Source organism: Streptomyces olindensis, from assembly GCF_040645895.1.
Lineage (GTDB): Bacteria > Actinomycetota > Actinomycetes > Streptomycetales > Streptomycetaceae > Streptomyces > Streptomyces olindensis.
The window spans coordinates 1-56,546 of record NZ_JBEYZD010000054.1; the positions used below are offsets into that span (position 1 = coordinate 1).

Here is a 56,546-nt window from a genome sequence, read left to right on the forward strand (position 1 = left end):
GCGCGCCCCGGCGGTCAGCCCGTCCGGCGCTTGAGGACGAGCCCGTTCAGGGCGAACGGGTGCCCGGGGGCCGAGCCCCCGGGAAGGTCACACCAGGTTCACCGAACGAGCCGACGTCGCACCGATCTCGGCGGCCACCTCGGCCAGCACCGTGGAGGTCACCGTGTCGTCGACGGTCAGCACGGCCAGCGCCTCGCCGCCGGCGACCGCACGGGACACCTGCATGCCGGCGATGTTGATGCCCGCCTCGCCGAGGATGCGGCCGACCGTGCCCACGACACCCGGCCGGTCCTCGTACCGCAGCACCACCATGTGGTCGGCGAGCGCGAGGTCCACGTCGTAGTCCCCGACCGCCACGATCTTCTGGAGGTGCTTGGGGCCGGCCAGCGTGCCGGAGACCGACACCTCCTCGCCGTCGGCGAGGGTGCCGCGCACGGTGACGACGTTGCGGTGCTCGCTCGCCTCGGAGCTGGTGGTCAGGCGCACCTCGACACCGCGCTCCTGGGCGAACAGCGGGGCGTTCACGTACGACACCGTCTCGTCGACGACGTCCTCGAAGACACCCTTGAGGGCGGAGAGCTCCAGCACCTTCACGTCGTGCTGGGTGATCTCGCCGTAGACCTCGACGTCGAGGCGGACCGCGACCTCACCGGCGAGCGCGGTGAAGATCCGGCCCAGGCGCTCGGCCAGCGGCAGACCCGGCTTGACGTCCTCGGCGATGACACCGCCCTGCACGTTCACCGCGTCCGGCACCAGCTCGCCGGCCAGGGCGAGGCGCACCGAGCGGGCGACGGCGATACCGGCCTTCTCCTGCGCCTCGTCCGTGGAGGCACCGAGGTGCGGGGTGGCGACGACCTGGTCGAACTCGAACAGCGGGGAGTCCGTGCAGGGCTCCTTCGCGTAGACGTCGAGGCCGGCACCGGCGACCCGGCCCTCCTTCAGCGCCGAGTACAGCGCCTCCTCGTCGACGATCCCGCCGCGCGCGGCGTTGACGATGCGCACGCTGGGCTTGACCTTGCGCAGCGCCTCGTCGCCGATCAGACCGAGGGTCTCGGGGGTCTTCGGGAGGTGGACGGTGATGAAGTCGGAGACCTCCAGCAGCTCGTCCAGCGACAGCACCTTGACGCCCATCTGCGCGGCCCGGGCGGGCTGCACGTACGGGTCGTAGGCGACGACCTTCATGCCGAAGGCGGACATGCGCTGCGCGACGAGCGCGCCGATGCGGCCGAGGCCGACGACGCCGAGGGTCTTCTCGGCCAGCTCGACACCCGTGTACTTGCTGCGCTTCCACTCGCCGTTCTTCAGCGCGGCGTTGGCCTGCGGGATGTTGCGGGCCGTGGCGAGGAGCAGACCGCAGGCCAGCTCGGCGGCGGTCACGATGTTCGAGGTGGGGGCGTTGACGACCATCACGCCGGCCTTGGTGGCGGCGGAGACGTCCACGTTGTCCAGGCCGACGCCGGCTCGTGCGACGACCTTGAGCTTGTTCGCGGCGGCGATCGCCTCGGCGTCGACCTTGGTGGCCGAGCGGATCAGGATCGCGTCCACCTCGGCGATGGCGGGGAGCAGCTCGGCGCGGTCCGCGCCGTTGCAGTGCCGGATCTCGAAGTCCGGGCCCAGCGCGTCGACGGTGGCGGGCGACAGCTCTTCAGCGATGAGTACGACGGGTTTCGAGCTCACGTGAGTCCTCACAAGTCCAGTGCTGCGGACGGCCGTCCCGACGGCCGCAGGCGGTGGAGGGGTGCTTGCCGCGTGGAAGACGCACGACGCTGTGGGCCTGACGCGTATATATGCAGCAGTGTAGTGGTGCGACGAGGGGCGTCTTACGCCTCTGCGGAAGGATCACCCGGACGAGAAAGGGCCCGGCCGCGGCGTCGCTGCCGCGGCCGGGCCCGGGGGCTCACGCCTCCTCGTTGACCCAGCTCATGAGCTTGCGCAGCTCCTTGCCGGTGGTCTCCAGGAGGTGCTCGGAGTCCTGCTTCTTGTACTCGTTGTACTTCTTCAGACCGCCGTGGTACTCGTCCATCCACTGCTGCGCGAAGGAACCGTCCTGGATCTCGGCGAGGACCTTCTTCATCTCGGCCTTGGTGGCGTCCGTGATGATGCGCGGGCCGGTGACGTAGTCGCCCCACTCGGCGGTCTCGGAGATCGACCAGCGCATCTTCTCCAGGCCGCCCTCGTACATGAGGTCGACGATCAGCTTCAGCTCGTGCAGGCACTCGAAGTACGCGATCTCCGGCTGGTAGCCGGCCTCGGTCAGCGTCTCGAAGCCCGCCTTGACCAGCGCGGCCGTACCACCGCAGAGGACGGCCTGCTCACCGAACAGGTCGGTCTCGGTCTCCTCGGTGAAGGTCGTCTTGATGACGCCGGCGCGGGTGCCGCCGATGCCCTTCGCGTACGACAGGGCCAGCGCGAAGCCGTTGCCCGTGGCGTCCTGCTCGACGGCGGCGATGCAGGGAACGCCGCGGCCCTCCTCGTACTGGCGGCGGACCAGGTGGCCCGGGCCCTTCGGGGCGACCATGCAGACGTCCACGCCGGCCGGGGGCTTGATGAAGCCGTACCGGATGTTCAGGCCGTGGCCGAAGAACAGCGCGTCGCCGTCCTTCAGGTTGGGGGCGATGTGCTCCTCGTAGACCTGGGCCTGGATGGGGTCCGGGACGAGGATCATGATGACGTCGGCCTCGGCGGCGGCCTCCGACGGGCTCACCACGCGCAGGCCCTGCTCCTCGGCCTTGGCCTTGGACTTGGAGCCCTCGTGCAGACCGACGCGGACGTCGACACCCGAGTCACGGAGCGACAGCGCGTGGGCGTGGCCCTGGCTGCCGTACCCGATGACCGCGACCTTGCGGCCCTGGATGATGGACAGGTCGGCGTCGGCGTCGTAGAACAGCTCGGCCACTTTGGGTTCTCTCCTCGGGAGTGCAGGTGTTGCGTCCCACCGTATGACGGGGGGCGGAAGGGAAGTCTGGGGGTCTCGGAATACGGGCGGCCGACGACGCGCCGACCGCCCTTCTTCCGTCTTACGCCGACCGGTCCAGGGCGCGCAGCGACCGGTCCGTGATGGAACGGGCGCCGCGGCCGATCGCGATCGTGCCGGACTGGACGAGCTCCTTGATGCCGTAGGGCTCCAGCATCTTCAGCATCGCGGACAGCTTCTCGCCGGATCCGGTGGCCTCGATGGTGACGGCCTCCGGGGAGACGTCGACGGTCTTGGCGCGGAACAGCTGGACGATCTCGACGATCTGGGAGCGCGTCTCGTTGTCGGCGCGCACCTTCACCAGAACGAGTTCGCGCTGCACCGCCTGCGACGGCTCCAGCTCGACGATCTTCAGCACGTTGACGAGCTTGTTGAGCTGCTTGGTGACCTGCTCCAGCGGCAGGTCCTCCACGCCCACGACGATGGTGATGCGGGAGATGTCGGGGTGCTCGGTGACGCCCACCGCGAGCGAGTCGATGTTGAAGCCGCGGCGGGAGAACAGGGCGGCGATCCGGGCGAGGATGCCGGGCGTGTTCTCCACCAGGACGGAGAGCGTGTGCTTGGACATGGTCTGCTTCCTCTGCTTGAAAGTCCTGGGGGCTCTCAGTCGTCTTCGTTGTCGCCGAAGTCGGGGCGGACGTCCCGGGCGGCCATGATCTCGTCGTTGGAGGTGCCGGCGGCGACCATCGGCCAGACCATCGCGTCCTCGTGGACGATGAAGTCGACCACGACGGGGCGGTCGTTGATGGAGTTCGCCTCTTCGATCACCTTGTCGAGGTCGTCCGGGGACTCGCAGCGGATGGCGTAGCAGCCCATGGCCTCCGACAGCTTCACGAAGTCGGGGACGCGGGTGCCGCGGGCCTCGGGGTTCACGTCGTCCGGGCCGGAGTGCAGGACGGTGTTGGAGTACCGCTGGTTGTAGAAGAGGGTCTGCCACTGGCGGACCATCCCGAGGGCGCCGTTGTTGATGACGGCGACCTTGATCGGGATGTTGTTCAGGGCGCAGGTGGTGAGCTCCTGGTTGGTCATCTGGAAGCAGCCGTCGCCGTCGATGGCCCAGACGGCCCGCTCGGGGGCGCCGGCCTTGGCGCCCATGGCGGCCGGGACGGCGTAGCCCATGGTTCCGGCGCCGCCGGAGTTCAGCCAGGTGCCGGGCTTGTCGTACTCGATGAAGTGGGCGGCCCACATCTGGTGCTGGCCGACGCCCGCCGCGAAGATCGTGCCCTCGGGCGCGAGCTGTCCGATGCGCTCGATGACCGCCTGCGGGGAGAGCGAGCCGTCGTCGGGCTGGTCGTAGCCGAGCGGGTAGGTCTCGCGCCAGCGGTTCAGGTCGTTCCACCACATGCTGTAGTCGCCCTGGTGGCCCTCGCTGTGCTCCTTCTGCACGGCCTGGATCAGGTCGGCGATGACCTCGCGGGCGTCCCCGACGATCGGCACGTCGGCGGCGCGGTTCTTGCCGATCTCGGCCGGGTCGATGTCCGCGTGGACGATCTTGGCGAAGGGCGCGAAGCTGTCCAGCTTGCCGGTGACGCGGTCGTCGAAGCGGGCGCCGAGGGCGACGATCAGGTCGGCCTTCTGCAGGCCGGTGACGGCGGCCACCGAGCCGTGCATGCCGGGCATGCCCAGGTGCTGCGGGTGGTTGTCGGGGAACGCGCCGAGCGCCATCAGGGTGGTGGTGACGGGCGCGCCGGTCAGCTCGGCGAGGACCTTCAGCTCGGCGGTGGCCCGGGCCTTGAGCACGCCGCCGCCGACGTACAGGACGGGCCGGCGGGCCTGGGTGATCAGCTTGGCGGCCTCGCGGATCTGCTTGGCGTGCGGCTTGGTCACCGGGCGGTAGCCGGGCAGGTCCATGGTGGGCGGCCAGGAGAAGGTCGTCTTCGCCTGGAGGGCGTCCTTGGCGATGTCGACCAGGACCGGGCCGGGGCGGCCGGTGGAGGCGATGTGGAACGCCTGGGCGATGATCCGCGGGATGTCCTCGGCCTTGGTGACGAGGAAGTTGTGCTTGGTGATCGGCATGGTGATGCCGACGATGTCCGCCTCCTGGAAGGCGTCCGTGCCGATCGCCTTGGACGCCACCTGGCCGGTGATCGCGACCAGCGGCACGGAGTCCATGTGCGCGTCGGCGATCGGGGTGACCAGGTTGGTGGCGCCGGGGCCCGAGGTGGCCATGCAGACGCCGACCTTGCCGGTGGCCTGCGCGTAGCCGGTGGCGGCGTGACCGGCGCCCTGCTCGTGGCGGACCAGGACGTGGCGCACCCTGGTGGAGTCCATCAGCGGGTCGTAGGCCGGGAGGATCGCACCGCCGGGAATGCCGAATACCGTGTCGGCGCCGACCTCCTCGAGGGAGCGGATGAGGGACTGTGCGCCCGTCACCTGCTCGGGGGCGGAGTGCTGTCCTCCGGATCGGGGCCGGGGCTGCGGGTGATGGGCCCCGGTGGCCTGCTCGGTCATCGGCATTCTCTTCTCAGATGCTGAGGGTTTTTGCGAGGTTTGTACGGTCTTCGGCTGCTGCACGGAGGGCGCCTGTGCAACAAAAAACCCCTCGTGCCATAAGGCAAGCGAGGGGAGCGCGCCGGGTGGGGTCGCTGAGCGGTCGAGGCTCAGCGTCAGCCGACGCGCTTTCCAAGTACGAGAATTCGGGTGCGCATGGCACAGACCCTCCCCCCGGCACGCACTCACTGTCAAGTGGGTGGGACGGGAGTCTCATTATGTGAGCGTAGAGCTGTGCCGCCTCCGATGACGGCGGAGACGCCCGAGCTGTACACCCGCGGGGCACCGCCCGCGAACGCCGGCTCGGCCGCTCCGTTCGGCACCGGATAGTGACCGGCGGCGAGCGCCCGGCGCAGCCGGTACTCGTCGAGCGGCCCGGAGAACGCCATGCCGTGCCCGTGGGTGCAGCCCATCGCGCGCAGGGCGACGACCTGCTCGGGCAGGTCCACCCCTTCGGCCACGGACTGCAGCCCGAGGTCGCCGGCGATGCGCAGCAGCCCACTGGTGATCTTGTGCAGGCGCGCGGACTCCACGACGCCCTCGACCAGACCGCGGTCCAGCTTCAGGACGTCGACGGGGAGGCGCCTGAGGGCCGTGATCGCGGCGCAGCCGCTGCCGAACCCGTCGAGCGCGATCCGTACGCCGACCCGCCGCAGGGCCCCGAGGCGCCGCTCCAGCTCGTCCAGGGAGACCCTCGGGTCGGCGTCGGACAGCTCGATGACCAGCGAACCGGAGGGCAGCCCGTGCCGGGTGAGCAGCGCCTCGACCGAGCCGAGCGGCATGGACTTGTCCAGCAGCCGGCGCGCGCTCATCCGGACGACGACCGGCGCGGTCAGCCCGGTCGCGTGCCGCTCCGCCGCCTGTTCGACGGCCTCCTCGATCATCCACCGGCCCAGCTCGGCGGTCTTGTCGTGGTCCTCGGCCACGCGCAGGAACTCCGCCGGGGTGAAGAGCACCCCCTGCGAGGAGCGCCAGCGCGCCTGCGCGGACACCGATGTGATCCGGCCGTCCTCCAGGCACACCACGGGCTGGTGCAGCAGGGCGAACTCGCCGTCGTGCAGCGCGGCGCGCAGCCGGGTGGCCAGCTCGGCCTTGCGGACGACGTCCTGCTGCATCTGCGGCTTGTACAGCTCGACGCGCCCCTTGCCGCCGGCCTTGGCCCGGTACATCGCCAGGTCGGCGTTGCGCAGCAACTCGCCCGCGCCGAGGCCGGACTCGGCGAAGGCGACGCCGATGGAGGCGTTGACCCGGACATCGTTGCCGTCGATGAGGTAGGGCTGGGACAGCGTCGTCCTGAGGCGGTCGGCGAGCTCCACGATGTGCCGCTCCCGGGCCTCGCGGTCGCGGGTGTTGTCCCCGACGATCAGGGCGGCGAACTCGTCGCCCCCCAGCCGGGCGGCGGTGTCGCCCTGGCGGACGGACTCCTGCAGTCTGCGGGCGGCCTGGACGAGCAGCTCGTCCCCGGCCTGGTGCCCGATGGTGTCGTTGACGGCCTTGAAGCCGTCGAGGTCGATGAAGAGGACCGCCGTGTTCCGCAGGGCCAGGCCCCGGTCGGAGGCGCGACGGCCCGACAACGCGTGCTGGACCCGCTTGGTGAACAGGGCGCGGTTGGGCAGGTCCGTGAGCGGGTCGTGCTCGGCGTTGTGCTGCAGCTGGGCCTGGAGCCGCACGCGTTCGGTCACGTCCCTGCTGTTGAAGATGAGGCCGCCGTGGTGGCGGTTGACGGTCGACTCGACGTTCAGCCAGCCTCCGTCGCCCGAGCGGAAGCGGCACTCGATGCGGGTGGTGGGCTCCTCGACCGGGTTGGCGGCCAGGAAACGACGCACCTCGTGCACGACGCAGCCCAGGTCCTCCGGGTGGATGAGACCGGCCAGTTCCGTGCCCACCAGGTCCTCGGCCGGGCGGCCGTAGACGCCGGCGGCGGCCGGGGAGACGTACCTCAGGATGCCGCTGGGGGCGGCGATCATGATGACGTCGCTGGAGCCCTGCACCAGGGAGCGGAAGTGGTTCTCCTTCTGGGCCAGCTCCTGGGTGAGGGTGATGTTGTCGAGCAGCATGATGCCCTGGCGCACCACGAGCGCGAGCACGACCGTGCCCCCGGTCAGCAGGACCACGCGGTCGACGCTGCGGCCGTTGAGGACGTTGTAGAGGATCCCCAGGGTGCACACGGCGGCCGCGAGATACGGCGTGAGGGCGGCGAGGGAGCCGGCGATGGGCCGGGCGGCCGGGTAGCGGCTGTGCTCGCCTCCGGGCAGGGACGGTGGGTGGTGGGGTCCGCTGCGCTGCCCCGGCACGTGCTCGTGCACCACGCGCGTGTGCCCCGGCGTACCGTGCCGGTCCGGGCCGTGCCGGTCGCCGTCCGGGGTGCGGGGCGCGGCCCACGGGGCGTACGCCAGGAGCAGCGAGCCGGCGAACCAGCCCGCGTCGAGCAGCTGGCCGGAGCGGTAGTCGTGGTGCATCAGCGGTGAGGTGAACAGGGCGTCGCACATCACGGTCAGCGCGAGCGCGCCGATGGCGGTGTTGACCGCCGAGCGGTTCACCGCAGAGCGCCGGAAGTGCAGCGCGAGCACCATGCTGACCAGCGCGATGTCCAGCAGGGGGTAGGCCAGCGACAGCGCGGTGTGCGCGACGCCGGGCCCTTCGGACTTGGCTGCCTGGGCGAGGGCGAGGCTCCACGCGAGGGTGAGCAGCGAGCCGCCGATCAGCCAGGCGTCGAGCCCCAGGCAGACCCAGCCGGCCTTGGACACCGGCCGCTTGGCGAGCACGAGCAGCCCCACGATGGCGGGCGGCGCGAAGCACAGGAAGAACAGGTCGGCGTAGCTGGGGCTGGGCACGGGCAGTCCCAGGACCACCTCGTACCACCCCCAGACCAGGTTGCCCAGGGACGCCATGGCCGAGGAGAGGCCGAACAGCAGCCAGGCGGACCGGAAGCGGGTGCGGGGGCTGCGGGCGTAGAGGAAGCACGAGACGGCGGCGGTGGCGGCCGCGGCGCTCAGCCCGAAGTCGCCCATGATCAGGGCCAGTTCGCGCGAACCCCAGCCGAGCGCGGAACCGACGGCGTATCCCGCGCAGACCAGGGCGAGGACGAGCTGGAGGGCCAGGCCGGGCCGGTGGCCGGCGACCGGCGTGCGGGGCAGCGGCGCTCCCGGGGACGAAGGCTGTGCCCGCAGCGCTCCGTCCAGCGTGGGGGTCGGGGGCGCGCTCACCGGACCCTCCCGGTCCGTGTCGCCCCGGGGTCCCGCGGGCCCCTGTGCACCGGCTGGGCGTGCCTCCTGCGGCTGCCCGGCCTGCGGTGGTGATGGCTGTGGTCGGTGTGGTGGTCCCTGTGCTGGGTGTGGTGGCCGCCGTGATCGGCGTGGTGACCGCGTCTGCCCGCGGCCGTCCGCCAGGGTCGCCGCCGGCAGCCCCGCCCCGTCGGATCGCTCGTCCAAAGGCCGTGCATCGCCTGTCGCCCCCCTCACAGTCCGAAGTGTCGATCCCCGGCGCCGAACGGTCCACGGCGCATCCCCTGTCGGGACGATACACCAGTCTCGTCACTCAGGGACATAGGTTCTCTACTCTCCGTGACGATCAACAGATATATGAGTACCCACCGCACCCGAAGGATTGCGGACGGTACCCGAGGTCGGATCAGTCGGTTGGTGCACCCGTCGTAAGGATCACGTTCCGCAGCGGCTCCCGGTTCACATAACGGTTCAACTGGTCCACCAGGAGCCGCTTGGCGCGCGGGAGGAACGCGGAGGTGGGTCCGCCGACGTGCGGGCTGATGAGTACCCCCGGCGCACGCCACAGGGGGTGTTCGCGCGGGAGGGGCTCGGGATCGGTGACGTCGAGGGCGGCGGTGATGCGGCGGCTCTCCACTTCGGCGAGCAGGGCCTTGGTGTCGACGACGGGGCCGCGGGCCACGTTGACCAGGAGCGCGCCGTCCTTCATCCGGGACAGGAAGTCGGCTCCGGCCAGGCCACGGGTCGCTTCGGTGAGCGGGGTGGAGAGGATGACGACGTCCGCTTCCGGGAGCAGGGCGGGGAGTTCGGTGAGCGGATGCACCGGCCCGCGCGCCGTGGTGCGCTCGGAGCGCGCGACGCGCGCCACCCGCGCCACCTCGAATGGAACGAGCCGGTCCTCGATGGCCGCGCCGATCGATCCGTAGCCGACGATGAGGACGTTCTTGTCGGCGAGCGCGGGGCGGAACCCGCCGAGCCACTCCCCCCGTTCCTGGGCGCGGACGAAGTCGGGGACGCCGCGCAGCGAGGCCAGGATCAGCGTGAGGGTGAGCTCTGCGGTGCTGGCCTCGTGCACACCGCGCGCGTTGCACAGCCGCACCCCCCGGCGCAGGTGCCCCAGGCCCGGCTCGACGTGGTCGATCCCGGCGGAGAGGGTCTGCACGACCTCCAGGTGGCTCATCCGGGGCAGGGGACGTACGCACAGCGGGCTGGGCTTCATGTAGGGGACGACGTAGAAGGCGCAGTCGGCCGGGTCCGCCGGGAAGGTCTCCTCGCCGTTCCAGAAGCGGTACTCCGGCCCCTCGGGGAGTCCGTCGATCTCGTCCGGCGGGATGGGCAGCCACACGTCAGCAGTCATGCTCTGGAGGCTATGTCAGGAGCGCGCCACGGCAGAGGTTAGGTTGGGGTGGCCGGAACAGGGAGGGTCACGACCAGGTGGAGCGCAGGACGATCGGCGCGGCGGCACTCGCGGTGGGGGCCGTCGGACTGGGGTGCATGCCGATGAGCTGGGCCTACAGCGCGTCGCGGCAGCGTGGCGACGAGTCGCTCAGGGCGGTGCACCGGGCGCTCGACCTGGGTTCCTCCCTGCTGGACACCGCCGACATGTACGGCCCCTTCACCAACGAACTGCTGGTGGGGCGGGCGTTGAAGGAGCGGCGGTCCGACGCGTTCGTGTCGACGAAGGTGGGGCTCCTCGTGGGCGACCAGCACATCGTCGCCAACGGCCGCCCCGGATACGTGAAACGGGCCTGCGACGCCTCGCTGCGGCGTCTGCAGACGGACGTCATCGACCTCTACCAGTTGCACCGGGCCGACCCCGAGGTGCCCGTCGAGGAGACCTGGGGCGCGATGGCGGAGCTCGTGCAGGCCGGGAAGGTGCGGGCGTTGGGGCTGTGCGCGGTGGGCGCGCGGTCCTCCCGCCGGGGCGGGGCCCGGCTGCACGACGCGACGGTGCGGCAGCTGGAGCGGGTGCAGCAGGTCTTCCCGGTGAGCGCGGTGCAGGCGGAGCTGTCGGTGTGGTCGCCGGAGGCGCTGGAGACGCTGCTGCCGTGGTGCGAGACCCGGGGCGTCGGCTTCCTGGCCGCGATGCCGCTGGGCAACGGCTTCCTGACCGGCCGGCTGCGGCCCGGCGCCGGCTTCGAGGCGGACGACCTGCGCGCCCGGCACCCCCGCTTCACGGCCGAGATGATGGCCGCGAACCAGCCGATCGTCGCGGGCCTGCGCCGGGTGGCCCGGAGGCACGGCCCGGGTGTCACGCCCGCCCAGGTCGCCCTCGCCTGGGTCCTCGGCCAGGGGCGGCACGTGGTCCCGGTCCCGGGCACGAAGCAGGAGCGCTGGGTCACGGAGAACGCGTCCGCGGCGGCGCTGCGGCTCGGCCCCGAGGACCTCCGGGAGGTCGCGGAGCTGCCCCCGGCCCAGGGGTCGTGGGACTGAGCCCCGGGTTCAGGGGTTGCGGGACTGAGCCCCTCGGCCCGAGGGCGTAAGGGGCAAACCCGTCGTTCACGGTTCGACGTTTCGTGATCGGGAACCTGGGAGGCGCGGGCGGTGTATGACAGGGAGAACCCCGCCGCGTCGAAGGGACCATGATCGTGCGACGTCGAGCCGTCCCGGCCGTGTTGGCCGCCGCAGCGCTCCTGCTGACCGCCGGCTGCTCCTCCGACGACGGGGGGACCTCCCGCGCCGACGGCAGCGCCTCCCCGAGCCGTAGCGCACCGGGATCGTCCGCGCCGCCAGGGCAGGGCGCCGAGGAGACACCGCCCGCCAAGGGCTCGGTGAAGGTGGTGCGCACCGTCGCCGAGGGACTGGACTCCCCCTGGGGCCTCGCTCCCCTGCCGGGCGGCGGCCTGCTCGTCTCCTCGCGGGACGACGGCACGATCGTCCGGGTCGACGACAAGACCGGCCGGAAGACCGAGGTGGGCGAGGTGCCCGGGGTGTCCGCGGCCGGCGAGGGCGGCCTCCTCGGCATCGCCCTGTCCCCCGAGTTCGCCTCGGACCGCATGCTCTACGCGTACTTCACCTCGGACGGCGACAACCGCATCGTCCGCATGATCTACGACGACAAGAAGCCCGCCGGCGAGCAGCTCGCCGCGCCGGACACGGTCTTCCGGGGCATCCCCAAGGGCTTCGTCCACAACGGCGGGCGGATCGAGTTCGGCCCGGACAAGATGCTGTACGTCGGCACGGGCGAGAGCGGCGACACCGGCCTGTCCCAGGACAAGGACTCCGTGGGCGGCAAGATCCTGCGGCTGACCCCGGAGGGCGAGCCGGCGCCGGGCAACCCCTTCCCGGACTCGCCGGTGTACTCGTACGGCCACCGCAATGTGCAGGGCCTCGCCTGGGACGCCAAGCAGCGGCTGTTCGCCTCGGAGTTCGGCCAGGACACCTGGGACGAGCTCAACGCGATCAAGCCCGGCGACAACTACGGCTGGCCCGAGGCCGAGGGCAGGTCCGACGACTCGGGGTTCCACAACCCGGTCGACCAGTGGACGACCGCGGAGGCCTCCCCCAGCGGCATCGCCTACGCCGAGGGCTCGATCTGGATGGCGGGTCTGCGCGGCAAGCGGCTCTGGCGGATCCCGCTGAACGGCACGGAGGCCTCGGCCCAGCCGCAGGCCTTCCTGGAGGGCGAGTACGGCCGGCTGCGCACGGTGGTCCCGGCGGGCGGCGACCGGCTGTGGCTCGTGACCAGCAACACGGACGGCCGGGGCGACCCCAAGGACGGGGACGACCGGATCCTGGAGCTGCGGGTGACGTGACGGTGACGTGACGGCGGGCTCAGGAGTCCTCGGGGGCTCCCGGCTCCTCGTGCGGCGGGCGGACGACGACCTTCCCGGACGCCAGGTCTATCGGGCCGCGCCCGGGATCGGCGTCCCCGACGTCCTCCCGGGTCAGTTCCAGCCGCTTCTGCTCGTCGCGGGTGTGCTTGCGGCCGGGTGAGAACAGTTCCTCGAAGACGTTGAACAACGGAGCCTCCCTGGGCCGCGACAGCTCGCGACGTCCCTTCCAGCGTATGCCTCAGCCCGCCGGCCCGGACGTGAGCGATTCGGCCGGAAAAAGGCCCAGCCGGTGCGCCACCGCCGCCGCCTCGCCCCTGCCGGAGACGCCGAGCTTGGCGAGGATGTTGGAGACGTGCACGCTCGCCGTCTTCGGGGAGATGAACAGTTCCTCGGCTATCCGGCGGTTGGTGTGACCGGCGGCGACCAGGCGCAGCACGTCCCGTTCCCGGCTGGTGAGGCCGAGGGCCTCGGCGGGGTCGGCGGCGGCGAGGGCCGGTTCCGCCGTGGAGGTCTGCGGCAGGCGGGCGCGCCGGGCGAGCGCGGTGGCGGCGTCGGCGAGCGGCCGGGCACCGAGGTGGCGGGCGACGGCGTGGGCGAGGCGGAGCAGCTCCGCGGCGCGGTCGCGCTCGTCCTCGCCGCCTTCCGCGAGCAGGGACTCGGCCAGCCGGTACCGGACGCGGGCGAGGTCGTAGGGCCGCTCCAGGGATTCGAAGGCGGTGACCACCTCCGACCAGGTGCCCGGGGTGTTCCGGCCCTCCGCGCGCTGCAGTTCGGCGCGGACCCACCGCTCGTGGGCGAGCCAGACGGGGGCGTTCGTGGTGAGGCGCTTGACCACGTCGAAGAGGCGGTCCAGCACCTCCTCGCGGCCGTCGCGCGCGGCGGGCAGCGCGCGGGCGTCGGCCTCGGCGGTGGCCGCTTCGAGCAGCAGGGGCCAGGCGTAGCGCTGGGTGCCGGGCGGGAAGCCGGACTCCAGGGTGCGGGCCAGTTCGGCGCGGGCGTCGGCGAGGCGGCCCTCGGCGACGGCGACGGCGATCGTGAGGCAGGAGATCGGCAGGTCGTGCTGGGGCATCGGATCGTGCGGCCCGTAGGCGGCGCGGCCCTCGGCGAGATACCGGGCCGCCTCGGGGACCCGCCCGCGGGCGAGCGCGAGGAACGCCAGGCTGTTGGCGCCGGATCCGTGCGGGCCGGCCGTCTGCCCGCGCCGCTGGGCGTTGCCCGCGGCCTCGGCCGCGTCGTCCCAGCGGCCCAGGGAGATGAGGGATTCGGCGAGGTTGCTCCAGATCCAGGCCTCGGAGTCGCGCAGGCCCATCTTCTCCGTGAGCCGCAGGCCCTCGTGCAGGATGCCGACGGCCTCCTCGGAGCGGCCGACGCCTTCCAGGACGGAGGGCAGGTTGACATGGCTGCGGCCCACGACCGACACGAGCCCCCGGGCGACCACCTCGTCCCTGACCTCGTACATGTGCGTGAGCCCGGCCTCGATCTGCCCGGCGTCGACCATGAGGCCGCCGAGGGTGAGGCGGGCGTGGGACCGGATGTCGTCGGCGCCGACCATGCACGCGTACTCGACGGCCCGCTCGGCGGCCGTGAGGGCTTCGGGGCCGGGTTCGTGGAGCATCGACCAGTGGGCGGCCGTGGCGAGCACCTCGGCGTGCACCTCCGACGGGGGCAGTCCCCTGACCAGGTCCTGCGCGGTGGCGATCTCCTGCCAGCCGTCGCCGCGGGCGAGCCCCTGCACCAGCCGGGAGCGCTGGATCCAGAACCAGGCGGTGCGCTGCGGGTCGCCCGCGCCGTCCAGCAGGCGCAGCGCCCGCTTGGTGATCTTCAGGGCGCGTTCGCGCTCCCCACAGAGCCGTCCGGCGACGGCGGCCTCGGCCAGCAGGTCCAGGTGGCGCAGGGCGGTGGTCGCGGGGTCGCAGCCGCAGGGCGGGTAGGCCTCGGCGTAGTCGACGGGGCGCAGGGTCCGGCGTACGTCGTCGGGGGCGGCGTCCCACAGTTCCATCGCCCGCTCCAGCAGCCGCAGTTGCTCGGCGTAGGCGTGGCGGCGGCGGGCCTCGACGGCGGCGTCGAGGACGGCGGGCAGGGCCTTGGCGGCGTCGTGGGCGTGGAACCAGTAGCTGGCCAGACGGGTCGCCCGCTGGTCGGCGGGGACGAGCGTCGGGTCGGCCTCCAGCGCCTCGGCGCAACGGCGGTTGAGGCGGGAGCGCTCGCCGGGGAGCAGGTCGTCGCTGACGGCCTCGCGGACCAGGGAGTGGCGGAAGCGGTAGCCGTCGCCGCCGGGCGCGGGGGTGAGGATGCCGGCGTTCACGGCGGACCGCAGCGCCTCGATGAGGTCGTCCTCGGCGAGCCCGGCGACGGCGGCCAGCAGCCGGTGCTCGACGGTGGAGCCGCCCTCGGCGACGATCCGGGCGACCTGCTGGGCGGTCTCCGGCAGCCCCTCCACGCGGACGAGGAGCAGGTCGCGCAGGGAGTCGGTCAGGCCCGTGCGGCAGCCCTCGCCGGCGGCGACGGCGAGTTCCTCGACGAAGAAGGCGTTGCCGTCGGAGCGTTCGAAGATCGCGTCGACCTGGTCCGGGTCGGGTTCGTGGGCGAGGATGCCGGCGACCTGGCGGCCCACCTCCTCGCGGGTGAAGCGGGCGAGTTCGAGGCGGCGGATCGTACGGAGCCGGTCGAGTTCGGCGAGCAGGGGCCTGAGGGGGTGGCGGCGGTGGATGTCGTCGGAGCGGTAGGTGCCGAGGACGACGAGGCGGCCGGTGCGCAGGGTGCGGACGAGGTAGGAGAGCAGGTGGCGGGTGGAGGCGTCGGCCCAGTGCAGGTCTTCCAGGGCGAGGACGACGGTGTGCTCGGCGGCGACGCGCTCCAGCAGGCGGGCGGTGAGCTCGAAGAGGCGGGCCATGCCGTGTTCGTCGTGCCACCCGGTGCCGGAGTCGCCCAGCTCGGGCAGGAGCCGGGCCAGTTCCTCCTCCTGGCCGGCGGCCGCGGCGGCCAGTTCGCCGGGGAGTTCGCGGCGCAGTGTGCGCAGGGCGGTGGAGAAGGGGGCGAAGGGCAGTCCGTCGGCGCCGATCTCCACGCAGCCGCCCAGTGCGACCACGGCTCCCCGGCGGCGGGCGGCGGCGGCGAACTCCTCGACCAGGCGGGTCTTGCCGACTCCGGCCTCGCCGCCGATGAGCAGCGCCTGCGGTTCTCCCCCGCAGGAGCGCACGAGGGCGTCGCTCAGCGTGCCCAACTCCTCGGCACGGCCGACGAACACGGGGCTGACGGACCTGGTTTCCACGGCCCCGAGCATCGCATGCGTCTCTGACAGCGCGGCACCGGTTTTCCCGAGACGGCCGGTCGGAGCACCGGCGGCCGGAACCGTACGCCCGGCCAGGGCACCGTCGGCGGGCCCGGTACGCACGGCCGCGGTGCCGGCCGCGGTCGGCTTGGGTGCGGCCACGCCGCCGGCCGCGGTCGTCCTGGGCCCGGCCGCGGTACCGGCGGCCGAAGCCGTGGGGATCGCCGCGGCGCCGGCCGCCGTCCCGGTACGGGCACCCGCGGCAGCGGGCACCGCCCCGGTACGGGCAGCCGCGGTACCGTCCGGTCCCGTCCCGGTACGGGCAGCCGCCGTATCGTCCGGCCCCGCCCCGGGTCTCATGCTGCCCGGGCGAACCTGGGCCTGCGGAAGCGGCGGCTATGGCTCTCGTGCTCGGCGGAGCCGTGGCCGGCCGCACCGCGGGCGCCGCGGCGGGCCCGGGTGGCCTCGCGGACGAGGCGCTCGTGCTCGGCCCGGCGGATCAGGTCGGCGGTGCGCATCTGCTGGAGCTCGTATTCATACATGGCGTGTCCTTGGTGAGAGGCCGGTCGCGGAGGGGCTTCTCCGCGATGTCTCCACCTTCGTCTCCCAGGGGGGTCGGCCACATCGGGAGAGTTCCGCATCTTGGGAGGTGCGCGGGGCCTTAGACACGCGTGAGGGGCCTCAGGACCTCCGTAAGGTGCTCACGGAAGGCCTAAGACCCCTCAGGACCTGCGCCGACTCAGCTCGCGGACGGCAGTCCGAGCAGGACGCCGGTGTACTTCAGGACGGCCAGGAACAGGCCGATGACGCCGAGCGCGACACCCGCCCAGGCGACGGACTTGATCCAGGGGGCCTGGATCCTGCCGGGCGTGCCGAAGGCGGGCCGGGCCAGCACCACGACGCCGACGACCAGGGCGATCAGGGCGAACAGGCCGCCCCACAGGGCCGTGGTCTGCCAGGCGTCGCCGTAGACCGCCTGGATCTGCTTGGCCACGCTCGCGTTCTGCGCGGTCTCCAGCTGGCCGATGAGGTTCTGCCGCGCGGCGGCGACCGTCCCCAGCCAGCTGCCGGTGAGCGAGACGACGCCCAGCGCGGCGGAGACCACGGCTCCGGCGCCCTGGCCGACGCCGTAGGAGTTCTCCTCCTTGGCCGTCGCCTCGGTCTCCGGGACCGCGGCCGGGGCCTCGGTCCGGGGCGCCTCGTCGGACTTGGTGGTGTCCACCGCCTTCTCGTCGGTCGTGGCCTCGGTGGCCTCGGTCTCGTCCACTGCGTTCGTTGCCATGTCTCGCACCGTAGGGTCGCTGTCTGAGAAGTCTCTTAATGATCGTTGTGAGCGGCACGCGCGCGTGCCTCACGCCACTCGGGCGCCAGCACGGACCAGACTTCGAGATCGTGCCGTAGGCCACCGTAGTGGTGGGCCTCGCGCCGCACACCGTCGCGGGTCATGCCGAGCCGCCGCGCCACGTTCAGGCTCGGCTGGTTGCCCGAGGCGGCGACCCACTCGACGCGGTGGATGCCGCGCTGCTCGACCGCCCAGTCGATCAGCACCCGCATCGCCCGTGTGACCAGGCCCCGGCCGGTCCCGGCGGGCTCCAGCCAGCAGCCGACCTCGCAGGTTCCGTTCGCCGCGTCGAAGTTCAGGAAGAGCACCCCGCCCACGAGCGTGCCGTCCAGCCACAGCCCGTGCAGGGAGCCCGTGTCGGCGGCCCGCATGTCGGCGTACAGCTGGAGCTTCGCGCGGGCCGAGAGCAGGTCGGTCTCGGTCGTCCCGAACGGGATGTACCGCCCGATGAACTCCCGGCCCCGCTCCAGGTGCGCCAGGAACTCCCCGGCGTGCCAGGGCTCCAGGGGTCGCAGTTCGGCGTCGTCACCCAGGGATATCGCGTACATCCCGCTGCCGCTCCTCCTCCGCCAGGACGTCCGCCACCTCGGCGTCCGTCGCGGCGGCCAGCCTCTCATGGGCGGCACGGCTCTCGGGCGGTTCGATGCTGATGCGCGGCATGCGCTTGTCGAGCCAGCGGGGCAGCCACCAGTTGGCGCCGCCGAGCAGGTGCATCAGGGCGGGGACGAGGAGCGTGCGCAGGACGAAGGCGTCCAGGGCGACGGCCGCCGCGAGGGCGATGCCGAACATGGCGATCACGCGGTCGCCGCTGAGCACGAAGGCGAGGAAGACGGAGATCATGATGACCGCGGCCGAGTTGATCACCCGGCTGGTCTCGGCGAGGCCGACCCGGACGGCCCGCCGGTTGTCGCCGGTCTCCAGCCACTCCTCGTACATCCGGCTGACCAGGAAGACCTGGTAGTCCATGGAGAGGCCGAAGAGTACCGACACCATGATCACGGGCAGGAAGGGCTCGATCGGTCCCGCGCTGCCGAGGCCGAGCAGTTCGCTGCCCCAGCCCCACTGGAAGATCGCGACCACCACCCCGAAGGCGGAGGCCACGGCGGCGACGTTCATCGCGGCGGCCTTCAGGGGGATGCCGATGGACCGGAAGGCGAGCAGGAGCAGCAGACAGCCCAGGCCGATCACGACCCCGACGAAGACGGGCAGCTTGGAGACGATGACGTCGGCGAAGTCGTCGTAGCCCGCCGTCACCCCGCCGACCTGCACGTCGAGGGAGGTGCCCGCCTCGGCGCGGGGCAGCACCTCGTCGCGCAGCCGGTCGACGAGGTCGCTGGTCTGCTTCGACTGCGGGGAGGACTCCGGCACGACGGTCAGGTACGCGGTGTGGCCGCCGGAGTCGAACGTCACGGGGGTCACCGAGGCGACGCCGTCCGTGGCGCGGAGCGTGCCGTCCAGGTTGTCCAGGGCGAGCTTGTCCTCGGCCCCGTCGACCTTCGTGACGAGGGTGAGCGGGCCGTTGACTCCGGGCCCGAAGCCGTCGGCGAGCAGGTCGTAGGCCTGGCGCGTGGTGGCCGTCCTGGGGTCGTTGCCCTGGTCGGAGGTGCCGAGGTGCAGGGAGAGCGTGGGCAGCGCGAGGACGGCCATGACGGCCAGGGCGACCACGCCGAGCACCTTGGGGTGGCGCTCCACGAAGGCCGACCAGCGGGCGGCGAAGCCGGTGGGCAGCTCGGGCTCGGGCCCGTGCTCCGCCAGCCGGCGGCGCTCGCGGCGGCTGAGCGCGCGCATGCCGATGAAGGACAGCAGGGCGGGCAGCAGGGTCACGGAGGCCGCGACCGTCAGGATCACGGTGAGCGAGGCGGCGATCGCCACGCCGTTGAGGAAGCCGAGCCGCAGGATCAGCATGCCGAGCAGGGCGATGCAAACGGTGGCACCCGCGAAGACGACCGCCCGTCCCGTGGTCGCGACGGCGTTGGTGGCCGCCTCGGTGACGGACAGCCCGCGTTTGAGGCCGCGCCGGTGTCTGGTCACGATGAACAGCGCGTAGTCGATGCCGACGCCGAGCCCGATCAGCATGCCGAGCATGGGCGCGAAGTCGGCGACCGTCATGGCGTGCCCGAGGAGCACGATCCCGGCGTAGGCGGTGCCGACGCCGACCAGGGCGGTGGCGATGGGCAGCAGGGAGGCGGCGAGCGAGCCGAAGGCGAGGAACAGCACGACCGCCGCGACGGCCACGCCGACGATCTCCGCGAGGTGCCCGCCGGAGGACTGGGTCAGCCCGACGGCGCTGCCGCCGAGCTCCACCTGGAGGCCGTCGGTCTCGGCGCTCTTCGCGGTGTCGACGACGGCCTGCGCCTCGCCCTTGTCGATGTCCTGGGCCTGGTCGTCGAAGGTGACCGTGGCGTAGGCGGTCCGGCCGTCCTCGCTGACGCGGCCCGTGCCCGGACCGTCGTAGGGGCTGGTCACGGAGGCGACGCCGGGCAGGTTCGCGATGCGGTCCAGGGTGCGGGTCATCGTCTGCTCGACGTCGGCGGCGCGGACGCTCCCGGACGTGGTGTGCCAGACGACGGTGTCGCTGTCGCCGCCGAGCTGCGGGAAACCCTCGTGCAGCAGTTCGGTGGCGCGGCCGGATTCCGTCCCGGGGACCTTGTAGTCGTTCGAGTACGTGGTGCCGGCGACGGCGGCGCCCGCGGTGACCCCCGCGAAGGCGAGGAGCCAGAGCAGAACGGTGACCAGACGGCGTTGGACACACCAGCGTGCGAGGGCTGCCACGAAACGTGCTCCCAGAGTTACTTTTGGTGGATCTTTGACCGGGAGCAGTCGTCCATGAACTGAACAGCCCGCAAAGAACGCATGAGCAATGCGAAAATCACTCTTGCAGGCTCTGGAGATCATTTGTCGGTTTCGTGGGCTTCTTCACAGCGGCCGCACTCAGTCGAACTGGTCCCCCAGCGCCATCACCATCACCCCGGCGATCAACAGCCACAGGGCCCGCCGGGTGCGGCCCCGGGAGCCCAGTACGGCGGCGCCGGCGCACACCGCGGCGCCGGTGGCGTACGCCGCCGGGACCAGCGCGGGTGCGGAGCGGGTGAGACGGAGCAGGGCCGCGGCCAGGCCGGCCACGGTCAGCGCGGCACCGGTGCCCACCGCCGTCCAGCGGGCCCTGCGGGCGTCCTCCAGCGGATCACCGGCATCGTCCGGCTCGTCTTCGTCCCGGTCGTCGTCCAGGTCGTCGTCGAGATCGTCGTCCCGGTCATCGTCCAGGTCGTCGTCCTGCGCGGCGGTCGCCTCCGAGTCCGCTATCTCTGGATCGGTGTCGGAATCAGTGCGTCCACTCATGGCCGAGACGGTAGCGCGTCGGTGCGGAAAAACCGGGTGCGGGGCCGAGGGGCCGGCTGTTAGCGTCCGCTGGTCCGAGGAATGTCCGCGGCGTCTCGCCGCCCGGCCGAAGCAGGTGCATTGTTTGACGGTCCGTCCGAGCTCCGACGCATCCCCTTTCTCCCTCAAGGACTCAAGGAGCCCGTTCACCGATGTCGGACATCACTTCCCGGACCTCGAACATCCCCCTCGCTGACCGTGTGAGCCACCCCGGCTACCCGCGCAGCAACGGCTACGACGCCCGCTGGACCGTCGAGAACCAGATGGGCCCGCACGCGCTGTGGCTGCTGGAGTGGCTGGCCCCCGCCCTGGGGCTCGACACCCTGAGCCCCGGTTCCCGCGTGCTCGACCTGGGCTGCGGCCGCGCCATGACGTCGATCTTCCTGGCCAAGGAGTACGACGTCCAGGTCACCGCCGCCGACCTGTGGGTCAAGCCCGACGAGAACGCCGGGCGCATCGCCGAGGCGGGCGTCGCCGACCGCGTCCTGCCCGTGTTCGCCGAGGCGCACGACCTGCCGTTCGGCGAGAACGGCTTCGACGCGATCGTCTCCGTCGACGCCTACCACTACTTCGGCACCGACGACCTGTATCTGCCCACGCTGACCCGGCTGCTGAAGCCGGGCGGGCGGATCGGCGTCGTCGTACCGGCACTGCGTGAGGAGATCGACGGCGCCGAGCCGCCGGAGCACCTCAAGCCGTACTGGGAGCCCGGGTTCTGGTCCTTCCACACCGCCGCCTGGTGGCGCCGCCACTGGACCCGCAGCGGGGTCGTGGAGGTCGAGACCGCGGACTGGCTGGAGGACGGCTGGCGCGACTGGCTGCGCTGGTGCGAGGTCGTCGCCGAGGAGCACACGGACGAGTTCCACATCCGGATGGCCGGCCACTGCGCCGAGATGCTCCGTGCCGACCAGGGCGGCACGCTGGGCTTCGTCCGGGTCGTGGGGCGTCGCCACTGAGTGAATGACGAGGGGGACGCACCGACTCCAGTGCGTCCCCCCTCTGTCGGGTCCGCGGGGATCAGCCCTCGCTGACGCCCAGCTTCTGAAGGATCAGCTCCTTGACGCGCGCCGCGTCGGCCTGGCCCCGGGTCGCCTTCATGACCGCGCCGACCAGGGCGCCGGCCGCGGCCACCTTGCCGCCGCGGATCTTGTCCGCGACGCCCGGGTTGCCGGCGATGGCCTCGTCGACGGCCGCCGTCAGCGCGCCCTCGTCGGAGACGACCTTCAGACCGCGCTTGTCGACGACCTCGTCCGGGGTGCCTTCGCCCGCGAGGACGCCCTCGATGACCTGCCGGGCCAGCTTGTCGTTCAGGTCGCCCTTCGTGACGAGCTCGGTGACCCGGGCCACCTGCGCCGGCGTGATCGCCAGCTCGTCGAGGGCCTTGCCCGACTCGTTGGCGCTGCGGGCCAGCTCGCCCATCCACCACTTGCGGGCGGAGGCGGCGTCCGCCCCGGCCTCGATCGTGGCGACGATCGGCTCCAGCGCACCGGCGTTGAGGATCGCCTGCATGTCGGTGGCCGAAACGCCCCACTCCTCGCGGAGCCGGTTGCGGCGGACCAGCGGCAGCTCGGGCAGACCGGCGCGGATCTCCTCGACCCACTCGCGGGACGGGGCCACCGGGACGAGGTCGGGCTCCGGGAAGTACCGGTAGTCCTCGGCCTCCTCCTTCACACGGCCCGAGGTCGTCGACCCCGTGTCCTCGTGGAAGTGCCGGGTCTCCTGGATGATCGTGCCGCCGGACGACAGCACGGCCGCGTGCCGCTGGATCTCGAAGCGGGCCGCGCGCTCCACCGAGCGGAGCGAGTTGACGTTCTTCGTCTCCGAGCGGGTGCCGAACTTCTCGGTGCCGTTCGGGCGCAGCGACAGGTTCACGTCGCAGCGCATCTGGCCCATCTCCATGCGGGCCTCGGAGACGCCGAGCGCCTTGATGAGCTCGCGCAGCTCACGGACGTAGGCCCGGGCGACCTCGGGGGCACGCTCACCGGCGCCCTCGATCGGCTTGGTGACGATCTCGATGAGCGGGATGCCGGCGCGGTTGTAGTCCAGCAGGGAGTGGGACGCGCCGTGGATACGGCCGGTGGCGCCGCCGACGTGCGTCGACTTGCCGGTGTCCTCCTCCATGTGGGCGCGCTCGATCTCCACGCGGAAGGTCTCGCCGTCCTCCAGCTGCACGTCGAGGTAGCCGTTGAAGGCGATCGGCTCGTCGTACTGGGAGGTCTGGAAGTTCTTCGGCATGTCCGGATAGAAGTAGTTCTTCCGGGCGAAGCGGCACCACTCGGCGATCTCGCAGTTCAGCGCGAGGCCGATCTTGATGGCGGACTCGACGCCGGTCGCGTTGACGACCGGGAGCGCGCCGGGCAGGCCGAGGCAGACCGGGCAGGTCTGCGTGTTGGCCTCCTGGCCGAGGGCGGTCGAGCAGCCGCAGAACATCTTGGTCTTGGTGCCGAGTTCGACATGGACTTCGAGGCCCATGACGGGGTCGTACGACGCGAGTGCGTCCTCGTACGACACCAGGTCGGTCGTGGTGGTCACGGTGAGTACTTCCCTCTCAGCCCAGCAGGACGTCGTCGTCGCCCAGCCGCTTCAGCTCGCGGTAGAGGATGGCCAGGTTGGTGACGACCGCGGCGCCGGTCACGACGGCGTCGAGCAGCCGCAGCGTGTCGTTGTCTCCGCGGGCCTTCTTGATCTGCTTGTAGACACCGACGGCGCCGAACGCCGACGTGGCCATCGAGACGTACAGACCGGACTTGGACTTCTTGAAGCCCTTGGCCTTGGACAGTGCGCTCACAGCGACGGAGCCTCCTCGATCAGCGGGTGGCCCCACTTTTCCACGAAGGCCGCCTCGACGGCTGCTCCCACCTTGTACAGGCGGTCGTCCTTCATGACGGGGGCGATGATCTGCAGGCCGACCGGGAGGTTGTCCTCCGGGGCGAGACCGCACGGCAGCGACATGGCCGCGTTGCCCGCCAGGTTGGTCGGGATGGTGCACAGGTCGGCGAGGTACATCGCCATCGGGTCGTCGGCGCGCTCGCCGATCGCGAAGGCCGTGGTCGGGGTCGTCGGGGAGACGATCACGTCGACCTGCTCGAACGCCTTGTCGAAGTCCTGCTTGATGAGCGTGCGGACCTTCTGGGCGCTGCCGTAGTACGCGTCGTAGTATCCGGAGCTGAGCGCGTACGTGCCGAGCATGATGCGGCGCTTGACCTCGGGGCCGAAGCCGGCCTCACGGGTGAGGGAGGTGACCTCCTCGGCGGAGTGCGTGCCGTCGTCGCCGGTCCGCAGGCCGTAGCGCAGGCCGTCGAAGCGGGCGAGGTTGGAGGAGCACTCGGACGGCGCGATCAGGTAGTACGCCGACAGCGCCAGGTCGAAGGACGGGCAGTCCAGCTCGACGATCTCGGCGCCCAGTTCCTTCAGCAGCGCGACGGACTCGTCGAAGCGCTGGATGACGCCGGCCTGGTAGCCCTCGCCGCGGAACTGCTTGACGACGCCGACGCGCATGCCCTCGACGCTGCCGTTGCGGGCGGCCTCGACGACCGGCGGGACGGGCTCGTCGATGGAGGTGGAGTCGAGCGGGTCGTGCCCGGCGATGACCTCGTGCAGCAGCGCCGCGTCCAGGACCGTGCGGGCGCAGGGCCCGCCCTGGTCGAGTGAGCTGGAGAAGGCGACCATGCCGTACCGCGAGACGGCACCGTACGTCGGCTTCACGCCGACCGTGCCGGTGACGGCGGCCGGCTGGCGGATGGAGCCGCCGGTGTCGGTGCCGATGGCGAGCGGGGCCTGGAAGGAGGCGAGCGCGGCGGAGGAGCCACCGCCGGAACCGCCGGGGATCTTCGTGAGGTCCCAGGGGTTGCCGGTCGGGCCGTAGGCGCTGTTCTCGGTGGAGGACCCCATGGCGAACTCGTCCATGTTGGTCTTGCCGAGGATGACGACGTCGGCGGCCTTCAGCTTCTGGGTGACCGTGGCGTCGTACGGCGGGATCCAGCCCTCGAGGATCTTCGAGCCGACGGTCGTGGGCACGCCCTCGGTGGTGAAGATGTCCTTCAGCGCGAGGGGGACGCCGGCGAGGGGGCCGAGCTTCTCGCCCCGCTCGCGCTTCTCGTCGACGGCGCGGGCCTGGGCGAGGGCGCCCTCGCGGTCGACGTGCAGGAAGGCGTGCACCTTCTCGTCGACGGCCTCGATGCGGGCGAGGTGGGCCTCGGTGACCTCGACGGCCGTGAGCTCGCCGGAGGCGATCTTCGCGGCGGTCTCGGCGGCGGTGAGCTTGATGATGTCCGTCACGGTCTTAGTCCTCCCCCAGGATCTGCGGCACCTTGAAACGCTGCTGCTCCTGGGCCGGGGCGCCGGAGAGCGCCTGCTCGGGGGTGAGCGAGGGACGGACCTCGTCCGGGCGCATGACGTTCGTCAGCGGGAGCGGGTGCGAGGTCGGCGGTACGTCTTGGTCGGCGACCTCGCTGACGCGGGCCACCGCGCCGATGATGTCGTCCAGCTGGCCTGCGAAGTGGTCGAGCTCTTCGGGCTTCAGCTCCAGACGCGCCAGCCGGGCGAGGTGGGCGACCTCCTCGCGCGTGATGCCAGGCATGCAGCGATCCTCTGGGGTGAGTGAATGTGGTTTGGCCCAATCCTATGGGGCGGGAGGGCGTGCCCGTGAAACGGTTTGCCGGACCTTCGCGCCCCGGCCCCGCCAGGGCGCGTCAGGTGCCGGTGACCGGCCGGCCGTGCCGGTGACTAGCCGACCCGGCCCGAGTCGTCCGCCGCGGCCGCCGGCAGGGCGGCCCGGGGGCGCTGCCAGCCGCGGGAGCCGCGGGCGCGGAGCCAGGCCGTGGTCTCGTCGGGCGGCATGGCCGCGGCGACCAGCCAGCCCTGCACGGCGTCGCAGCCGAGGTCGCGCAGGCGCTCCCAGGTCTCGTCGTCCTCGACGCCCTCGGCGACGACGAGCAGGCCGAGGGAGTGTGCCAGGTCGACCGTGCAGCGCACGATCTCCGCGTCCTCGGTGTCGACCGCCAGCCGGGCCACGAACGAACGGTCGATCTTCAGCTCGCTGACCGGGAGCCGGCGCAGGTGCACGAGCGAGGAGTAGCCCGTGCCGAAGTCGTCCAGGGACATCTTCACGCCGTGCCCGGTCAGCCCGTTGAGGGTGTCGGCGGCGCGCTGCGGGTCCTCCAGCAGGACGTGTTCCGTTATCTCCAGTTGGAGCGCTCCCGCGGGCACGCCGTGCCGGGCCAGCCGGGCGGCGACCGAACCGGCGAAGCCGGGGGTGTGCACATCGCGCGGCGAGACGTTCACCGCGACCGGCACGAACAGGCCCTGGGCGCGCCAGCGGGCCACCTGGCCGAGCGCGGTCTCCAGGACGTACTCGGTGAGGTGGGGCATCAGGCCCGAGGACTCGGCGATCGCTATGAACTCGTCCGGCGGCACCTTGCCCCGCTCGGGGTGCACCCAGCGGACCAGGGCCTCCAGGCCGGCGACCTGTCCGTCGAAGCGGACCTTGGGCTGGTAGTGCAGATGCACTTCGTGGGCGTCGAGGGCGCGGCGCAGATCGCCGAGCAGACCGAGCCGGTCCGGGGTGTTGGAGTCGCGCTTGGACTCGTACACCTCCACCCCCGTGCGGTCCCGCTTGGCCTGGTACATCGCCACGTCGGCCCGCCGCAGCAGCCCTTCGGCGTCCAGGGCGTGGTCGGGGAAGACGGCGACTCCGGCGCTGGCCTCCAGGACCAGTGTGAGGCCGTCGAGGTCGAGCGGGGAGCTGAGCGCGGAGACCAGGTTGCGGGCGACCCGGGTCGCGGACGTCGTGGAGTCGGCGACCGGCAGTAAGACGGCGAACTCGTCCCCGCCGAGCCGGGCGGCCTCCGCCCCGCGCGGGAGCGCCACCCGCAGCCGGTCGGCGATCTGCAGCAGCAGCCGGTCACCGGCCAGGTGTCCGAGGGTGTCGTTGACCGAGCGGAACCGGTCCAGGTCGATCAGCATCAGGGCGGCGCGGGCGTCGATGCGCTCCGCGTCGTCCAGCGCGGTCCAGATGCGCTCCAGCAGCCACTGCCGGTTGGGGAGCCCGGTCAGCGGGTCGCGCAGCTGCTCCTCCGCCCGGGCCCGGGCTATCCACAGGGTGGAGTCCAGGGCGATGAGGGGGATGGAGAACAGCGGCAGCAGGATCGGCTTGGCCACGGCCACCACGCACACCAGCGGCGCGATCCCGAGCAGCGCGACCGCGACCAGGCCCTGTCTGACCAGGGCGGTGCGGGCGACGGTGGGCAGGCCGGGGCGGGGGGCGTGCAGGTACCACAGCAGGACGCGCGTGACCGACAGGTAGGCGGCGGCGACCAGGGCCACCTCGGGGGCCGTGCCGAGCGTCCAGGCGCCGGGCTCCGCGGGGGACTCGACGGACGGCACGGTCCCGAAGACGCCGAGCACGAGGGCGCCGGCGCCGATGCCGAGGAGGTCGACCGATCCGTGCAGCACGCCCTGGCGCCAGCGGTTGCGGCGGGCTATGCCGACGAGCACGACGACCGTGAGGCTGACCATGCCGGCCGGGACCCAGCCGTAGAGCAGCAGCACGGCGAGGGTGAGGGCGGCGCCCGAGCCGGTGCCGCCCCACCAGCGGGAGCGGCCCAGCATGACGAGGTGGCCGACGATGATGCCGGTCAGCACGGCCAGCGCCCAGCCGGCCGTGCCCGACGGGAAGAGCGCGTGGTCGCCGGTGAAGGCGCGGTAGAAGCCGGCGCCCAGGACGAATCCGGCCGCCGCGACGACCGCCGCGGGCAGCGCGGGCCAGGACAGGTGCCGTTCCGTCTCCGCGTCCTCGCCGGCCAGGCCGGGGGTGTGCTCGGTGACGGGCTGCGCGGCGCGCCCCCCGGCGGCGCGTCCGTCCGCGGTGTACTGTCCGACGGCGCGCGCCTCCGCGCCCGGACGCCCCGCCGGCCGACCGGCCCCACGGACTGCGCGCCATGCGACCGCCATGCGGCGCAGGCGCAGCCGTGAGCCCGGCACGGCGCTCTCGGTCGGTTCCATTCCCGTCCCTCTCACAGCCGGCGGTGCCCACGCCCGCGGCCCGGTGCCCGACAACCCTTGGGCGGCCCGCGCTGGAAAACCCTTCCCCGCGCCCTGCCCGAGCGCGAAGATGCCCCGACCGCAGCTGGGCACGGCAGGCGCACATCTCAACAGTAGGCCGCAGAAGGCTTCCACGGGCAGCGGTCGCCGACGGTTGCCCGAATGCGCCCCGGCCACCCGTATGCATCTGGTATGCGCCGAACGGGTGGCCTTCAACCGCTACTCCTCGGACGAAAGGGCGACTTCGGCCGCCGCTTCCGGTCCCTGTTCCAGCAGGACGCCGAAGCCCTCCTCGTTCAGGACGGGCACCTTCAGCTGCATCGCCTTGTCGTATTTCGATCCGGGGTTGTCACCCACGACGACGAACGACGTCTTCTTGGAAACAGAGCCGGTCACCTTCGCTCCGCGGCTCTGCAGGGCCTCCTTGGCGCCGTCGCGCGTGAAGTTCTCGAGGGTGCCGGTGACGACGACCGTGAGGTTCTCGAGCGGGCGCGGCCCCTCGTCCTCGCCGGTGCTCTCCTCCTCCATGCGGACGCCCGCGGCCTTCCACTTACGGATGATTTCGCGGTGCCAGTCCTCGGCGAACCACTGCTTGAGCGAGGCGGCGATGGTCGGCCCGACCCCCTCGGTGACCGCCAGCTCCTCCTCCGTGGCCTGGTCGATGCGCTCGATCGAGCGGAACTCGCGGGCCAGCGCCTCGGCCGCGACCGGCCCGACGTGACGGATCGACAGGCTGGTGATGACGCGGGCGAGGGGGCGCTGCTTGGCCGCCGCGATGTTCTCCAGCATGGCGAGCGCGTTCTTTCGGGGGTTGCCCTCCTGGTTCGCGAAGATCGTGGCGACCTTCTCCTCGCCGGTCTTGGGGTCGCGCTTGGGCAGGCCGCTGTCCGGGTCGAGGACGTAGGCCTTGATGGGCAGCAGCTGTTCGATGGTGAGGTCGAACAGGTCGCCCTCGTCGACCAGCGGCGGGGTCTTCGGCTCGAGTGGGGCGGTGAGGGCGGCGGCGGCGACGTACCCGAAGTGCTCGATGTCGAGCGCCTTGCGGCCCGCGAGGTAGAACAGGCGCTCGCGCAACTGGGCCGGGCAGGTGCGGGCGTTGGGGCAGCGCAGGTCGACGTCGCCCTCCTTCATCGGCCGGAGCGCCGTACCGCACTCGGGGCACTCGGCGGGCATCACGAACTCCCGCTCGGTGCCGTCGCGCAGGTCGGCGACGGGCCCGAGGATCTCCGGGATGACGTCACCGGCCTTGCGCAGCACGACCGTGTCGCCGATGAGGACGCCCTTGGCCTTGACCACGTCCTGGTTGTGCAGCGTGGCGAACTCGACCTCGGAGCCGGCGACCGTGACCGGCTCGACCTGGGCGTACGGCGTGACCCGGCCCGTGCGGCCGACGCCTACGCGGATGTTGACGAGCTTGGTGTTGACCTCCTCCGGCGCGTACTTGTACGCGATCGCCCAGCGCGGGGCGCGGGAGGTGGAGCCGAGACGGCCCTGGAGGGGGATCTCGTCGAGCTTGACGACCACGCCGTCGATCTCGTGCTCCACGGAGTGGCGGTTCTCGCCGAAGTGGGCGATGAACTCCCGGACGCCTTCCAGTCCCTCGACCACCTTGTTGTGCCGTGAGGTCGGCAGGCCCCACGTCTTCAGCAGGTCGTACGCCTGGGAGAGGCGGGTCAGGCCCTTGAAGCCCTCCAGGGCGCCGATGCCGTGGACCACCATGTGCAGGGGGCGCGTGGCCGTGACGCGCGGGTCCTTCTGGCGCAGGGAACCGGCCGCCGCGTTGCGCGGGTTGGCGAAGGGCTTGTCGCCGGCCTCCACCAGGCGGGCGTTGAGCTCCTGGAACTTCTCCATCGGGAAGTAGACCTCGCCGCGGATCTCCACGAGGTCGGGGACCTTGTCGCCCTTGAGGCGGTCGGGGATCTCCGCGATGGTCCGCACGTTCGGCGTGATGTCCTCGCCGGTGCGGCCGTCGCCGCGGGTCGCCGCGCGGGTGAGGCGGCCGTGCTCGTAGGTGAGGTTCACGGCGAGGCCGTCGACCTTCAGCTCGCACAGGAAGTGGTAGTCCTGCTCGCCCAGTTCGCGGGCGATGCGCTCCGTCCAGGCGGCCATCTCCTCGTCGTTGAACGTGTTGTCCAGCGAGAGCATGCGCTCGCGGTGGGCGACCGCCGTGAACTCCGTCTCGTAGGACCCGGCGACCTTCTGGGTCGGCGAGTCCGGCGTGCGCAGCTCCGGGTGCTCCTCCTCCAGCGCCTCCAGGGAACGCAGCAGCTGGTCGAACTCCGCGTCGCTGACGACGGGAGCGTCCTTCACGTAGTAGCGGAAGCGGTGCTCCTCGATCTGCTCCGCGAGGCGCGCGTGCTTCTCCCGTGCCTCGGCGGGCACCGTCGTCGTCTCCGCTTGCTTGTCGCCGGCCACCGTGTCGTCCTCCCGTTACTCTGGGTTGTCCGCGAGGGATCTCGCCGCCCGGACGCAGTGGGCGAGGGCCTGGCGCGCGTACCCCGGGGAGACCCCCGCGAGTCCGCACGCCGGGGTGAGCGTGACCGCCTCCGCGAGAAGCCCCGGTGACAGCCCCAGCCTGCGCCACAGCGTCCTGACACCCATGACGCTACCGGCAGGGTCTGACAATGGGCCCTCCGCGGACGGGATGACACCGGCGAAGAGCCGGGTGCCGCCCTCCACCGCCTCGCCGATCGCCTCGTCGTCACGCTCGGTGAGCAGGGAGAAGTCGAACGAGACGGCCGCCGCGCCCGCCCGGCGGAGCAGGGCGAACGGGACGTCGGGGGCGCAGGAGTGGACGACGACGGGGCCGCCGGCGTGCGTCCCGACGAGATCGCGCAGCGTCTGCTCGACGATCTGCCGGTCGACGGCCCGGTGGGTGCGGTAGCCGCTGGCGGTCTTCACCCGGCCGCGCAGCACGGCGGTGAGGGAGGGCTCGTCGAGCTGGAGGACGAGCCGGGCGCCCGGGATACGCCGCCGCACCTCGGCGAGGTGCTGGCGCAGTCCCTCGGCGAGGGACGCGGCCAGGTCGCGGCAGGCCCCGGCGTCGGAGAGGGCGGCCTCGCCGTTGCGCAGCTCCAGGTTGGCCGCGAGGGTCCAGGGACCGACGGCCTGGACCTTCAGCGGCCCTTCGTACTCCTGCGTGAACTCCTCCAGCGCGTCGAGGTCCTCGCCGAGCCAGGAGCGGGCCCGCTTGGTGTCCCGCCCCGGCCGGTCGCCGAGCCGCCAGCCGCTGGGCTCCACGCGCGCGTACAGCTCGACGAGCATCCCGGCGGTCCGGCCGATCATATCCGCGCCGGGACCGCGGGCGGGCAGTTCGGGCAGGAAGGGGAAGTCCTCGAAGGTCCCGGTGACGGTCTTGGCGGCCTCCCGGGCGTCGCCTCCCGGCAGGGAGCCCACGCCGGTGGCGGCGCCGAACCTGAACTGGCTGTTTTCGCTCACCGGAGAAGCCTACGCAGCGCTTCCCGGGCTCAGTTCCCCGGTCGTACCGTCAGGTCGTTGACCTCCGCGTCCCTCGGCAGGTCGAGGGCCATGAGGATCGTCGTGGCGACCGACTCGGGGTCGATCCACCGCGCGGCGTCGTACTCCTTGCCCTCCTGCCGGTGCACCTTGGCCTGCATGGGGCTGGCCGTGCGGCCGGGGTAGACCGAGGTGACCCGGACCCCGTTGCCGTGCTCCTCGTGGCGCAGGGAGTCGGCGAGGGCCTTCAGACCGTGCTTGGACGCGGCGTAGGCGGACCAGTCGGCGTGGGCGTTGAGGCCGGCGCCGGAGTTGACGAAGACCACGTGGCCCCGGGCGGCGCGCAGCTGCGGCAGGAAGTGGCGGGTCAGCTCGGCGGGGGCGACGAGGTTGACGTTGAGCTGGTGGCGCCAGGTCTTCGGGGTGAGCTCGCCGACCGGACCGAGGTCGACGACGCCGGCGATGTGCAGCAGCGAGTCCACCCGGTCGGGCAGCGACTGGTGGGAGAAGGCCCAGGAGAGCTTGTCGGGGTCCGCCAGGTCGCCGACCAGTGTCCGCGCGCCCGGGAACTCCGCCGCCAGCTCCTTCGCCCGGCCCGCGTCGCGCGCGTGCAGCACGAGGTCGTCCCCGCGCGCGTGCAGGCGGCGGGCCACGGCCGCGCCGATGCCGGAACCGGCTCCGGTGATCACATGAGTAGCCATGCCCGCCATGCTCGCATCAGGGCCGGGTCACTCGATGCCCCGGCTCTCCTCCAGGTAGGCCAGCGCCCCGACCGGCTCCTCCGCGAAGAACACCAGGTCGGTGAGCGGGCGGGGCAGGAAGCCCTCGTCCTCCATGCGGCGGAACTGTTCCTTCAGTCCGTCGTAGAAGCCCGCGGTGTTGAGCAGGACCACCGGCTTGTCGGTGTGCCCGTGCTTCTTCAGCTCCAGGATCTCGGTCGCCTCGTCGAGCGTGCCCGTGCCGCCGACCATGATCACCACGGCGTCGGCCTTCTCCAGGAGGAGCCTCTTGCGCTCGGCGAGGTCCTTGGCGACCACCATCTCGTCGACGCCCGGGCGGGCCTTGGCCGAGAGGAACTGCACGGAGACGCCGACGAGCCGGCCGCCCGCCTCCTGCACCCCGTCGGCAACCACCTTCATGAGGCCGACGTCGGAACCGCCCCACACGAGCGTGTGGCCGCCCTTGCCCAGCAGCTTGGCGAACTCCCGTGCGGGACGGGTGTAGCGCTCGTCGAGGTCGGCGGCGGAGAGGAAGACACAGATGTTCATGGGCCCACCGTACGGGCCCGGTCCGCCGTGACCGTGACCCGCATTTTGGACTGCCGGTGCGGGAGGCGTTCCCAGTCGTCCATGAACCGGGCGTCCAGGCCGTGCTTCGCGGCGAGTTCGGTCAGGGTGCGCGTCCGGTAGTAGAAGTCCTCGCGGAGCACGTGGTGCTCCTCACCCTCGGTGCGGTCGAACGTGAAGTCGAAGAACCCGCCCGGCGCGAGGATCCGGCCGACGTGCGCGAAGCACTCCTCGATGACGTGCAGCGGCGAGTGCGAGAAGACGCTGTGCGCGTGCACGACGTCGAAGTGCGCGTCGGGCAGGAAGGCGAAGGTGAGGTCGTCGGCGAGTGCCAGGTAGGGCAGTTTGGACTGGAGCTTCTCGGCCACGAGGGTGTCCTGGGCGGCGAGCAGGATGTGCGGCGAGATGTCGATGCCGTAGTAGTGGCCGGCGTCGAGGTGGTCGATGAACAGCCGGCCGGCGCGCAGGTTGCCGCAGCCGATGTCCAGCATGCGGTGGTGCGGCTGGAGGCCGTGTCCCACCAGGTAGTCGAACTGCATGCGGCCGATGCGCGTCCAGGACTCGCGCGAGGGGTTGTGCCCCACCGCCGCCTCCGCGCTGCGGGACGCGTCCGAGGCCATGACGGCCCGGTAGTACGCGATGTGGTCGCGGTAGCGCAGCCGCAGCCAGGCGTCCCGCACCGCGCGCCGGGCGTGCGCGGGCACCCGCTCCGGGTGGCGCAGGGCGTACCGCACCTGGTGGGCCAGGCTGCTGCGGTTTCCGGCCGGCTCCGTGGCGCGCATGGTGGCCTCCTGCGGCGAGGGAAGAACTCCGCTCCAGCGTGCGCTGTACCGGTGGAGTCGGCTACCCAAGGAGGGGCGATCGTGACAGCAGGACACCGCATCACCATCGAACGGAGCAGCCGGCACGTGCGCGTGGTGCGCGGCGAACAGGTCCTGGCGGAGAGCGACCGGCCGCTGGTCCTGCGCGAGACCGGCTGCCCGCCGCGGTACTACATCCCGGCCGAGGACGTACGGCTCGACCTGCTGACGCCGTCCGCCACGCACACGTACTGCCCGTTCAAGGGCACCGCGTCCTACTGGTCGCTGCCGGACGCGGCGGACCTCGTCTGGGCGTATCCGGACACGAAGCCGGACGTCGCCGAGATCAAGGACCACCTGTGCTTCTACGAGGTGGACGTCACGTGATCGGCTGACGCACGGCCCGCCTCACCGATGAACACCGTGCCGTGCGGCAGTCTCAACAGGCATGGACAAGAAGATCCTTTCGCGCGACGGCACCCGCATCGCCTACGAGAGCACCGGCCGGGGGCCCGCGGTCGTCCTGGTGAGCGGTGCGATGTCGACGGGCGGCACCCTGGCGCCGCTGGCCGTGTCGCTGTCGGAGCGTTTCCAGGCCGTCGTGTACGACCGCCGGGGCCGCGGGGCCAGCGGGGACACGGCGCCGTACGCGGTGGAGCGCGAGGTCGAGGACCTGGCGGCGGTGATCGAGGCGGTGGGCGGCGAGGCGTTCCTGTACGGCATCTCGTCGGGCGGGGCGCTCGCCCTGGAGGCGGCGGCGAGCGGGCTGCCGGTGCGGCGCGTGGCGGTGTACGAGACGCCGTTCGCGATGTCCGAGGAGGGCGCCCGGGAGCGCGCGGAGTACACCCGGCGCCTGACGGAGGCGCTCGGTGAGGGGCGGCGCGGGGACGCGGTGGAGCTGTTCCTGCGGCTGACCGGCCTGGCCGAGGGCGTGATCCAGGGCGCCCGCCAGTCCCCCATGTGGGCGGGCATGGAGGCGATCGCCCCGAGCCTCGCCCACGACGACGCCGTGATGCGCGACGGCCGGGTCCCCCGGGAGCGGCTGGGTGCGGTCGGCGTCCCCACCCTGGCGGTCGCGGGCGACGCGAGCCCGGCCTGGCTGCGCGAGGCGGCCCGGGCGATCGCGGACTGCGTCCCCGACGGCTCGTACCGCACGCTCCAGGGGCAGACGCACATGGTGGAGCCGAATGTGCTGGCGCCGGTGCTGACGGAGTTCTTCGCGCAGGGCTGAGGCGGAGCGGTTCGCGCAAGGCCGAGGCCGAGCGATCCGCGGAGAGCTGAGGTCGGGCGTGGGGCACGCGCGCGTGGGGGCCTGCCGGTGTCCTCCGGTTCAGGCCCTACGCGCGCGTGCCCGGGTGCCCGCCGGGTCAGGCCACGCCGGCCGTCGCCCGCTGCGTCGAGGCGATCGTCGCCGAGCCCACCACGCGCGTGCCGTCGTACAGCACGATCGCCTGGCCGGGGGCGACGCCGCGGACCGGCTCGGTGAAGGTGACCTCCAGGGTGCCGTCGACGAGTTCGGCGGTCACCTCGGTCTCGCCGCCGTGGGCGCGCAGCTGGGCCGTGTACGTGCCGGGGCCGCTGGGGGCGGCGCCGCACCAGCGCGGCTTGATCGCCCGCAGCCCGGTGACGTCGAGGGCGTCGGCCGGGCCGACCGTCACCGTGTTGTTCACCGGGGAGATGTCGAGGACGTAGCGGGGCTTGCCGTCGGCGGCGGGCGTGCCGATGCGCAGTCCCTTGCGCTGGCCGATCGTGAAGCCGTACGCGCCCTCGTGGGTGCCCAGCTTGTTGCCGGACTCGTCGACGATGTCGCCCTCGGCCTTGCCCAGCCGCTGGGCCAGGAAGCCCTGGGTGTCGCCGTCGGCGATGAAGCAGATGTCGTGCGAGTCGGGCTTCTTGGCGACCGCCAGGCCCCTGCGCTCGGCCTCGGCGCGGATCTCGTCCTTGGTGGTGACCGTGTCGCCGAGCGGGAACAGGGCGTGGGCGAGCTGACGGTCGTCCAGCACGCCGAGGACGTACGACTGGTCCTTGGCCATGTCGGAGGCGCGGTGCAGCTCGCGGGTGCCGTCCTCGCGGACGATCACCTTGGCGTAGTGGCCCGTGCAGACCGCGTCGAAGCCGAGGGCGAGGGCCTTGTCGAGGAGGGCGGCGAACTTGATCTTCTCGTTGCAGCGCAGGCAGGGGTTGGGGGTGCGGCCGGCCTCGTACTCGGCGACGAAGTCCTCTACGACGTCCTCGCGGAAGCGGTCGGCGAGGTCCCACACGTAGAAGGGGATGCCGATGACGTCGGCGGCGCGGCGGGCGTCGCGCGAGTCCTCGATGGTGCAGCAGCCCCGCGCGCCCGTCCGGAAGGATTGGGGGTTGGCGGAGAGCGCGAGGTGGACGCCGGTCACGTCGTGGCCCGCCTCGGCCGCGCGGGCGGCGGCGACGGCGGAGTCGACGCCGCCGGACATGGCGGCCAGGACGCGGAGGGGGCGGGGGCGCTGCGGGGTTTCAGTCATAACCCCTCCAGGGTAAGGGGGCGCGGGAACCACGGCCCGCGAGTATCCGTTGACGATCACATGGGACAGCGGAAGGCTCCGAAGGACGGCGACCGGAAGGTCGGGCGCCGGGCGTTGCTGATCGGTGGGGCGGCGGCAGCGGCGGGCTCGGCCGTGCTGGCCCGGGACGAGCTCGCGCGCCTGTGGTGGCGGACTCCCGGCGTGGAGAAGCCGCGCAAGGAGGGCGAGGTCGACTACGTGGGCGCGCGCTGGGTGGCGGCGTCGGACGCGAACTGGCGGCGGGCGGACCGGCCCGACGACTTCGGCATAGACATGGTGATCGTCCATGTCACGCAGGGCAGCTTCGACAGCGCGGTGAAGGCCTTCCAGGACCCGGGGCACAAGGCGGCCACGCACTACATCGTCCGCCAGGACGGGCACGTCGCGCAGATGATCCGCGAGCTGGACGTGGCCTACCACGCGGGCAACCGCGACTACAACGAGCGCAGTGTCGGCATCGAGCACGAGGGCTTCGTGGACCGCCCGCAGGACCTCACGGACGAGATGTACGAGGCCTCGGCCCGTCTCACGGCCCGGATCTGCGCGCGCTACGGCATACCCGTCGACCGCGAGCACATCATCGGTCACGTGGAGGTCCCGGGCACGGACCACACCGACCCGGGGCCGCACTGGGACTGGGACAAGTACATGCGGCTGGTGCGTGAGGCGCGTACGACGCGGGCCTGATCCGGCCCGGCCGGCGTTACGTCAGCCCCGCCGCCCGCGCCCGTTCCACCGCCGGGCCGATGGCCTTCGCGAGGGCCTCGACGTCGGCTTCGGTGGAGGTGTGGCCGAGGGAGAAGCGGAGGGTGCCGCGGGCCAGGTCGGGGTCGGTGCCGGTGGCGAGGAGGACGTGGCTGGGCTGGGCGACGCCGGCGGTGCAGGCGGAGCCGGTGGAGCACTCGATGCCCTGGGCGTCGAGGAGGAGCAGCAGCGAATCGCCCTCGCAGCCGGGGAACGTGAAGTGCGCGTTGGCCGGGAGGCGGCCCTCCGGGTCGGGGTCGCCGCCGAGGATCGCGTCCGGGACGGCCGACCGGACCGCGGTGATCAGGCTGTCGCGCAGGGCGCCGATCTCGCGGGCGAACCACTCGCGCTGCTCGGCGGCCAGCCGCCCGGCGACGGCGAAGGAGGCGATGGCGGGGACGTCGAGGGTGCCGGAGCGCACGTGCCGCTCCTGGCCGCCGCCGTGCAGCACGGGGACGGGGGCGTGCTCGCGGCCGAGGATCAGGGCGCCGATGCCGTAGGGGCCGCCGATCTTGTGGCCCGACACGGTCATCGCGGCGAGGCCGGAGGCGGCGAAGTCCACGGGGACCTGACCGAAGGCCTGGACCGCGTCCGAGTGCAGCGGGACACCGAACTCCGCGGCGGCTTCGGCCAGTTCGCGGATCGGCAGGATCGTCCCGATCTCGTTGTTCGCCCACATGACGGTGGCGAGGGCCACGTCGCCGGGGTCGCGGGCGATCGCCTCGCGCAGGGCGTCCGGGTGGACGCGGCCGTGGGCGTCGACCGGCAGGTACTCGACGGTGGCGCCCTCGTGTTCGCCGAGCCAGTGCACGGCGTCGAGGACCGCGTGGTGCTCGACGGGGCTGGCGAGGACGCGGGTGCGGGCCGGGTCGGCGTCGCGGCGTGACCAGTAAAGGCCCTTGACGGCGAGGTTGTCGGCCTCCGTGCCGCCCGAGGTGAAGACGACCTCGCTGGGGCGGGCGCCGAGGGCGTCGGCGAGGGTCTCGCGGGCCTCCTCGACGGTGCGGCGGGCCTGCCTGCCGGATGCGTGGAGGGAGGAGGCGTTGCCGGTGGCACCCAGGTGGGCGGTGAGCGCCTCTGCCGCCTCCGGGAGCATCGGGGTGGTCGCGGCGTGGTCGAGGTAAGCCATGGTGAGCCCGATTCTACGGCTCCCCTTGTCCGGGCCTCAGATCAAGGTTGGCCGAAGGCGGACCGCTTTCCCGCGGCGGCGGCCCGTCGTCCCCGGGCCCGGCCGCTGCGTGGCGGTCGGAGGTGGTCCGACGGCGGCTCAGAAGCTCCACGAGACCGTGCTGTCGGCTTCCATGAAGGCCACCAGGACCAGCAGGTCGGCGACGCCCAGGCCCAGGCCGAGCCAGGCGCGGCCGCGACGCTCGGTGCCGCGCCAGAGGGCGACACTCGCCAGCACGATGGCGATCGGGCCGAGGAAGAGGTTGAGGACGAGCAGGCCGAGCAGGCCGAGGATGAAGGACGCGACGGCCATGCCGTCGGTGTCACGGATGCCGGTGCGGCGCGAGGCCGGGGCGGTGAGCTGCATGGTGATCGACTCCCGAAGTCGGTTCGAAGGGGTGGCGGACGGTGTCAGTGGGCCTGCGTGTGGCGCCGGCGGCCGCGCTCGCGGACCGCGAAGATGCCGAGCCAGACGGCGATGACGGCGCCCGCGGCGAGGGAGAAGGTGAGCGGCGCGTGGGCGACGGTGCCCAGGACGACACCCAGCAGCAGGAGCGCGGCGACGATGAACAGCATGGGAAACAGCCCCCAGAGTTTCGGTGAACGGTTGTGGTTACAGTTGTTCACTGACTTCCCAGTCTAGCGGCTCCCATGACTTTTCAATTCCAGAGAACAGTTGTTAACTGCATGGTATGAGTCACACCCTCGGCATCCGGCAGGCCCAGAAGCAGAAGACCCGGCAGGCACTCCTGGACGCGGCCCTGGGGCTGCTGGAGGAGCAGAGCCTGAGCAGCCTCGGGCTGCGCGAGGTCACCCGCGCCGTCGGTGTCGCCCCGACCGCCTTCTACCGGCACTTCCGCTCCACGGCGGATCTGGGCGTGGCCCTGGTCGAGGAGGCGCTGGGCAGCCTGCACCCGATGATCCGGACGACGGTGTCCGGGACGGGCGACCAGGGGGAACGCATCACGCGCGCCATCGAGTTGATCGCCCGTCACGTCGACGGGTACCCCGCCCATGTCCGGTTCATCGCCCGGGAACGGCATGGCGGAGTCCAGCCGGTGCGCGAGGCCATACGGGAGCAACTGTCCCGGTTCGCCCGGGAGGTGAAGGACGAGCTGGCCAAGGACCCGGAGTCCGAGGGGTGGACCGAGGACGACCTGCTGATGCTCGCCCACCTCTACGTGGACCAGATGCTCATCACGGCGTCGCTCTTCCTGGAGGCGCTGGAGGGGCCGGAGGAGGGGCGCGAGGAGCGGCAGCGGGAGGTCGCCCGGGTGGCGACCCGTCAGATGCGGCTGATCGGCCTCGGCCGCCACCACTGGCTGGACTGAGCCGCACCCGAGGACGCCACAGGGGCGGCGCGCCCGTCGACGGACGCGCCGCCCCTGTCATGACGCCGGGGGGCGCCGGGGGACGGCTCGTTTCCTTCTCGCGCTCAGTTCGCCTGGCTCTGCCCGCCACCGGCGGGAGCGCCGCAGCCGCCGGCCCCGGCCCCCTGGCCACCGCCCGGGCTGCCGCCCTGCCCGCCGCCGGGCCCCCCGCTAGGCATGCCCGAGGGCATCCCGGAGGGTGTGCCGGTCGGCTTGGCGCCCCCGGCAGCGGCCCCCGAGGGCGCACCTGAAGGCGCACCCGACGGAGCCCCGGACGGCACACCGCTCGGCCTCCCCGACGGCGCCTGGCAGGTCTGCTGCTGCCCGGACCCGCCCCCGCTGCCCGAGGACGACGAGGAGTCGCCCGAGCCGCAGGCCACGAGGGCCAGCGGCGACAGCGCCAGCAGGGTCACGGCCGGGAGGAGACGCGCACGCTTCATGAGGAACCACTCCAGGGAAGATGAGGAAGTCCTGAGGCAGGCATTCGACCAACGCCGTTCAGGACTCTCCTCGGGCCGCCCTGTGACCGACCTGTCAGCCGGGCAAAGTTCAGCCCAGCCGGACCCGCGCCAACTGCCGGGACTGCGCCACCAGCCGGTCGGCGCCGTCCCACACCTCGGCGTCCTCCTCCAGGAAACCGCCGGCGAGGTTGCGGGTGGTGATCGCCACGCGCAGCGGGCCCGGCGCCGGGCGGCAGCGGACGTGCACGGTCAGCTCGACGGTGGGCACCCAGCCCTTCAGCCCGAGTTCGAAGGCGGTGGGCGGCAGGGCGTCGACCGCCAGCAGCAGGGAGAGCGGGTCGGGGTCGCGGCCGTCCTTGAGACCGAACCAGGCCCGCATCTCGCCCTTGCCGGACGGCTGCCCGAGGGCCCAGCCGAGGGTCGACGGGTCGAGCTTCAGCATCAGCCGCTCGGTGATCGCCGAGCTGCCGTCGACGGGGGCGGGACCGTCCTCGGGGCCGAAGCAGTGCTCGATCGGCGGGATCGCGGGCGGCCGGGCCGCCGTCCGGACGTCGTCGGGCAGGGCGTCCAGGTCGCCGTAGGAGGCGAGGACGCGGATGCGTTCGACCTCGCGGCCCTCGTCGTCGTACTGGAAGAGGGAGGCCTGGCCGGTCGACAGGGTGCGGCCGGTGCGGACCACCTCCGTGCGGACGACCGCGGGGCCCGGCTGGGAGGCGGTCAGGTAGTGCGCCGAGACGGTGAAGGGGTCGCTGTGCGGCAGGGTGTCCGCGAGGGCGCGGCCCAGGACCGCCAGCAGGTAGCCGCCGTTGACGGCGCTGATGATCGTCCAGCCGGCGGAGAGGGCGATGTCGTAGACGCCGGGCGCACGGCGGGTGAGCGCGGTGTCGCGGTCGAACTCGCTGTCGCCGATCGTGGCCCGGACGGCCGGGGCGGTGGCTGCTTCAGGCATGGCTGAACAGTACAAGAACTAACTACTAAGCGGTAGCTTTTCAGGATTCGCAGGAGTCCCGCCTTGGTGAGACACCGGCAACTTCTCGGTAAGTATCCGACTCGTCCGTAAACCCTCGGGCTCGTTCCCGCCTCTGTAGGGGCATGAGCCTCACCGGGACACCGTTCCTCTGCACGCTGATCGTGCTGTCCGTCGTCGCCCTCGTCCTGCCGCTGTTCCTCTGGTCGCGGGTCCGCGGGCCCCGGGTCCTGCGGGGCGCGGCCCGGGCGCTGATGCTGCTGTTCGCGCAGGGAACCGCCGTGGCCCTGGTGTTCACGCTGGTCAACAACGCCAACAGCCTGTACGACAACTGGGCCGACCTGCTCGGCACCGGCGACCATGTGCAGCAGGCCGCCGACCTGGGCGCCGACGGCACCGGCGGGATCGCGCTCAAGCGGCTGCCCAAGGTGCGCCAGACCTTCCAGCCCGCCGCCGGGCCGGGGATGCGCGCGGCCGGCGGGGTGCGGGTCACCCAGGTCAGGGGCCGGGTGTCGGGAGTGAACGCCGAGGTCTACGTCTGGCTGCCGCCGCAGTACCACGAACCGGCCTACCGGCACCACCGGTTCCCGGTCGTGGAACTCCTGCCCGGCTACCCCGGCTCGGCGAAGGCCTGGTTCGGCTCGCTGCACGCGCACGAGCAGCTGGAGCCGCTGATGCGGGACGGCCGGGTCGCCCCCTTCATCCTGGTCGCGCCCCGCACCAACCTCCTGGCCGGGGTGGACACGGGCTGCGCCAACATCCCGGGCACGGTCAACGCCGACACCTGGCTGAGCGTCGACGTGCCGAAGATGGTGACGGACAACTTCCGCGCCCAGCCCGCCCCGCGGGGCTGGGCGGTGGCCGGCTACTCGGCCGGGGCGCACTGCGCGGCCAAGCTGGCCGTCGCCCACCCCGACCGCTACCGGGCCGCCGTCAGCCTGTCCGGCTACAACGATCCGATCGGCGAACGCGACTCGCTGGCCGCGCAGAACCCCACCCTGCGCGCCGAGAACAACCCCTACCTGCTGCTGCGCGGGGCGACCGTCCCGCCGCGGATCGCGCTCTACCTCTCCGGCCAGCCGCACGACGGCTACGAGGCGGCCGTCGCCCTGGAGCAGGCCGCGAAGGCGCCGACGACCGTGCACGTGGTGTACATCCCGAGGAGCGCGGGCGGGCACACCATGGCGCTGTGGCGGCCGCAGGTGGTCCCCGCGTTCGAGTGGCTGACGCAGGAGATGGGCGTGCGTCCCGTCACGGCAGCACGGGCTGTTCCTCCTCGCTCACCGTCGACCGCCGGTGCCAGGCCCGCGGAGCTCGCCAGTGGTACCGCATCGCGAGCAGGCGCAGTACGAAGGCGGTGATCACCGCGAGCGCGCTGGTGAGCGGGTTCAGGGCGTCGTAGCGGATGCACAGGGCGACCAGGGCGGAGCCGACGATCGCCGGGACCGCGTACAGGTCGCGGTCCCAGCGCAGCAGGGAGGGCACCTCGTTGGCGAGGACGTCCCGCAGCACGCCGCCGCCGACCGCGGTGGTCAGTCCCAGGCCGGCGGAGGCGGTCAGGCCGAGCCCGTACTCGTACGCCTTGATCGTGCCGGCGACGCAGAACAGGCCGAGGCCGGCCGCGTCGAAGACGTTCACGGCGACCTGGATGCGCTCGACCTGCGGATGCAGGAAGAAGACGAGGAGCGTGGCGAGCAGCGGGGTGAGGAAGTACCCCAGGTCCGTGAAGGCGGCGGGCGGTACGGCCCCGATGACCAGGTCGCGGAAGAGCCCGCCGCCCAGCGCGGTGACCTCGGCGAGGACGGCGATGCCGAAGACGTCGAAGTTCTTGCGCACGGCCAGCAGGGCGCCGGAGATCGCGAAGACGAAGATGCCGATCAGGTCGAGCGTGTGCTGGACGGACGGACTGAAGAGTTGCTGGAGCACCCCGACATTCTCACCGGTGGGCGCGCGGGGCCTTCGTCCGCGCGGACGAAGGCCGCCGACCTTGTCCTCCGGTAGTCGCGGGCGGCCCGCCGGAAGAAGCGCTGGGGTGCCACGGAGGCGTCCACGGTCCACTCCAGCTGACCGCTGCCGACGGCCCCCGCCACCAGCAGGGGCAGGTCCTCGCCCGACAGGTGGGCACCGACCGTCAGCACGCACGGTCCGTCGGGCGTGAGTGCCAGCTCGGTGTGGGCCGGTCCGTGGCGCAGGCCGAGGATGTCGAGGGCGGCCAGCGCGTGCAGGACGAGCGCGTCCTGCTCCGGTCCGCGCCGGGGCAGCAGGACACCGCGGGACAGCGCCGGGGCCGCGTCCCGGTCCGGCGGGCGCACGTGCCAGATGTCGCACACGTGGTGCGTGCCGTCGAGGCTGACGGTGTTCACGTGGTACCTGTCGCGCGGCGGACACTCCCGGGCCAGCAGGGCCGCGGCCGGCGTGGCCGGCTCGGCCACCGCGCCGACGAGACCGCGGAACGCCGCGACGAGGTCGCGTTCGTCCTCGCACCGGATGCGCGGGGCGGGGCGGGAGCCGGTCCCCCCGAGGGTCTCCAGGGTGACCCGGCCGCCGACCCCGGCGTACCAGGCGAGCAGCCCGGCGAGGTCGCGGATCAGGAGTTGACGCACCGTGCGCAGCCCGGCCGTCCGCAGCGCTTCCGCGGTCCGGTAGCGGTCCCGGCGGACGTCCCCGAGCAGCGTGTCGTTGCCGCGCAGGCGGAGCGCCTGCGCGAGGGCGTCGGCGACACCGGTGGCGCCGGGGCTCCCGGCCACCACCGCCACGGGCCGGTGAGCGGCGACGGCGGGCAGGATCCGGCTCGGGCCCCCGTCCCCCGCGATCAGCTCGCGGTAGGCCTCCGGACGGAAGCGGGCCAGGAGGTGCTCCGGCACCTCCCGGCCGCTGTGCACGTGCACGCAGGCGTGGCCGCGCTCGGCGAACAGGCCGGGCAGGTGGCGGGCCGTGCCGTAGCCGTCGACGATCACCACGACGGACTCGCCGGCCGTGCCGCCGCGCGGACCCTCGGCCGCCGCTGCCCGGGGGCCGCTGCCGGTCACCGCCCGTCCCCTCCTCTCCGCGCTACTCCTTGGGCACGTCCCGGAGCTTGCGCAGCGGGGAGAAGACGATGAACAGGACGGCCAGCCAGTCGCCGAGGGCCGAGACCGTCAGCATCGGACGGACGCCGACGTACGTGCCGAGCGCGCCGCCCGCCAGGGCGCCGAGCGGCATGGTGCCCCACATGATCCAGCGCACCGAGGCGTTCATGCGCCCGAGCAGCTCCGGCGGGGTGATGGTCTGCCGGTAGGAGACCTGGGAGCTGTTGTAGAGCACGAAGATGACCATGAGCATCGTCATGCCGACGGCCACCAGGACGGTGGACCAGCCCGGCTGTGCCGCCGGGATGAGCAGTCCGGCCCAGCCGAAGCACAGCGCCGGGAGCCAGATCATCCGGGCCGTGCCGATCTTCTTGCCGACCCAGTTGGCGATCAGGCCGCCGGCCAGGCCGCCGACCGCCGAACCGCCCATCACCAGGCCGATCACCCACGGTTCGGCCTTCAGCTCGCGGACCAGGTAGACGGTCTGGAGGCTGAGCACGATCGTGCCGAAGAAGTTCGAGACCGCGGTGGACGCGACGAGCTTGCGCAGGATCGGGTGGCCGACGACGAAACGCAGGCCCTCGGCGATCTCGGTGCGCAGCCGGCGCTTCTCGGCGGGACGCTCGGGGGCCGGCTCGGGCGTGCGGATCAGCACCAGGGTGAGCGCGGAGACGCCGAACGACACGGCGTCGGCGGCCATGGCCTTCGCGGCGCCGAGCAGGGTGACCAGGGCGCCGCCGAAGCTCGATCCGGTGAGCTGCGCGAAGGACTGGGTGGCGCCGAGCTTGCCGTTGGCGTCGACGAGCTGGTCCTTGGCGACGAGCGAGGGCAGGTAGCTCTGGTAGGCGATGGCGAAGAAGACGGACAGCACACCCATGGCCAGGGCCACCAGGTAGAGCTGCACCAGGGTGAGGACGCCGAGCACCGCGGCGACCGGGATGGAGCCGGCCAGCACCATGCGGCCGAGGTCGCACCACACCATCAGGCGCCGCTTCATGACACGGTCGACCACGGGCCCGGCGGGGAGGGCCACCAGCAGGAAGGGCAGGGTCGTCGCGGCGGTGAGCAGACCGACCTCGAAGGTGGTGGCGTCGAGCATGAGCAGCGCCACCAGGGGAAGCGTCAGCTGGGTGATGTTGGAGCCCACCTCGCTGACGGTCTGTCCGCTCCACAGGAGCATGAAGTCACGGTGACGCCAGAGACTCTGTGGCGGGGTCTCTTGCGTCTGTGGGGTCACTGCGGTCGTCATCGTTCTTCCTTGTCTCGGAATCTCGGGGAGGTCTCGGGGACGGGTGGGCGTGCGGAGGCCGGGAATCAGTGGGCGGGAGGCACCGCCGCGGGGGTGAGGCGCAGCGCGGAGAGGGCCTCGCGCACGGCCGCCTCCAGTTGCGGGTCGCGGCCCGCCGCCCAGTCCTGGGGCGCGATCGGGACCTCGACGTCGGGGTCCACGCCCCGGTTCTCCAGGCCCCATCCGGGCCCGTCGAACCAGAACGCGTGCTGCGGCTGGGTGACGAGGGTGCCGTCGGCCAGGACGCGGGGGTCGTCCATGCCGAGCGCCCCGCCCCAGGTGCGGGTGCCGACCACCCGGCCGATGCCGTGGTGGCGTACGGCGTGGACGGCCATCTCGGCGTCGGAGCCGGTCCGTTCGTCGGCGAGGACGACGACCGGGCCGCGCGGCGCCTCCTGCGGGTAGGGCGCGGGGCCGCAGCGGCGGGACACGTCCCAGCCGCTGATCCGGCGGCCGAGTTTCTCCAGCAGCAGCGGCGAGATGTGGCCCCCGGTGTTGCCCCGCAGGTCCACGAGCAGTCCGTCGCGGGCGAGTTCCGGTCCGAGGTCCCGGTGGAGTGCCGCCCAGCCGGCGGACATCATGTCCGGCAGGTGCAGATAGCCGAGCCGGCCGCCGGAGCGCTCGCGGACCGTGGCCCGGCGTGCGCGCACCAGGTCGTGGTACCTCAGCTCGGCGTCCGAGGCGAGGGGGACGACCACGGCGTCGTGGTCGCGGCCGTCCCGGCGCAGCGTCAGGACGACCGGCTCCCCGGCCCGGCCGGCGAGAGCCGGCGCGGGTCCGTGCACGGGGTCCACGGGCCTGCCGTGCACCGCGACGATCCGGTCTCCGACGCGCGCGTCGACCCCGGGTTCGGCCAGCGGCGAGCGTGCCGCGGGCGCCGAGGACTCCCCCGGCACGATCCGGTCGATGCGCCAGGTGCCGTCGCCGTCCGGCGACAGGTCGGCGCCGAGCAGGCCCGGCGCCGGGGTGGCCGGTGCCGGGGCGGGCGGCCGTACGTAGGCGTGCGAGGCGCCCAGTTCGCCGTGGAGTTCCCAGAGCACGTCGGCGAGTTCGGCCTGGGTGCCGGCCCGGGCCGCCAGCTCGGCGTAGCGCTCGCGGTGCCCGGCCCAGTCGGTCCCGGCGAGGTCGGCGCGCCAGAAGCCGTCCCGCATGAGCCGCCAGGCCTCGTCGAACATCTGCCGGCGCTCGGCGACCGGGTCGACGGTCACGCGGATCCGGCCGGCCGGCACCGGCGTCCGCTCGCCGCCCGGGGCCGCGGGCCCGGCCAGCAGGCGGCCGGGGACCCGTACGGCCAGGCGCAGTCCGTCGCCGGAGACGGCGTACCGGTCGGCGTCCTCGGCGAGCAGACCGCACTGGCGGGTCGTCAGGTCGTAGTGCTCCAGGCGGGTTCCGGTGCCGTCCGGTCCGGCCGTCGCCTCGCCGAGGTTGCCGGTCAGGGGGTGGCGGAGCCACGCCAGTCCGCCGGCCACCGCGGTCAGGCCGGTGCGCAGACCGGGTCCGACCGGCACCGGGACGATCCGGTCGGCGAGGCCCTCGAAGTCGACCGGGGGCGCGGCCGGACCGTCCTCCGGAGTGTGCGACCGCGCCCGGCCGGGCGCGGGCCCGGGGCCGAACGGCGAGGGCGTGCCGGACGCGAGCGCCACCAGGTAGGGGCGGACGCCGGGCAGGAAGCCGAGGTCGAAGCTGTGCTGGTCGTACACGGGGTCGAAGGTGCGGTTGGACAGGAACGCCAGGAACCTGCCGTCGCGGGTGAAGACCGGGTCGGTGTCGTTGAAGCGCGGGGCGGTGACGTCGGTGGTCCGGCCGTCGGCCAGGCGGGCGAGGCGGATGTGCGAGCCCTCCGCCGGGGTCGACCCGTCCGACGGGCGGTACAGCTCCGCCCACGCGAGATGGCGGGAGTCCGGGGAGAAGGCGATGCCGCGCACCTCGCGGTGGGCGCTGCGGGTGATCTCGGTGATCTTGCCGGAGTCGAGGTCGACGACGAGCAGACGTCCGTCCTCGCAGGCCACCGCGCAGCTCCCGCCGTCCGGCGCAGCGGCCAGTGCGGCCACGCGGCCGAACTCGCCGTGTCCGATGCGGCGGGGGCCGGAGCCGTCCGGCCCGGTGATCTCCAGGCCGTCCTCGCCGCCCGCGTCGCTCACACAGACGACGACGCCGTCCGGGGACAGCGCGACGGGCAGCCGGCGGCGCACGCCCGGGTCGTCGAGCAGGGTGCGGGGCACCCCGCTCGCGGTGGACAGCAGGTGGACGGTGCCGCGCACCTCGACGGCGAGGGTGTCCCCGGCGGCGTCCAGGGCGAAGTCGCCCAGCGCCTGTTCGCCGGTGACCTGGAACGGCAGCCGTCCGGCGCGCAGGGCGCCGAGCGTGATGCGCAGGCGTACGGGCGCGGCGTCGAGCGACGGCAGCAGCCACAGGTCGCCGCCGGCGGCGTAGACGACCCGGCTGCCGTCGGTCGTCGCGTGGCGGGCGTAGTGGCCCGTCGTCGGCGTGTGCCGGCGCAGCCCGGAGCCGTCCCGCGCGGTGGAGTACAGGGCGCCGGTGCCCTCGTGGTCGGAGAGGAAGGCGATACGCCCGTCCACCCACATGGGGTTGACGAGGTGTCCGCCGACGTCCGCGAGGATCCGGGTGAACTCGGCACCGTCCGGCGCGTACCAGATCCGGCCGCCCATGCCGCCGCCGTACCGCTTCCAGCAGGCGGGGTCCCGGAAGACGGGTGTGCCCAGCAGGACCGCGCCGTCCGGCCCGTGCGCGACCTCGTCGGCGGGGCCGTACGGCAGGCAGCGCGCGGGGCGGTCCAGCGGCACGGCCCAGGCGCGGGTGCGCCACTTGCCGTGTCCGGGGCTGCTCCTGACGGCCAGTACCTCGGTGGGGGACAGCCAGCCCCGTACCGCGCAGTCGGCGTCGCCCCAGTGGGTCAGGCGCCGGTACGGCTCGGAGCCGGGCAGGTCCGGCCCGGCCACCACGGCCGTGTGCAGGTCGTGGTCCGCCGTCCAGGCCACGCGCCGGGCGTCGGGGCTGAGCCGGGGGTGTGCGGCGGACGCTGCGCCGGTGGTGACGCGCCGGGCGACCGCGGCCGTCCCGGCGGCCTCCGCGAGCGGGGCCAGCCAGACGTCGCCGTCGGCGACGAAGGTGACGAGGTCCCCGGCGAGGTGCGGATGGGCGAGGTACGGCGCGGGAGCGGGGCCGGGGGCCGTGTCGCCGGTCATGCGTCCACCAGGCGGCGGTCGATGACGGGCTTGATCTTGCCGCTGGTGGCGTTGCGGGTGAGGCCGCCTTCGGGGTGGCACTCGACGACCAGCTCGAAGACGTCGAGCGCGTCGTCGAACAGGTGCTCCTGGTCGAGGGTCTTGAACTGCCGCACCAGGTGGTCGCGGACCTCCCCGGCGTCCAGGGTCAGGGGCGACTCGACCCGGGTGATCACGGTCTCCCGGCCGTCCACGGAGACGATCTCCAGCTGGAGCTGGGAGACCCGGAACACCTCCAGGGCCGCGAGCATCTCGGCGTGGGTGACCGTGGCGCCCTTGACCTTGATCATGCCGTCGGCGCGGCCGAGGTACTCCAGCACGGGTCCGGACACACCGCACGGGCAGTCGTGGTGGAAGACCCGGCCCAGGTCGCCGATGCGGTAGCGGATCAGCGGGCCCTCGAACTTCTGCAGGCTGGTGATCAGCAGTTCGCCGGGTTCGCCCGCCGGGACCGGGTCGAGGTTCTCGTCGACGACCTCGATGAGGTTGTAGTCGGGGCAGGCGTGGTGCAGGGTCCCGCCCATCTCCGCGCACTGGTAGCCCAGTTGGGCACCGTCGTTGGCGGCGAGGATGCTGGTGACGACCCGGGTGCCGAGCTCCTGGCGCAGCCAGTCCTTGTCGGTCTCGGTCATGGGCGTGCCGCCGTAGACGACCTTCTCCAGGCGCAGGCCGGGCCGGCGCTGCTTCGCCTCGCGCAGCAGCGGCATGATCAGCACGGGCAGGCCCAGCAGGACGTTCGCCTCGAAGCTCTCGCAGAGCATCAGCAGGTCGTCCACCGAGATGGCCTGCGCGGTGGAGTAGCACTCCAGGGGCATCCGCGACAGTTCGCACAGGGTGGTGCTCAGACCGCCGTACAGGCCGCCGCCGTACAGGGTGTTGATCAGCCGGTCGCCGTTCTCCAGGCCGAGGGTGCGGAAGAGGGGGATGGCCTCGCGGATCATGTTCTCCCAGTCGGTGCGGGAGTACACGATGTAGCGGGGGGCGCCGGTGCTGGCGCCGCTGCGCAGCACCTCGCCCGTGCGCGGCCGGTCGGTGGACAGGCCGCGGCTGCCCGGCAGGGAGTTCGCCTCCAGCGCCGCCTTCTCCAGGACGGGCAGCCGGCCGAGGTCGTCGAGACCGGTCACGGCCGGCAGGTCGCGGTAATACGGGGTGCGGCGGGCCTGCCCGACGAGGTAGCGCAGCCGGGCGCCCACCCGGTCGGCCTCCTGTGCCCGGTCGGCGCTCCGGGCCGCGGACAGGGTCGTGCCGCGCAGGTGCTCGCGCCGCAGGAGCCGGTGCGGCCACGGCGCCCGGCAGTCCTCTGCGGGCACGTCGGCGACCAGCCCGGCCGGGTCGGCGGCGTCCCGCGGTCCGAGGACGAGCAGGATGTCCTCGGTGTCGCCGGGACGCGGGCCCGAGACCGGCTCGGCGAAGACGGCCGGGTCGAAGGGGAGTCCGGGAGGGGCGTCGGACGTGCCGGTGCGCAGGACCGGTACGACGTCGGGGACGGCGACCGGCCGTGCCCCGGCGGGGACCGGGGCGTCCGGGGCGGTCACCCGCAGCGGCGGAAGAGGGTGGCCGAAGGCGCGCAGTCGTCCGGCGAGCGCGGTCCAGAAGGGCTCCCGGGCGGTGCGGACGACGACCTCGTTGCCCACGGCCCAGGCGAGCAGCAGTCCGCGCAGGGTGTTGCCGGGCCGGTGGTCGTCGAGGACGACCACGCCCGCCGGTGAGATCAGGTAGACGTCGTCGCTGTCGACGGCCGGCTGCCAGGGGTACTGGCCGAGGCCCCCGAGGAGCCCGTCCAGTCCCTCGGTGACGGCGGCACCGGCGAACAGCCCGGACAGGCCGGGCAGCCCGGCCTCGTGGAGCAGCCGGGCGAGACCGGAGTCCGGGTCGGCGAGGGCCCGCTCGGCGTCCTCGACCGCCAGCAGCAGATCGGTGGGGTAGTACCTCATGAGGCGTTCCTCAGCTCGGCGGGGGCGGACGGCTCTGCGGGGGCGGACTCCCCGAGGGCGGGGAGCTCCACGGCCGTGGCGGCCGCCCCGGGCGCGGACGGCTTCACCGAGATGGAGCGGACGCACTCGCGCAGGAACTCGCCCAGGACGGCCGAGTCCGGGTGGGAGGCCTCCACGAACACCGGCACCAGCCATTCCTGGTAGGTGACGTGGTCCGGCAGCGGCTCGGCCGGGCCGAGCCGGTGCAGCCGGTCCACGCAGGGGTGGTGCGCCAGGTGGTCGGGGACGGTGACGTCGACCGTCGTGCCCGGCGGCAGGTGGTGCCCCGGGAACACCAGCCACGCGTGGTACCGCCCGGTGGCCCCGGACGGCTCCGGCCGGTCGAGCCCCAGCCGGATGGCGATCTCGTGCGTGGGCAGGTGGACGCCGCTGTGCCGTTCGTGCGCGGTGATGACCCCGGCGCCGCCGACCCGGTTGGCGACCTCCAGGAAGACCAGGTCTCCCTCGGGGGTCTCGAACATCTCCAGGTGGAGGCATCCCTCGGTGATGCCGAGCGCCTCGACGACGCGGGCGGCGAAGGCGAAGTGCCGCTCGTCGTAGGGCAGTTGGTAGGAGCCGAGCGGAGTCCCGGTGACGAAGTCGACCGGCTTGGTGATGTACCGGCTCACCACGAGGTGCACCAGCTCGCCGTCGCTGACCAGCCCGTCGGCGTGCAGGATGTCGCCCTCGACGTACTCCTCCAGCTGGTGCTCGCGCGGCTGGTCCAGCCTGCGGTAGGCGGTCAGGGCCTCCCTGGCGGTCGCGTACACGGTGACACCCTCGCTGGAGGCGCCCTGCCGGGGCTTGACGACGGTCGGGCCGGACCAGGGCAGCGGGCCGCACGCGGGCGGGGCGGCGACGAAACGCGGGTACCGCAGGCCCGAGCCGGCCAGGGCGGCCTTCATGCTGACCTTGTCGCGCACCCGCTCCACCTGCGCGAGGTCCGGGCCGGGCAGACCGAGGTGCTCCCGCACGCGCCGGGCCTCGAACATGGCGAACTCCGAGAGGGAGAGCACCTTTTCGTAGCCGTCGTCACGCGAGGTGCGGGCGAGGACGCCGTCCAGGAGGTCCTCGCCCTCGTCGAGCACCAGCCGGCGGCACCTGAGTTCGGCGGGCAGGTCGGCCATGCGGTGCGGCTGGCCGATGTACGTGACGTCGTGACGGTCGTGGTCGATACCGCGGTGGTAGTCGATCTTGCGGTACGGAACCTGGTGTATGACGAGAATCCTCATCCTTGCGTCCCCCGGTATTCCAAGGCCGTGATGCCCCAGCTGAACCCCATCGCGCTGGTCGCCAGCACGACCAGGTCCCCGCGGCGCAGCCGCCGCTCGTCGGCCAGTTGCCGCAGGGCGATGAGGGTGTCGGCGCCGCCCATGTGGCCCAGGCGGTCGTAGTTGAAGACGCTGCGCCCGGCCGGGATCCCGATGGTGTCCAGCAGCCGTTCGTGCATCCGCCGGTCGCCCTGGTTGATCAGGAAGTGGTCGATGTCGTCCGGCGTCCGGCCGAGCGCCGTGAGGGTCTCCCGGAGCAGCCGGGAGAAGTTCTCGACGTACGCCTCGGACAGCCCGGGCCGGTGCGGCTCCCGGCGGATCCTGACCCGGCTCTGCCGCCACTCCCCCGCGTAGTAGTCCACCCAGCCGGGATCGGTGCGCATGGCCGAGTGCAGCAGCTCGAACGACCGGGGGCCGTCGGCGGCGACGAGCATCGCCGCCGCGGCGTCCCCGAAGTTGAACAGCGCCCGGGATTCGGGGTCGGTGTGGTCCACCATCCGGCTGAGCCGGTCGGCGACGAGCACCAGGGCGTACTCCCCCGGGCCCGGGACGGACCCGTCCAGGGCCACCCGCAGGGCCACCGTGCCGGCGTTGCAGAAGTTGGTGACCTCGAAGCAGTGCGCGCGGTCGATGCCCAGCTCATGGGCGACCTTCGCGGCGGGCGACCAGAACGGGACGTCCCACTCGCCCGAACCCGCGTAGATCACCTGGCGGATGGCGCCACGCGGCACCGGCGTGCGCCGCAGGACGGCCGAGGCCGCCCGCAGCGCCAGCTCCCAGGACAGCTCGTGCTCCCCGAGGGCGGGGAACTCCTTGCTGTGGGTGACCTCCAGGATGTCCGGGACCGGCACGCCGGACGCGGCGTGCATGTCCTCGGCACTGATCCGGGAGGCGGGGAAGCATACGTCGAAGTCGACTATGCCGCCCACTGCTCACCCGATTCGATGCTCACCCGGTGCACCGTCCGGGACACGCCCGGCTCCACGTCGGTGGCCGCGTGGTACGTCGTCCGGGTCTTCCACACCAGCAGGTCGTTGGTGGTCCAGCGGTGGGTGTAGACGTGCTCGGGGTCCTGGATCAGACCGTCGACGAGGGTGAAGAACTCTTCGGTCTCGTTGGCGTCGAAGCCGACGACGCCCTCCATGTACTCGCGGGACCCGTACAGGTACGGGCGGCCGGTGACCTCGTCGTGGCGGACCAGCGGGTGGCGCACGGGCGGGTGCTCGGTCTCGGCCTGCGCCTTGAACTCCGCGGCGGACAGCCCGACGTGCTCCGGGCGGATCCGCAGCCGCTTGGACACGGTGTGGATCCCGGTGGCGTCGGCCAGCTTCCGCTTCCACTCCTCGGGCAGCCGGTCGTACACGTCCACGGCGCTGGCGAAGAGGGTGTGGCCGCTGGTGCCGGGGACGTTGACGCCGTGCAGCATGGTGAACGGCGCGGGGTCGGCGACGAAGGTGGAGTCCTGGTGCCAGAAGTTGCCCACCCGGGCCACGCCGATCGGCTTGTCGTTCTTGACCTCGTTGGACGAGATCATGATCTCCGGGTACTCCGGGTGGCGGTACTTGCTGATCACGAACGGCACCGGCCGGCCGAGGCGCGTGGCCAGGGCGATCTGCTGCTTCGGCGTGAGGTCGATGGAGCGCACGACGACCAGCTGCCGCTCGTGCACGCCGCGTACGAGTTCGTCGAAGACCTCGGGCCGCTCCAGGTCCTCGTACGCGGCACCGGTCAGCTCGGCGCCGATGTACGGGGTGATGTCGGTGAACTTCACGAGAGTCTCCCTCAGGCGTCTGCCAGGCACGCGCTGAGCGCCTGGACGAAGTAGTCGATCTGCTCCCGGGTGCGGTACGGAGCCACGGTCACCCGGAACCGTTCGGTGCCCCTGGGCACCGAGGGGAAGTTGATGGGCTGGACGTAGATGCCGAAGTCGTCCAGCAGGCGCCGGGCCACGCGGCGGACGCGCTCGGCGCCCGGGACCATCACGGGCACGAGATGGCTGTCGGCGTCGATGAAGTCGATGCCGGCCGCGCGCAGGGCGTTCTTCGCGTACCGGGTCCCCGCGTCGAGGGCGACGCGCAGTTCCCCGTCCCGCTGCACCAGTTCCAGGCCCTTGAGCGTGGCGTCCACGCCGGCCTGGGGCAGGGCGGTGGTGAAGATGAAGCCGGGGGCGAAGGAGCGCACGTAGTCCAGGGCGCTGTCGGGGCCGGCCACATAGCCGCCGACCGTGCCGATGGCCTTGCCGAAGACCCCCTGGATGAAGGTCGCCCGGTGGTCGCCGAGTTCCTCGCTCAGGCCCGCGCCCGTCGGTCCGCGCACGCCGATGGCGTGCGTCTCGTCGACGAAAGTGAGCGCGTTGTACCTCTCGGCGAGATCGAGAAAGGCACTCAGGGGCGCCACGTCGCCGTCCATGGAATAGACGGTCTCGAACACGATGATCTTGGGCTGCTCAAGCGGGTACTGGGCGAGATCGCTTTCCAGAGCGTCCGCGTCGTTGTGCCGGAATACATGCTTCCGGCAGCCGGTGCGGGATATTCCCTCAATGAGCGAGCGGTGATTCAGGGCGTCCGAGAACACGACCGTGTCCGGCATCGCGGAGATCATCGTGCTCAGCGACTCGAAGTTCGCGACGTACCCGCTGGAGAAGATCAGCGCCCGCTCTTTCCCGTGCCAGGCGGCCAGCCTCTCCTCCAGCTCGACATGACTGGCGCTGGTGCCGGCGATATTGCGGGACCCGCCGTTTCCGGTGCCGTGCCGGAAGGTGGACTCGATCTGCGCGAGAATGACGTCCGGATGCTGGCTCAGCCCCAGGTAGTCGTTGCTGCACCAGACCTGGAGCCGCCGGTCGCCGTACTGCGTCTGGCCACGGTCGTCGGCCCGGTGGGCACCCGCGATGAATTCGCGGTAGAGCCCGTTCACCTTCAGGTCGTCGAGCCTTCTGCGGAATTCCCCCAGAAGGACCGTTTCCCGTGCGTCGCTGCCGATGATGGTCACGCGCCCCACCCGGAATCGTCGGGCTTGACGGTGACGTTCGCCTCGGCGACCGAGAAGCCGCCCCCCGTCGGACCGGACATCCACAGCGCAAGAGCCGAGAAGGCTCCGGCCGCGAGCATGCCCACCGCACGCCGATATCGCGTCTTCATGTCAGTCCCCCAAAATCCTGCACGAGACGGCCTTTTCACCGCCCCCTGTGACGGAAAGAGATCCTGCCGACACTGAGGGCACAGATCCAGCCGCAGGTGGGATCATGAATCTGCACTACGGAAACCTGAAGGGGGGGCACATGTGCACAGAAATGGACAACCTCGCCAGAACCGGTGAGGTGGAGCTCTGCGACCGGGGACTCAATCAGTACCGGGACGCACTCATGAACGGCAGCACCTCGACCGAGGTGGCGGAGTGTCTCCATACCCTGGGGCTGCTCCGGCCCGCCGCATCCGACTCCGGATCACTCGAACCCGTGTCACCGGACGTCGCCCTGAGCGTGCTCAGCCAGCCCATCCAGCGCGTCATCCTGGAACAGCAGGATGCCCTGGCCGCACTGCACCTCGCGATCTCGCGTGCCAACAGCACCTACGCGGACGTGCAACAACAGCGACGAGCACCCGTCCGGCCGCTTCTGGGCGAGGAGGCCATCAGCGCGTCGCTGGAGGAGGCCGTACGGTCCTGCCGGGAGGAACTCCTCACGGCCCAGCCCGGCGGCGGCCGTTCCGAGAACATACTGGCCGAAGCGCTCGACCGGGACCTGGCCCTGCTGGCGCGGGGGGTCCGGCAACGCACCCTGTACCAGCACACCGCCCGCTCGCACGGCCCCACCCTGACCTACATCGAGCACGTGGCCAAGAACGGAGCCGAGGTCCGCACGCTCGACGAACTGTTCGAGCGCCTGATCATCTGCGACCGGACCGTGGCCTTCATCCCGAACGCCCAGCAGGAGCGCCGCCAGTCGGCGCTCATGATCGAGCACCCGGGGGTCGTCGCCTACCTCGTCGGTGTCTTCGAGCACGCCTGGGAGCGGGCGGATCCCATCCCCGTCGTGGCGTCCTGCCAGCGGCCGCCGCTGCTGACCGACCAGACGCGGCAGGCCATCCTGCGGTTGATGGTCGACGGGTACACCGACGCGAGCATCGCGAGCCGCCTCGGCATGAGCTCCCGCACGGTCGCGGCCCACATCAAGAAGGCCGCGGAGGCGCTGGGCAGTCGCAGCCGTGCCCAACTCGCCTATCTGGTCGCGCAGTCGGGGGCGCTGGACCAGCCCGCCGGGCAGCGGGCGGGCTGAGCGGCACCGTCGCGTGCGCCGACGACGCGACGGGTGACAACGCCTCGGCCCCCGATCCGCACAGGGATCGGGGGCCGAGGCGCCGCGTGTACGGACCGGGCCGCCGCGGCAGGGCTTCCCGGAACCGCTCAGGGGTTACGCCTTCGAACCTCCGGACTCCGGGGACTCCCCGGACCCGGCGGCACCGGAGGCCTCGCCGGACTCCCCGGACCCGGCGGCACCGGCCGCCTTGCCGGTGTCCGCGGGCCGGGCGCCGGCCTCGGACGGAGCGTCGCCGTCGGGGCGCGCGGCCCCGGGGGACGCCTCGGCGGCCACGGCCACCGACGTCCGCGCCGACTTCTCCACGGTCGCCGTCGGCACCAGCTCCACGGCCTGCCTGGCCTCCGACAGGAGCACGGTGTCCTGCGGCTGCTGGTCCTCGAAGTTCTCCGGGTGGTGGCAGGCGACGCGCTGCCCCGCGCGCAGCTCCACCAGCGGCGGCTCGGTCGTCTTGCAGATCTCCGTCGCCTTCCAGCACCGGGTGTGGAAGCGGCAGCCGCTCGGCGGCGCGATCGGCGAGGGCACGTCGCCCCTGAGCAGGATGCGCTCGCTCTTGACGCCCCGGCGCTTCGGGTCCGGGATCGGCACGGCCGAGAGCAGGGCCTTGGAGTACGGGTGCATCGGCGACTTGTACAGCTTGTCGCGGTCGGCCAGCTCGACGATCTTGCCGAGGTACATCACCGCGATCCGGTCCGAGACGTGCCGGACCACCGACAGGTCGTGCGCGATGATCACATACGTCAGGCCCAGTTCCTCCTGGAGGTCGTCCAGCAGGTTCACCACCTGCGCCTGGATCGACACGTCCAGCGCGGAGACCGGCTCGTCCGCCACCACGAGCTTGGGGTTGAGCGCGAGCGCGCGGGCGATGCCGATGCGCTGGCGCTGGCCGCCGGAGAACTCGTGCGGATAGCGGTTGTAGTGCTCGGGGTTGAGGCCGACCACCGACAGCAGCCGCTGCACCTCCTTCTTCACCCCGCCCTCGGGCTCGACGCCCTGGAGCCGGAAGGGGGCGCTGACGATCGTGCCGATCGTGTGCCGCGGGTTCAGCGAGGAGTACGGGTCCTGGAAGATCATCTGCACGTCGCGGCGCATCGGGCGCAGA

49 protein-coding genes (1 of these 49 running past the window's edge) are annotated in these 56,546 nt (G+C 72.4%); 9 read left to right on the top strand and 40 right to left on the bottom strand.

Translation table 11 applies throughout. The features are described from left to right. Nucleotides 1-87: 87 nt before the first annotated feature. The 6 genes from serA to ABZ948_RS28970 form a co-directional block, all read right to left on the bottom strand. A complete protein-coding gene (serA, locus tag ABZ948_RS28945) occupies nt 88-1,677 on the bottom strand; it encodes a phosphoglycerate dehydrogenase (RefSeq protein WP_359764339.1) in 1,590 nt (529 codons plus the stop codon). A gap of 220 nt (nt 1,678-1,897) precedes the next feature. Then, nucleotides 1,898-2,896 carry a ketol-acid reductoisomerase gene (gene ilvC, locus ABZ948_RS28950; protein WP_359764341.1) on the bottom strand — a complete coding sequence of 333 codons (999 nt, stop codon included), beginning with the start codon at nt 2,894-2,896 and terminating at the stop codon, nt 1,898-1,900. Nucleotides 2,897-3,017: 121 nt separating this feature from the next. Further along, on the bottom strand, nt 3,018-3,542 hold the full coding sequence (gene ilvN, locus ABZ948_RS28955) for an acetolactate synthase small subunit (protein ID WP_010048631.1): 525 nt from the start codon (nt 3,540-3,542) through the stop codon (nt 3,018-3,020). Between the two features lie 35 nt (nt 3,543-3,577). Beyond that, the gene (locus ABZ948_RS28960; protein ID WP_359764343.1) at nt 3,578-5,425 is read right to left on the bottom strand and encodes an acetolactate synthase large subunit; all 1,848 of its coding nucleotides are present in this window, start codon (nt 5,423-5,425) and stop codon (nt 3,578-3,580) included. Nucleotides 5,426-5,655: 230 nt separating this feature from the next. Next, nucleotides 5,656-8,670: a putative bifunctional diguanylate cyclase/phosphodiesterase gene (locus ABZ948_RS28965; RefSeq protein ID WP_359764344.1), complete on the bottom strand. Its 3,015-nt coding sequence runs from the start codon at nt 8,668-8,670 to the stop codon at nt 5,656-5,658. A gap of 424 nt (nt 8,671-9,094) precedes the next feature. Then, on the bottom strand, nt 9,095-10,045 hold the full coding sequence (locus tag ABZ948_RS28970; RefSeq protein WP_359764346.1) for a 2-hydroxyacid dehydrogenase: 951 nt from the start codon (nt 10,043-10,045) through the stop codon (nt 9,095-9,097). Between the two features lie 77 nt (nt 10,046-10,122). On the opposite strand from ABZ948_RS28970, the gene ABZ948_RS28975 reads away from it, so the two are divergent. Together ABZ948_RS28975 and ABZ948_RS28980 are read left to right on the top strand one after the other, a co-directional pair. After that, a complete protein-coding gene (locus tag ABZ948_RS28975; protein ID WP_359764348.1) occupies nt 10,123-11,121 on the top strand; it encodes an aldo/keto reductase in 999 nt (332 codons plus the stop codon). A gap of 149 nt (nt 11,122-11,270) precedes the next feature. Then, a complete protein-coding gene (locus ABZ948_RS28980; protein WP_359764350.1) occupies nt 11,271-12,443 on the top strand; it encodes a PQQ-dependent sugar dehydrogenase in 1,173 nt (390 codons plus the stop codon). 19 nt (nt 12,444-12,462) lie between these two features. Here ABZ948_RS28980 and ABZ948_RS28985 read toward each other — a convergent pair whose 3' ends face one another. The 7 genes from ABZ948_RS28985 to ABZ948_RS29015 all read right to left on the bottom strand — a co-directional run bounded on the left by ABZ948_RS28985 (nt 12,463) and on the right by ABZ948_RS29015 (nt 20,416). Beyond that, complete coding sequence (locus tag ABZ948_RS28985; RefSeq protein WP_359764352.1) at nt 12,463-12,651, bottom strand: DUF6191 domain-containing protein; 189 nt, start codon at nt 12,649-12,651, stop codon at nt 12,463-12,465. A gap of 51 nt (nt 12,652-12,702) precedes the next feature. Beyond that, nucleotides 12,703-15,747, bottom strand: coding sequence for a helix-turn-helix transcriptional regulator (locus ABZ948_RS28990; protein ID WP_359764353.1), 3,045 nt, complete (start codon nt 15,745-15,747; stop codon nt 12,703-12,705). A gap of 344 nt (nt 15,748-16,091) precedes the next feature. After that, nucleotides 16,092-16,277: a hypothetical protein gene (locus ABZ948_RS28995; RefSeq protein ID WP_359764355.1), complete on the bottom strand. Its 186-nt coding sequence runs from the start codon at nt 16,275-16,277 to the stop codon at nt 16,092-16,094. A 197-nt stretch (nt 16,278-16,474) separates the two neighbouring features. Further along, complete coding sequence (locus tag ABZ948_RS29000) at nt 16,475-17,017, bottom strand: hypothetical protein (protein WP_359764357.1); 543 nt, start codon at nt 17,015-17,017, stop codon at nt 16,475-16,477. Nucleotides 17,018-17,052: 35 nt separating this feature from the next. Next, entirely contained in the window at nt 17,053-17,625 is a 573-nt protein-coding gene (locus tag ABZ948_RS29005) for a GNAT family N-acetyltransferase (RefSeq protein ID WP_359764359.1), read from the bottom strand. Continuing rightward, entirely contained in the window at nt 17,603-19,849 is a 2,247-nt protein-coding gene (locus tag ABZ948_RS29010) for an MMPL family transporter (protein ID WP_359764360.1), read from the bottom strand. Before ABZ948_RS29010 ends, ABZ948_RS29005 begins: the two co-directional genes overlap by 23 nt. A gap of 159 nt (nt 19,850-20,008) precedes the next feature. Beyond that, entirely contained in the window at nt 20,009-20,416 is a 408-nt protein-coding gene (locus ABZ948_RS29015) for a hypothetical protein (RefSeq protein ID WP_359764362.1), read from the bottom strand. Nucleotides 20,417-20,607: 191 nt separating this feature from the next. Here ABZ948_RS29015 and ABZ948_RS29020 point away from each other — a divergent pair, with 191 nt between their 5' ends. Next, entirely contained in the window at nt 20,608-21,411 is an 804-nt protein-coding gene (locus ABZ948_RS29020; protein WP_359764364.1) for an SAM-dependent methyltransferase, read from the top strand. Between the two features lie 61 nt (nt 21,412-21,472). Here the strand turns inward: ABZ948_RS29020 and gatB are convergent, their stop codons facing one another. The 10 genes from gatB to ABZ948_RS29070 form a co-directional block, all read right to left on the bottom strand. Next, complete coding sequence (gatB, locus tag ABZ948_RS29025) at nt 21,473-22,987, bottom strand: Asp-tRNA(Asn)/Glu-tRNA(Gln) amidotransferase subunit GatB (RefSeq protein WP_359764366.1); 1,515 nt, start codon at nt 22,985-22,987, stop codon at nt 21,473-21,475. Nucleotides 22,988-23,003: 16 nt separating this feature from the next. Continuing rightward, nucleotides 23,004-23,243: a hypothetical protein gene (locus ABZ948_RS29030; protein ID WP_019329755.1), complete on the bottom strand. Its 240-nt coding sequence runs from the start codon at nt 23,241-23,243 to the stop codon at nt 23,004-23,006. After that, nucleotides 23,240-24,733, bottom strand: a complete 1,494-nt coding sequence (gatA, locus tag ABZ948_RS29035; protein ID WP_359764368.1) for an Asp-tRNA(Asn)/Glu-tRNA(Gln) amidotransferase subunit GatA — start codon at nt 24,731-24,733, stop codon at nt 23,240-23,242. The genes ABZ948_RS29030 and gatA overlap by 4 nt, the downstream gene beginning before the upstream one ends. Nucleotides 24,734-24,737: 4 nt before the next feature. Continuing rightward, entirely contained in the window at nt 24,738-25,034 is a 297-nt protein-coding gene (gene gatC / locus ABZ948_RS29040) for an Asp-tRNA(Asn)/Glu-tRNA(Gln) amidotransferase subunit GatC (RefSeq protein WP_031117542.1), read from the bottom strand. A 146-nt stretch (nt 25,035-25,180) separates the two neighbouring features. Continuing rightward, nucleotides 25,181-27,457: a putative bifunctional diguanylate cyclase/phosphodiesterase gene (locus ABZ948_RS29045; RefSeq protein ID WP_359764370.1), complete on the bottom strand. Its 2,277-nt coding sequence runs from the start codon at nt 27,455-27,457 to the stop codon at nt 25,181-25,183. 258 nt (nt 27,458-27,715) lie between these two features. After that, nucleotides 27,716-29,911 (bottom strand): NAD-dependent DNA ligase LigA, encoded by a 2,196-nt coding sequence (gene ligA, locus ABZ948_RS29050; RefSeq protein ID WP_359764372.1) that lies wholly within the window; start codon nt 29,909-29,911, stop codon nt 27,716-27,718. Between the two features lie 15 nt (nt 29,912-29,926). Then, nucleotides 29,927-30,934 carry a methionine synthase gene (locus ABZ948_RS29055; RefSeq protein WP_359764374.1) on the bottom strand — a complete coding sequence of 336 codons (1,008 nt, stop codon included), beginning with the start codon at nt 30,932-30,934 and terminating at the stop codon, nt 29,927-29,929. A 29-nt stretch (nt 30,935-30,963) separates the two neighbouring features. Beyond that, the gene (locus ABZ948_RS29060) at nt 30,964-31,653 is read right to left on the bottom strand and encodes an SDR family oxidoreductase (protein WP_359764376.1); all 690 of its coding nucleotides are present in this window, start codon (nt 31,651-31,653) and stop codon (nt 30,964-30,966) included. A gap of 27 nt (nt 31,654-31,680) precedes the next feature. After that, complete coding sequence (locus ABZ948_RS29065; RefSeq protein ID WP_359764378.1) at nt 31,681-32,220, bottom strand: LOG family protein; 540 nt, start codon at nt 32,218-32,220, stop codon at nt 31,681-31,683. After that, entirely contained in the window at nt 32,217-33,020 is an 804-nt protein-coding gene (locus tag ABZ948_RS29070; protein WP_359764380.1) for a class I SAM-dependent DNA methyltransferase, read from the bottom strand. The genes ABZ948_RS29065 and ABZ948_RS29070 overlap by 4 nt, the downstream gene beginning before the upstream one ends. 81 nt (nt 33,021-33,101) lie before the next feature. Between ABZ948_RS29070 and ABZ948_RS29075 the strand changes: the two genes are divergently transcribed. Together ABZ948_RS29075 and ABZ948_RS29080 are read left to right on the top strand one after the other, a co-directional pair. After that, complete coding sequence (locus tag ABZ948_RS29075) at nt 33,102-33,425, top strand: DUF427 domain-containing protein (RefSeq protein ID WP_359764382.1); 324 nt, start codon at nt 33,102-33,104, stop codon at nt 33,423-33,425. A gap of 61 nt (nt 33,426-33,486) precedes the next feature. Beyond that, nucleotides 33,487-34,269, top strand: coding sequence for an alpha/beta fold hydrolase (locus ABZ948_RS29080; RefSeq protein ID WP_359764384.1), 783 nt, complete (start codon nt 33,487-33,489; stop codon nt 34,267-34,269). A gap of 136 nt (nt 34,270-34,405) precedes the next feature. Here the strand turns inward: ABZ948_RS29080 and mnmA are convergent, their stop codons facing one another. Next, nucleotides 34,406-35,536, bottom strand: a complete 1,131-nt coding sequence (gene mnmA / locus ABZ948_RS29085) for a tRNA 2-thiouridine(34) synthase MnmA (protein ID WP_359764386.1) — start codon at nt 35,534-35,536, stop codon at nt 34,406-34,408. 60 nt (nt 35,537-35,596) lie between these two features. On the opposite strand from mnmA, the gene ABZ948_RS29090 reads away from it, so the two are divergent. After that, a complete protein-coding gene (locus tag ABZ948_RS29090) occupies nt 35,597-36,262 on the top strand; it encodes an N-acetylmuramoyl-L-alanine amidase (protein ID WP_359764388.1) in 666 nt (221 codons plus the stop codon). 16 nt (nt 36,263-36,278) lie between these two features. Here ABZ948_RS29090 and ABZ948_RS29095 read toward each other — a convergent pair whose 3' ends face one another. The 3 genes from ABZ948_RS29095 to ABZ948_RS29105 all read right to left on the bottom strand — a co-directional run bounded on the left by ABZ948_RS29095 (nt 36,279) and on the right by ABZ948_RS29105 (nt 38,062). After that, the gene (locus ABZ948_RS29095; RefSeq protein ID WP_359764390.1) at nt 36,279-37,448 is read right to left on the bottom strand and encodes a cysteine desulfurase family protein; all 1,170 of its coding nucleotides are present in this window, start codon (nt 37,446-37,448) and stop codon (nt 36,279-36,281) included. Between the two features lie 138 nt (nt 37,449-37,586). Beyond that, on the bottom strand, nt 37,587-37,853 hold the full coding sequence (locus ABZ948_RS29100) for a DUF4190 domain-containing protein (RefSeq protein WP_359764392.1): 267 nt from the start codon (nt 37,851-37,853) through the stop codon (nt 37,587-37,589). A 44-nt stretch (nt 37,854-37,897) separates the two neighbouring features. After that, entirely contained in the window at nt 37,898-38,062 is a 165-nt protein-coding gene (locus tag ABZ948_RS29105; protein WP_107308391.1) for a hypothetical protein, read from the bottom strand. Between the two features lie 116 nt (nt 38,063-38,178). On the opposite strand from ABZ948_RS29105, the gene ABZ948_RS29110 reads away from it, so the two are divergent. Then, nucleotides 38,179-38,817 (top strand): TetR family transcriptional regulator, encoded by a 639-nt coding sequence (locus ABZ948_RS29110; RefSeq protein WP_359764394.1) that lies wholly within the window; start codon nt 38,179-38,181, stop codon nt 38,815-38,817. Nucleotides 38,818-38,921: 104 nt separating this feature from the next. Here ABZ948_RS29110 and ABZ948_RS29115 read toward each other — a convergent pair whose 3' ends face one another. Both ABZ948_RS29115 and ABZ948_RS29120 read right to left on the bottom strand, forming a co-directional pair. Next, complete coding sequence (locus tag ABZ948_RS29115) at nt 38,922-39,296, bottom strand: hypothetical protein (protein ID WP_359764396.1); 375 nt, start codon at nt 39,294-39,296, stop codon at nt 38,922-38,924. A gap of 109 nt (nt 39,297-39,405) precedes the next feature. Next, entirely contained in the window at nt 39,406-40,266 is an 861-nt protein-coding gene (locus tag ABZ948_RS29120) for a thioesterase family protein (protein WP_359764398.1), read from the bottom strand. Between the two features lie 143 nt (nt 40,267-40,409). On the opposite strand from ABZ948_RS29120, the gene ABZ948_RS29125 reads away from it, so the two are divergent. Next, a complete protein-coding gene (locus ABZ948_RS29125; RefSeq protein ID WP_359764400.1) occupies nt 40,410-41,645 on the top strand; it encodes an alpha/beta hydrolase in 1,236 nt (411 codons plus the stop codon). Here ABZ948_RS29125 and ABZ948_RS29130 read toward each other — a convergent pair. The 10 genes from ABZ948_RS29130 to ABZ948_RS29175 all read right to left on the bottom strand — a co-directional run bounded on the left by ABZ948_RS29130 (nt 41,536) and on the right by ABZ948_RS29175 (nt 54,269). Then, nucleotides 41,536-42,210, bottom strand: coding sequence for a trimeric intracellular cation channel family protein (locus tag ABZ948_RS29130; RefSeq protein WP_359764402.1), 675 nt, complete (start codon nt 42,208-42,210; stop codon nt 41,536-41,538). The genes ABZ948_RS29125 and ABZ948_RS29130 overlap by 110 nt on opposite strands. Further along, nucleotides 42,162-43,313, bottom strand: coding sequence for a biotin carboxylase (locus ABZ948_RS29135; protein ID WP_359764404.1), 1,152 nt, complete (start codon nt 43,311-43,313; stop codon nt 42,162-42,164). Before ABZ948_RS29135 ends, ABZ948_RS29130 begins: the two co-directional genes overlap by 49 nt. A 22-nt stretch (nt 43,314-43,335) precedes the next feature. Next, nucleotides 43,336-44,601 carry an MFS transporter gene (locus ABZ948_RS29140; protein ID WP_359764406.1) on the bottom strand — a complete coding sequence of 422 codons (1,266 nt, stop codon included), beginning with the start codon at nt 44,599-44,601 and terminating at the stop codon, nt 43,336-43,338. Between the two features lie 65 nt (nt 44,602-44,666). After that, a complete protein-coding gene (locus ABZ948_RS29145; protein ID WP_359764407.1) occupies nt 44,667-47,846 on the bottom strand; it encodes a S41 family peptidase in 3,180 nt (1,059 codons plus the stop codon). Continuing rightward, nucleotides 47,843-49,819, bottom strand: a complete 1,977-nt coding sequence (locus tag ABZ948_RS29150) for a phenylacetate--CoA ligase family protein (protein ID WP_359764409.1) — start codon at nt 49,817-49,819, stop codon at nt 47,843-47,845. The genes ABZ948_RS29145 and ABZ948_RS29150 overlap by 4 nt, the downstream gene beginning before the upstream one ends. Next, nucleotides 49,816-51,090, bottom strand: coding sequence for an ATP-grasp domain-containing protein (locus ABZ948_RS29155; protein WP_359764411.1), 1,275 nt, complete (start codon nt 51,088-51,090; stop codon nt 49,816-49,818). Before ABZ948_RS29155 ends, ABZ948_RS29150 begins: the two co-directional genes overlap by 4 nt. After that, nucleotides 51,087-52,058 (bottom strand): 3-oxoacyl-ACP synthase III family protein, encoded by a 972-nt coding sequence (locus ABZ948_RS29160; protein ID WP_359764413.1) that lies wholly within the window; start codon nt 52,056-52,058, stop codon nt 51,087-51,089. Before ABZ948_RS29160 ends, ABZ948_RS29155 begins: the two co-directional genes overlap by 4 nt. Beyond that, on the bottom strand, nt 52,046-52,900 hold the full coding sequence (locus tag ABZ948_RS29165) for a TauD/TfdA dioxygenase family protein (protein ID WP_359764415.1): 855 nt from the start codon (nt 52,898-52,900) through the stop codon (nt 52,046-52,048). Before ABZ948_RS29165 ends, ABZ948_RS29160 begins: the two co-directional genes overlap by 13 nt. Before the next feature lie 11 nt (nt 52,901-52,911). Next, nucleotides 52,912-54,120, bottom strand: coding sequence for a 5-aminolevulinate synthase (hemA, locus tag ABZ948_RS29170; protein ID WP_359764417.1), 1,209 nt, complete (start codon nt 54,118-54,120; stop codon nt 52,912-52,914). Continuing rightward, on the bottom strand, nt 54,117-54,269 hold the full coding sequence (locus ABZ948_RS29175) for a hypothetical protein (protein ID WP_359764419.1): 153 nt from the start codon (nt 54,267-54,269) through the stop codon (nt 54,117-54,119). The genes hemA and ABZ948_RS29175 overlap by 4 nt, the downstream gene beginning before the upstream one ends. A gap of 224 nt (nt 54,270-54,493) precedes the next feature. Between ABZ948_RS29175 and ABZ948_RS29180 the strand changes: the two genes are divergently transcribed. Beyond that, nucleotides 54,494-55,405: a LuxR C-terminal-related transcriptional regulator gene (locus tag ABZ948_RS29180; protein ID WP_359764421.1), complete on the top strand. Its 912-nt coding sequence runs from the start codon at nt 54,494-54,496 to the stop codon at nt 55,403-55,405. A 135-nt stretch (nt 55,406-55,540) separates the two neighbouring features. On the opposite strand, the gene ABZ948_RS29185 is transcribed toward ABZ948_RS29180, so the two are convergent. Continuing rightward, nucleotides 55,541-56,546, bottom strand: partial view of an ABC transporter ATP-binding protein gene (locus tag ABZ948_RS29185; protein ID WP_435857636.1) — the 3' portion only. It continues 329 nt past the right edge of the window; 1,006 of the gene's 1,335 nt are visible here — the last part of the coding sequence; its start codon lies off the right edge, out of view; it ends in the stop codon at nt 55,541-55,543.

What these genes read in the sequence shown, in the direction of transcription:
- ABZ948_RS29065 (WP_359764378.1), bottom strand. Translation starts at nt 32,220, where the DNA reads ATGAACATCTGTGTCTTCCTCTCCGCCGCCGACCTCGACGAGCGCTAC.
- ABZ948_RS29020 (WP_359764364.1), top strand. Translation starts at nt 20,608, where the DNA reads ATGTCGGACATCACTTCCCGGACCTCGAACATCCCCCTCGCTGACCGT.
- ABZ948_RS29140 (WP_359764406.1), bottom strand. Translation starts at nt 44,601, where the DNA reads ATGACGACCGCAGTGACCCCACAGACGCAAGAGACCCCGCCACAGAGT.
- ABZ948_RS29125 (WP_359764400.1), top strand. Translation starts at nt 40,410, where the DNA reads ATGAGCCTCACCGGGACACCGTTCCTCTGCACGCTGATCGTGCTGTCC.
- ABZ948_RS29080 (WP_359764384.1), top strand. Translation starts at nt 33,487, where the DNA reads ATGGACAAGAAGATCCTTTCGCGCGACGGCACCCGCATCGCCTACGAG.
- ABZ948_RS29145 (WP_359764407.1), bottom strand. Translation starts at nt 47,846, where the DNA reads ATGACCGGCGACACGGCCCCCGGCCCCGCTCCCGCGCCGTACCTCGCC.
- ABZ948_RS29155 (WP_359764411.1), bottom strand. Translation starts at nt 51,090, where the DNA reads ATGAGGATTCTCGTCATACACCAGGTTCCGTACCGCAAGATCGACTAC.
- ABZ948_RS29090 (WP_359764388.1), top strand. Translation starts at nt 35,597, where the DNA reads ATGGGACAGCGGAAGGCTCCGAAGGACGGCGACCGGAAGGTCGGGCGC.
- ABZ948_RS29105 (WP_107308391.1), bottom strand. Translation starts at nt 38,062, where the DNA reads ATGCTGTTCATCGTCGCCGCGCTCCTGCTGCTGGGTGTCGTCCTGGGC.
- gatC (WP_031117542.1), bottom strand. Translation starts at nt 25,034, where the DNA reads ATGCCTGGCATCACGCGCGAGGAGGTCGCCCACCTCGCCCGGCTGGCG.
- ilvN (WP_010048631.1), bottom strand. Translation starts at nt 3,542, where the DNA reads ATGTCCAAGCACACGCTCTCCGTCCTGGTGGAGAACACGCCCGGCATC.
- ABZ948_RS29120 (WP_359764398.1), bottom strand. Translation starts at nt 40,266, where the DNA reads ATGCCTGAAGCAGCCACCGCCCCGGCCGTCCGGGCCACGATCGGCGAC.
- ABZ948_RS28970 (WP_359764346.1), bottom strand. Translation starts at nt 10,045, where the DNA reads ATGACTGCTGACGTGTGGCTGCCCATCCCGCCGGACGAGATCGACGGA.
- ABZ948_RS29175 (WP_359764419.1), bottom strand. Translation starts at nt 54,269, where the DNA reads ATGAAGACGCGATATCGGCGTGCGGTGGGCATGCTCGCGGCCGGAGCC.
- ABZ948_RS29110 (WP_359764394.1), top strand. Translation starts at nt 38,179, where the DNA reads ATGAGTCACACCCTCGGCATCCGGCAGGCCCAGAAGCAGAAGACCCGG.
- ABZ948_RS29100 (WP_359764392.1), bottom strand. Translation starts at nt 37,853, where the DNA reads ATGCAGCTCACCGCCCCGGCCTCGCGCCGCACCGGCATCCGTGACACC.
- ABZ948_RS28960 (WP_359764343.1), bottom strand. Translation starts at nt 5,425, where the DNA reads ATGACCGAGCAGGCCACCGGGGCCCATCACCCGCAGCCCCGGCCCCGA.
- ABZ948_RS29000 (WP_359764357.1), bottom strand. Translation starts at nt 17,017, where the DNA reads ATGGCAACGAACGCAGTGGACGAGACCGAGGCCACCGAGGCCACGACC.
- ABZ948_RS29045 (WP_359764370.1), bottom strand. Translation starts at nt 27,457, where the DNA reads ATGGAACCGACCGAGAGCGCCGTGCCGGGCTCACGGCTGCGCCTGCGC.
- ABZ948_RS29005 (WP_359764359.1), bottom strand. Translation starts at nt 17,625, where the DNA reads ATGTACGCGATATCCCTGGGTGACGACGCCGAACTGCGACCCCTGGAG.
- ABZ948_RS28990 (WP_359764353.1), bottom strand. Translation starts at nt 15,747, where the DNA reads ATGCTCGGGGCCGTGGAAACCAGGTCCGTCAGCCCCGTGTTCGTCGGC.
- ABZ948_RS29060 (WP_359764376.1), bottom strand. Translation starts at nt 31,653, where the DNA reads ATGGCTACTCATGTGATCACCGGAGCCGGTTCCGGCATCGGCGCGGCC.
- ABZ948_RS29015 (WP_359764362.1), bottom strand. Translation starts at nt 20,416, where the DNA reads ATGAGTGGACGCACTGATTCCGACACCGATCCAGAGATAGCGGACTCG.
- ABZ948_RS29115 (WP_359764396.1), bottom strand. Translation starts at nt 39,296, where the DNA reads ATGAAGCGTGCGCGTCTCCTCCCGGCCGTGACCCTGCTGGCGCTGTCG.
- mnmA (WP_359764386.1), bottom strand. Translation starts at nt 35,536, where the DNA reads ATGACTGAAACCCCGCAGCGCCCCCGCCCCCTCCGCGTCCTGGCCGCC.
- ABZ948_RS28995 (WP_359764355.1), bottom strand. Translation starts at nt 16,277, where the DNA reads ATGTATGAATACGAGCTCCAGCAGATGCGCACCGCCGACCTGATCCGC.
- ABZ948_RS29070 (WP_359764380.1), bottom strand. Translation starts at nt 33,020, where the DNA reads ATGCGCGCCACGGAGCCGGCCGGAAACCGCAGCAGCCTGGCCCACCAG.
- ABZ948_RS28980 (WP_359764350.1), top strand. Translation starts at nt 11,271, where the DNA reads ATGATCGTGCGACGTCGAGCCGTCCCGGCCGTGTTGGCCGCCGCAGCG.
- ABZ948_RS29095 (WP_359764390.1), bottom strand. Translation starts at nt 37,448, where the DNA reads ATGGCTTACCTCGACCACGCCGCGACCACCCCGATGCTCCCGGAGGCG.
- ABZ948_RS29150 (WP_359764409.1), bottom strand. Translation starts at nt 49,819, where the DNA reads ATGAGGTACTACCCCACCGATCTGCTGCTGGCGGTCGAGGACGCCGAG.
- ABZ948_RS29180 (WP_359764421.1), top strand. Translation starts at nt 54,494, where the DNA reads ATGAACGGCAGCACCTCGACCGAGGTGGCGGAGTGTCTCCATACCCTG.